General features: G+C 71.5%; 46 protein-coding genes, 1 tRNA gene and 1 pseudogene (2 of these 48 cut by a window edge). 20 read left to right on the forward strand and 28 right to left on the reverse strand.

The genetic code is table 11. The annotated features are described in order from the left end of the window. A protein-coding gene (locus ACIQAC_RS37490) for an FHA domain-containing protein (protein ID WP_402199481.1) crosses the window boundary here: on the forward strand, positions 1 to 1,227 show its 3' portion. Its footprint begins 144 nt before the window's first position; the window shows 1,227 of its 1,371 coding nt (coding positions 145–1,371); its start codon lies beyond the left edge, outside the window; the stop codon is at positions 1,225 to 1,227. Between the two features lie 15 nt (positions 1,228 to 1,242). Here ACIQAC_RS37490 and ACIQAC_RS37495 read toward each other — a convergent pair whose 3' ends face one another. The 4 genes from ACIQAC_RS37495 to ACIQAC_RS37510 form a co-directional block, all read right to left on the reverse strand. Further along, positions 1,243 to 2,229, reverse strand: a complete 987-nt coding sequence (locus ACIQAC_RS37495) for a methyltransferase domain-containing protein (protein ID WP_402199484.1) — start codon at positions 2,227 to 2,229, stop codon at positions 1,243 to 1,245. 157 nt (positions 2,230 to 2,386) lie between these two features. After that, positions 2,387 to 2,722: a hypothetical protein gene (locus tag ACIQAC_RS37500; protein WP_402199487.1), complete on the reverse strand. Its 336-nt coding sequence runs from the start codon at positions 2,720 to 2,722 to the stop codon at positions 2,387 to 2,389. Further along, positions 2,712 to 3,482: a hypothetical protein gene (locus ACIQAC_RS37505; protein WP_402199490.1), complete on the reverse strand. Its 771-nt coding sequence runs from the start codon at positions 3,480 to 3,482 to the stop codon at positions 2,712 to 2,714. Before ACIQAC_RS37505 ends, ACIQAC_RS37500 begins: the two co-directional genes overlap by 11 nt. A 71-nt stretch (positions 3,483 to 3,553) precedes the next feature. Beyond that, a complete protein-coding gene (locus tag ACIQAC_RS37510; RefSeq protein WP_402199493.1) occupies positions 3,554 to 5,947 on the reverse strand; it encodes a phage/plasmid primase, P4 family in 2,394 nt (797 codons plus the stop codon). Between the two features lie 521 nt (positions 5,948 to 6,468). On the opposite strand from ACIQAC_RS37510, the gene ACIQAC_RS37515 reads away from it, so the two are divergent. Genes ACIQAC_RS37515 through ACIQAC_RS37535 form a run of 5 tightly spaced genes read left to right on the forward strand, consistent with a single transcriptional unit; the run spans position 6,469 to position 8,396 of the window. Next, positions 6,469 to 7,281 (forward strand): hypothetical protein, encoded by an 813-nt coding sequence (locus ACIQAC_RS37515; protein ID WP_402199496.1) that lies wholly within the window; start codon positions 6,469 to 6,471, stop codon positions 7,279 to 7,281. 50 nt (positions 7,282 to 7,331) lie between these two features. Beyond that, positions 7,332 to 7,544, forward strand: a complete 213-nt coding sequence (locus ACIQAC_RS37520; RefSeq protein WP_402199498.1) for a hypothetical protein — start codon at positions 7,332 to 7,334, stop codon at positions 7,542 to 7,544. Continuing rightward, on the forward strand, positions 7,534 to 7,884 hold the full coding sequence (locus ACIQAC_RS37525; RefSeq protein ID WP_402199501.1) for a hypothetical protein: 351 nt from the start codon (positions 7,534 to 7,536) through the stop codon (positions 7,882 to 7,884). The genes ACIQAC_RS37520 and ACIQAC_RS37525 overlap by 11 nt, the downstream gene beginning before the upstream one ends. Then, the gene (locus ACIQAC_RS37530; RefSeq protein ID WP_402199503.1) at positions 7,881 to 8,066 is read left to right on the forward strand and encodes a hypothetical protein; all 186 of its coding nucleotides are present in this window, start codon (positions 7,881 to 7,883) and stop codon (positions 8,064 to 8,066) included. The genes ACIQAC_RS37525 and ACIQAC_RS37530 overlap by 4 nt, the downstream gene beginning before the upstream one ends. Positions 8,067 to 8,108: 42 nt before the next feature. Beyond that, positions 8,109 to 8,396 carry a hypothetical protein gene (locus tag ACIQAC_RS37535; protein ID WP_402199506.1) on the forward strand — a complete coding sequence of 96 codons (288 nt, stop codon included), beginning with the start codon at positions 8,109 to 8,111 and terminating at the stop codon, positions 8,394 to 8,396. Between the two features lie 49 nt (positions 8,397 to 8,445). On the opposite strand, the gene ACIQAC_RS37540 is transcribed toward ACIQAC_RS37535, so the two are convergent. The 8 genes from ACIQAC_RS37540 to ACIQAC_RS37575 form a co-directional block, all read right to left on the reverse strand. Further along, the gene (locus tag ACIQAC_RS37540) at positions 8,446 to 8,622 is read right to left on the reverse strand and encodes a hypothetical protein (protein ID WP_402199508.1); all 177 of its coding nucleotides are present in this window, start codon (positions 8,620 to 8,622) and stop codon (positions 8,446 to 8,448) included. Continuing rightward, positions 8,619 to 8,810, reverse strand: a complete 192-nt coding sequence (locus tag ACIQAC_RS37545; protein ID WP_402199511.1) for a DUF4236 domain-containing protein — start codon at positions 8,808 to 8,810, stop codon at positions 8,619 to 8,621. The genes ACIQAC_RS37540 and ACIQAC_RS37545 overlap by 4 nt, the downstream gene beginning before the upstream one ends. 3 nt (positions 8,811 to 8,813) lie before the next feature. Next, positions 8,814 to 8,969: a hypothetical protein gene (locus ACIQAC_RS37550; RefSeq protein ID WP_402199514.1), complete on the reverse strand. Its 156-nt coding sequence runs from the start codon at positions 8,967 to 8,969 to the stop codon at positions 8,814 to 8,816. Further along, positions 8,969 to 9,733, reverse strand: a complete 765-nt coding sequence (locus ACIQAC_RS37555; RefSeq protein ID WP_402199516.1) for a hypothetical protein — start codon at positions 9,731 to 9,733, stop codon at positions 8,969 to 8,971. Before ACIQAC_RS37555 ends, ACIQAC_RS37550 begins: the two co-directional genes overlap by 1 nt. A 4-nt stretch (positions 9,734 to 9,737) precedes the next feature. Next, a complete protein-coding gene (locus tag ACIQAC_RS37560; protein WP_402199519.1) occupies positions 9,738 to 10,970 on the reverse strand; it encodes a hypothetical protein in 1,233 nt (410 codons plus the stop codon). After that, positions 10,967 to 11,185 (reverse strand): helix-turn-helix transcriptional regulator, encoded by a 219-nt coding sequence (locus ACIQAC_RS37565; RefSeq protein ID WP_402199522.1) that lies wholly within the window; start codon positions 11,183 to 11,185, stop codon positions 10,967 to 10,969. Before ACIQAC_RS37565 ends, ACIQAC_RS37560 begins: the two co-directional genes overlap by 4 nt. A 194-nt stretch (positions 11,186 to 11,379) precedes the next feature. Beyond that, positions 11,380 to 12,228: a helix-turn-helix domain-containing protein gene (locus ACIQAC_RS37570; RefSeq protein ID WP_402199525.1), complete on the reverse strand. Its 849-nt coding sequence runs from the start codon at positions 12,226 to 12,228 to the stop codon at positions 11,380 to 11,382. Between the two features lie 16 nt (positions 12,229 to 12,244). After that, complete coding sequence (locus ACIQAC_RS37575) at positions 12,245 to 13,000, reverse strand: DUF6879 family protein (protein WP_402199528.1); 756 nt, start codon at positions 12,998 to 13,000, stop codon at positions 12,245 to 12,247. A 171-nt stretch (positions 13,001 to 13,171) separates the two neighbouring features. On the opposite strand from ACIQAC_RS37575, the gene ACIQAC_RS37580 reads away from it, so the two are divergent. The 4 genes from ACIQAC_RS37580 (at position 13,172) to ACIQAC_RS37595 (ending at position 14,479) form a co-directional block, all read left to right on the forward strand. Beyond that, entirely contained in the window at positions 13,172 to 13,375 is a 204-nt protein-coding gene (locus ACIQAC_RS37580) for a hypothetical protein (protein WP_402199530.1), read from the forward strand. Beyond that, positions 13,372 to 13,593 (forward strand): hypothetical protein, encoded by a 222-nt coding sequence (locus tag ACIQAC_RS37585; protein ID WP_402199533.1) that lies wholly within the window; start codon positions 13,372 to 13,374, stop codon positions 13,591 to 13,593. Before ACIQAC_RS37580 ends, ACIQAC_RS37585 begins: the two co-directional genes overlap by 4 nt. Beyond that, complete coding sequence (locus ACIQAC_RS37590) at positions 13,590 to 13,769, forward strand: hypothetical protein (RefSeq protein WP_402199535.1); 180 nt, start codon at positions 13,590 to 13,592, stop codon at positions 13,767 to 13,769. Before ACIQAC_RS37585 ends, ACIQAC_RS37590 begins: the two co-directional genes overlap by 4 nt. Positions 13,770 to 14,302: 533 nt before the next feature. Next, positions 14,303 to 14,479 carry a hypothetical protein gene (locus tag ACIQAC_RS37595; protein WP_402199537.1) on the forward strand — a complete coding sequence of 59 codons (177 nt, stop codon included), beginning with the start codon at positions 14,303 to 14,305 and terminating at the stop codon, positions 14,477 to 14,479. Positions 14,480 to 14,556: 77 nt separating this feature from the next. Here the strand turns inward: ACIQAC_RS37595 and ACIQAC_RS37600 are convergent, their stop codons facing one another. After that, positions 14,557 to 16,158: a recombinase family protein gene (locus ACIQAC_RS37600; protein WP_402199539.1), complete on the reverse strand. Its 1,602-nt coding sequence runs from the start codon at positions 16,156 to 16,158 to the stop codon at positions 14,557 to 14,559. A gap of 95 nt (positions 16,159 to 16,253) precedes the next feature. Here ACIQAC_RS37600 and ACIQAC_RS37605 point away from each other — a divergent pair, with 95 nt between their 5' ends. The 4 genes from ACIQAC_RS37605 (at position 16,254) to ACIQAC_RS37620 (ending at position 23,946) form a co-directional block, all read left to right on the forward strand. Then, positions 16,254 to 16,658, forward strand: a complete 405-nt coding sequence (locus ACIQAC_RS37605) for a globin (protein ID WP_402199542.1) — start codon at positions 16,254 to 16,256, stop codon at positions 16,656 to 16,658. A gap of 188 nt (positions 16,659 to 16,846) precedes the next feature. Beyond that, entirely contained in the window at positions 16,847 to 20,080 is a 3,234-nt protein-coding gene (locus ACIQAC_RS37610) for an FtsX-like permease family protein (RefSeq protein WP_402199544.1), read from the forward strand. A 1-nt stretch (position 20,081) separates the two neighbouring features. Continuing rightward, complete coding sequence (locus ACIQAC_RS37615) at positions 20,082 to 22,841, forward strand: FtsX-like permease family protein (protein WP_402199547.1); 2,760 nt, start codon at positions 20,082 to 20,084, stop codon at positions 22,839 to 22,841. Between the two features lie 148 nt (positions 22,842 to 22,989). Further along, positions 22,990 to 23,946, forward strand: coding sequence for an ABC transporter ATP-binding protein (locus ACIQAC_RS37620; protein ID WP_402199550.1), 957 nt, complete (start codon positions 22,990 to 22,992; stop codon positions 23,944 to 23,946). A 22-nt stretch (positions 23,947 to 23,968) separates the two neighbouring features. Here ACIQAC_RS37620 and ACIQAC_RS37625 read toward each other — a convergent pair whose 3' ends face one another. From ACIQAC_RS37625 to ACIQAC_RS37665, 9 genes are all read right to left on the reverse strand, one after another. Beyond that, a complete protein-coding gene (locus tag ACIQAC_RS37625; protein WP_402199553.1) occupies positions 23,969 to 24,643 on the reverse strand; it encodes a hypothetical protein in 675 nt (224 codons plus the stop codon). Then, on the reverse strand, positions 24,640 to 25,050 hold the full coding sequence (locus ACIQAC_RS37630) for an acyl-CoA thioesterase (RefSeq protein ID WP_402199555.1): 411 nt from the start codon (positions 25,048 to 25,050) through the stop codon (positions 24,640 to 24,642). The genes ACIQAC_RS37625 and ACIQAC_RS37630 overlap by 4 nt, the downstream gene beginning before the upstream one ends. Before the next feature lie 6 nt (positions 25,051 to 25,056). Further along, positions 25,057 to 26,721, reverse strand: coding sequence for an energy-dependent translational throttle protein EttA (gene ettA, locus ACIQAC_RS37635; protein ID WP_402199558.1), 1,665 nt, complete (start codon positions 26,719 to 26,721; stop codon positions 25,057 to 25,059). Positions 26,722 to 26,906: 185 nt separating this feature from the next. After that, complete coding sequence (locus tag ACIQAC_RS37640) at positions 26,907 to 28,037, reverse strand: TIR domain-containing protein (protein WP_402199560.1); 1,131 nt, start codon at positions 28,035 to 28,037, stop codon at positions 26,907 to 26,909. 79 nt (positions 28,038 to 28,116) lie between these two features. Continuing rightward, positions 28,117 to 30,030 carry a TerD family protein gene (locus ACIQAC_RS37645; RefSeq protein WP_402199562.1) on the reverse strand — a complete coding sequence of 638 codons (1,914 nt, stop codon included), beginning with the start codon at positions 30,028 to 30,030 and terminating at the stop codon, positions 28,117 to 28,119. A 167-nt stretch (positions 30,031 to 30,197) separates the two neighbouring features. Continuing rightward, positions 30,198 to 31,622 (reverse strand): Cys-Gln thioester bond-forming surface protein, encoded by a 1,425-nt coding sequence (locus ACIQAC_RS37650; protein WP_402199565.1) that lies wholly within the window; start codon positions 31,620 to 31,622, stop codon positions 30,198 to 30,200. A gap of 259 nt (positions 31,623 to 31,881) precedes the next feature. Next, on the reverse strand, positions 31,882 to 32,412 hold the full coding sequence (locus ACIQAC_RS37655) for a single-stranded DNA-binding protein (RefSeq protein ID WP_402199568.1): 531 nt from the start codon (positions 32,410 to 32,412) through the stop codon (positions 31,882 to 31,884). Between the two features lie 201 nt (positions 32,413 to 32,613). Then, positions 32,614 to 34,638 (reverse strand): GTPase, encoded by a 2,025-nt coding sequence (locus ACIQAC_RS37660; RefSeq protein WP_402199571.1) that lies wholly within the window; start codon positions 34,636 to 34,638, stop codon positions 32,614 to 32,616. A 1,137-nt stretch (positions 34,639 to 35,775) separates the two neighbouring features. After that, complete coding sequence (locus ACIQAC_RS37665; RefSeq protein WP_402199573.1) at positions 35,776 to 37,383, reverse strand: dynamin family protein; 1,608 nt, start codon at positions 37,381 to 37,383, stop codon at positions 35,776 to 35,778. Positions 37,384 to 37,701: 318 nt separating this feature from the next. Here ACIQAC_RS37665 and ACIQAC_RS37670 point away from each other — a divergent pair. After that, positions 37,702 to 37,774: transfer RNA gene (locus tag ACIQAC_RS37670), tRNA-Arg, on the forward strand. Positions 37,775 to 37,902: 128 nt separating this feature from the next. Here ACIQAC_RS37670 and ACIQAC_RS37675 read toward each other — a convergent pair. Together ACIQAC_RS37675 and ACIQAC_RS37680 are read right to left on the reverse strand one after the other, a co-directional pair. Next, positions 37,903 to 38,514 carry a CGNR zinc finger domain-containing protein gene (locus ACIQAC_RS37675; protein ID WP_402199575.1) on the reverse strand — a complete coding sequence of 204 codons (612 nt, stop codon included), beginning with the start codon at positions 38,512 to 38,514 and terminating at the stop codon, positions 37,903 to 37,905. A 77-nt stretch (positions 38,515 to 38,591) separates the two neighbouring features. Then, a complete protein-coding gene (locus tag ACIQAC_RS37680; protein WP_402199578.1) occupies positions 38,592 to 39,590 on the reverse strand; it encodes a zinc-binding alcohol dehydrogenase family protein in 999 nt (332 codons plus the stop codon). A gap of 167 nt (positions 39,591 to 39,757) precedes the next feature. On the opposite strand from ACIQAC_RS37680, the gene ACIQAC_RS37685 reads away from it, so the two are divergent. The 3 genes from ACIQAC_RS37685 to ACIQAC_RS37695 are packed head-to-tail and all read left to right on the forward strand — an operon-like array spanning position 39,758 to position 45,953. Beyond that, positions 39,758 to 40,009, forward strand: a complete 252-nt coding sequence (locus ACIQAC_RS37685; protein ID WP_402199581.1) for an acyl carrier protein — start codon at positions 39,758 to 39,760, stop codon at positions 40,007 to 40,009. After that, positions 40,006 to 41,553 (forward strand): AMP-binding protein, encoded by a 1,548-nt coding sequence (locus ACIQAC_RS37690; protein ID WP_402199584.1) that lies wholly within the window; start codon positions 40,006 to 40,008, stop codon positions 41,551 to 41,553. Before ACIQAC_RS37685 ends, ACIQAC_RS37690 begins: the two co-directional genes overlap by 4 nt. Further along, entirely contained in the window at positions 41,553 to 45,953 is a 4,401-nt protein-coding gene (locus ACIQAC_RS37695) for an amino acid adenylation domain-containing protein (RefSeq protein WP_402199586.1), read from the forward strand. The genes ACIQAC_RS37690 and ACIQAC_RS37695 overlap by 1 nt, the downstream gene beginning before the upstream one ends. 14 nt (positions 45,954 to 45,967) lie before the next feature. On the opposite strand, the gene ACIQAC_RS37700 is transcribed toward ACIQAC_RS37695, so the two are convergent. Then, on the reverse strand, positions 45,968 to 46,906 hold the full coding sequence (locus ACIQAC_RS37700; protein WP_402199588.1) for a LysR substrate-binding domain-containing protein: 939 nt from the start codon (positions 46,904 to 46,906) through the stop codon (positions 45,968 to 45,970). 205 nt (positions 46,907 to 47,111) lie between these two features. Here ACIQAC_RS37700 and kdgD point away from each other — a divergent pair, with 205 nt between their 5' ends. Beyond that, positions 47,112 to 48,032, forward strand: a complete 921-nt coding sequence (gene kdgD / locus ACIQAC_RS37705; RefSeq protein WP_402199591.1) for a 5-dehydro-4-deoxyglucarate dehydratase — start codon at positions 47,112 to 47,114, stop codon at positions 48,030 to 48,032. Between the two features lie 166 nt (positions 48,033 to 48,198). Continuing rightward, positions 48,199 to 49,500 carry an enolase C-terminal domain-like protein gene (locus ACIQAC_RS37710; protein ID WP_402199602.1) on the forward strand — a complete coding sequence of 434 codons (1,302 nt, stop codon included), beginning with the start codon at positions 48,199 to 48,201 and terminating at the stop codon, positions 49,498 to 49,500. Positions 49,501 to 49,570: 70 nt separating this feature from the next. Here the strand turns inward: ACIQAC_RS37710 and ACIQAC_RS37715 are convergent. The 3 genes and pseudogenes from ACIQAC_RS37715 to ACIQAC_RS37725 form a co-directional block, all read right to left on the reverse strand. After that, positions 49,571 to 49,864 (reverse strand): annotated as a pseudogene (locus ACIQAC_RS37715) (acyl-CoA dehydrogenase family protein); the annotation flags it as partial. Between the two features lie 87 nt (positions 49,865 to 49,951). After that, on the reverse strand, positions 49,952 to 50,731 hold the full coding sequence (locus tag ACIQAC_RS37720; protein WP_402199594.1) for a GNAT family N-acetyltransferase: 780 nt from the start codon (positions 50,729 to 50,731) through the stop codon (positions 49,952 to 49,954). Positions 50,732 to 50,822: 91 nt separating this feature from the next. Further along, positions 50,823 to 57,671, reverse strand: partial view of a hypothetical protein gene (locus tag ACIQAC_RS37725; protein ID WP_402199597.1) — the final stretch only. The gene runs 7,563 nt beyond the window's last position; the window shows 6,849 of its 14,412 coding nt (coding positions 7,564–14,412); the start codon falls outside the window, past its right edge; its stop codon occupies positions 50,823 to 50,825.

The raw sequence follows: 57,671 nt of genomic DNA on the forward strand, positions 1-57,671 counted from the left end.
TCCGGTCCGCCCGGCGGCCGTCAGCCGGAGCTCTGCCCGCAGTGCCGTACGCCCCGTGAGGGCGCGGCTCCGTTCTGCGAGGAGTGCCGGTGGAACTTCCTCACCAACACCGCCACCTCGTACACCCCGGCGGCACCGCGCCCGCCGGCCGGCGGCGGGCCCCCGCCCGGGTTCCAGAACGCTCCCGGGCAGCCGAACCAGCCCGGCTACCTGGGCCAGCCCGGCCCGCCGGGACCGGGTGGACACCCCGGCCCTCCCGGACACCCGAACCAGCCGGGACACCCCGGCCAGCCCGGCGCCCCCGGTCCGACCTACGGCGGCTCGGAGTCGTACGAGTACCAGGGCTCCCGCCCCTCGCAGATGAACCGGCCCGCCGAGCCGATCCCGCCCGGCGGCCCCTACGGCGGTGACCCGAACGGACAGCAGCGCGGCGGACCCGGTGGACCCGGCGGTCCCGGTGGACCGTTCGGCGGCGACCCGTCCCGCCAGGGCCCCCCGCCGCCCCCGGGCGGACCCGGCGGTCCCTTCGGTGGCGACCCCTCCCGTCAGGGCCCCCCGCCCCCTCCCGGTGGCCATGGCGTGCCCGGTGGTGCCCCGCAGGCGTTCCAGCAGCCCGGCCCGCCCGCGCCGCCCGCGTACCCGCAGGAGACGAACCGGCAGCAGCCCGGCGGCCCGTCCTTCGGCGGCGGTGACGACGACTGGGTGCTCTCCCCACCGTCCAACGGCCCCGGCGGCCCGCAGGGCGGTCCCGGCGGCGGCTACGGCTATCCGCAGCCCGGCGCCACCCAGGCGCCGCCCGGCCCGGCCGCCCCGCAGCGCCCGCTGACCTGGATCGCGACCATCGGTCCCGACCGGGACTACTTCATGGCGATGATGCACCGCTCGGGCCCCGAGGCCGCGGGCCTGAACCTGCCCGCGTACTCGCCGGAACAGCAGCGCACCCTCGCCGGGAACCAGCTCACCATCGGCCGCCGCCGCCACTCCACCGGCGAGACACCCGACATCGACCTGTCGGTGCCGCCGGAGGACCCGGGCGTCTCGCACCAGCACGCGGTCCTGGTGCAGCAGCCCGACGGCACCTGGGCGGTCGTCGACCAGAACTCGACCAACGGCACCACGGTCAACGGCTCCGAGGAACCCATCCAGCCCTTCGTCCCGATCCCCCTCCAGGACGGCGACCGCGTCCACGTGGGCGCCTGGACAACGATCACGATCCGCCGCGGTTAGCCGCGGCCGCCGGCGTCACTCCGGCAGGGGCCAGGTGTACGGCCCCTCCGGGGTGTCCAGCCAGGCCCAGGCGTGGGTGCCGGCGACGGTGATGCCGTAGCGCTCGCGCGGGGGGCGGGACTCGTGCTCCCAGAGGGCGTAGGCCTCCTGCGGGTCGAGGCTCGTGCGGGTGAGGGCGACGAGGAAGCGGAACAGTTCGTGTTCGCGGCCCCGGCGCGGGACCCCGCCGAGCGGGGGCGGCTCCTCCTCGGCGCGGCCGTCGCCGCGCAGCGGCACGAAGTAGGCGGGCGTGTGCAGGAACTTCCCCTCGGCGTGGTGCGCGTCCGTGACCGTGAGCAGGATCAGGCCGCCGGCCAGCGGGGTCAGGATCCGGCCGCCTGGCCGGCACTGGGCCGGCCAGGCGCGGGGGATCGACGGCAGGGCGCAGGTCGCGATGATCCGGTCGTAGGGTGCCCGCTCGGGCACACCGCGCGCGCCGTCGCCCGTGACGACGACCGGGTGGTGTCCGGCGGCGGCGAGATGGGCGCGGGCCGCGTCGGTGATCTCCGGTTCCAGGTCGACGCTGGTCACGAGGGTGTCGTCGCCGAGCCGGTGGGCGAGCAGCGCCGCGTTGTAGCCGGTGCCGGTGCCGATCTCCAGGACCCGGTCGCCGTCCTCGACCCCGAGCGCGGCGAGCATGGTCGCCATCAGCGAGGGCTGGCTGCTGGAGGAGACCAGTTCGCCGTCGCGCAGCCGGGTGGCCAGCGGTTCGTCCGTGTAGGCGCCGCGCAGCCACTGTTCCCGGGCCGCGGGGTCCGGGCTCTGGCCCCAGCGGCGCTCGTGGCCGCCGACGACTCCGACGTAGTAGTACGGCACGAAGACATGGCGGGGCACCGCCCGGAACGCCTCCCGCCAGACGGGGTCCGCGGCCCAGGCGCCGCTCGCGTCGATCTCCCGCACCAGCGTCTCCCGCGCCGCCGCGGCGATGTCTTCCGGCTCCCTGTGGAGAGCGTGCGCGCCCATGGCTCCACTGTGCTGCGGTTGGCGGCCGGAGGCGAGGGGTGGTCCCAAGCCTCCGGTCCTCGGTTTTGCACGGGTCGTAGGTAACAACTTTGTGTAGCGGATGAAACCGCAGGTCAGAGGGGTGGGCGAGAGGGGCTGGTACGCCGGTTCCGGAGCGTTACCGGCGACGGAGATCGCTCCGCACACCCCAGCCGTCGGGATCCCCCACCGGCGAACCGCTGTCGATCACCCGGGAGAACTCCGAGCGCTGGAGCCGGGCGCGCAGCTCCGGCGGCCAGGTGGCCCGCGCTGCCTCGTCCGGGTCGGCGGGCTCCGGCTCGCGCACCGGCCGGGGCGGGGCGGCTGCACGGCCCGCCGTGTCCTTGCGCCTCCTGCGCCACACCCGGCGGGCCGCCTCCAGCTCATCCGACAGAGCCGCCATGCGCTCCAAGTTGGGGGCCGTCTTCGCCTGTTCGGCTTCCAGCTCCTCCCGGATCTCTCGCCTACTCCTCATCGTCGTCCTCCTCCTCCTCATCCAGCAGGGCGCGGGCCCGGTCCATGATCGTGTCGGGGTCGTCAGGGGCGCGATGGCTGCGCCCCGGCGGCAGGGCCGGGCGGACGACGGTGGGGGCGGACTGCTGCTCCACGGCGACGACGCGGTACCGCAGCCCGCCGGGGCCGTCGATGAACAAGGCTCCGCCCTCGGTGTAGGGCGTGGCGACGACCGCTCCGGGGTCGACCAGCGGCGGCAGCGGCTCCGGCGGAGTGAACTCCCCCTCCAGCGCCTTGAGCCGGGCACCTGCGGCCTCCAGCGCGTACGCGCGCCGGTCCTCCGGCAGGCTGACGGCCGCGATCCCCGCCATGATCGCCTCCACCACCTCCGCCGACTCCTCGTTGATGCGGTGTTCCAGGGAGACGGTCAGCGCCTCGGGGGCGTCGGCGCCGTGGAGGCGGCGGCGGGACTCATTAATCCCCTTGAGGACGTTGATCGCCTTCAGCCTCGTGTCGGGATCTTCGGCGGCGGCATACTGTGCCTGCGCCATGCGCCAGAGGTCTTGCAACTCGGCATCGCGCATGGTGACGAACGCGCCGACGACCGGCCCGAGGTGGGCCGCCGCCTGCTGCTCGATGATCGCGTTGACGCGGGACTGGGACAGGCCGACCTCTGCGGCGATCCGCCGCTCGGGGACGCCTTTGAGCTTGAGGCCGAAGATCTTCTCGTCCCGCTCGGCCCGGCGGGCCCGGTTGGGCCGCCGCTGCGGTGGTGCGGTCATGTGATCATCCCTCTGTGATCGGTCCGGTGAGGAGAGAGGGGGCCGGGTTCGCGGCCCCCTCTGGGTGTGGATCAGGCGCCTGGAGCCAGCGGGCAGTCCGGGCCGTGGACGAGGCCGAACGGGTCCTTCTCGCAGTGAGGGGGCCCGAGACACGGGCCGTTGACCTGCTGTGTTTCGGTTGTTTCGGGTCCTCGGTTAACCCTCACGAGAGGAGTTGCCTTGGCGTTTACCGGAGGACCCGAAACTGCGGAAACATGATCTTGGTCTGCCCCATCGACAGAGGTACGGAACCGCACCCCGACCCACGCCTTGTACGCCGACCCGACGTCCCCGGCGAACGGGTCGCCCGGCCCGCTCCCATCCGGCCGGGACAGTCTGTCGTTCCGCCGCTGCTGCTTCTTGATCACGCCGTGCTGGCCGAACTCATCGTGATTGCCGAACCGGGCCGACACCGTCTTGTCGTTCCAGACGTGCATCTCCCTGGCCCGGAGCCAGTCGTTGAGGCTCGCCAGCAGGTCGCTGCACCGGATGTGCCGATCCGGGTCGAACTCCAGGCGCTCGTCAATATAGGCGAGCACCACGTCCGACTCCTTGCGCCACTCCATCGTGGCCATCGCCACCCGCTCCGGCAGAGGCGGCATTTCCCGGTTCCGCTGGTACCAGCGCCGGGCGCCCTCGACCATCCAAGCTAGGGCCGCCTTGTGGACCTCGGGGTCTCGCTTGCAGCGGTCCCGCAGCCCAGGGTCCCCGATGCGGTCGTTGGGTCCCACGACGTCTTCGGGGCCCTTGCGGTAGGTGTACGGCCACACCAGGAGGGCCAGCCGCTCCCACGACGCGTGATCGGTCTCGGTGATCTCCGGCCGGTGGTTCGTGTTGACGAACAGGCTGTGCGTCGCGTCGAACACGACGCTGTCCTGCCGGATGTGACGTGCCGTGATCTGCTCCGTGCCGATCGTCTTCTTGAGCCGCTGAGTGTCCAGCCGCCTCGCCTCCGGTGTCTCCTCCAGGGCCGCGTACCGCACGCCCTTCAGGTCCATTAGCTCGGTGGGATGGGCGTCCGGGTTGGCCATCAAAACTCGATCCGACAGCAGTCGGTAGTAGTCGCCGACCGCCCGGGAGGTAGCCGTCAGGACGCAGGTCTTGCCGTTGCGGCCACCGCCGTGGTTCACGAGCAGGATGTCGTCCGGCGTCATGTGTCCGGTGATCGCCTGCCCCAGCCGGAGCTGGAACCAGGCGTGCACGTCCTCCGGCAGCGCCTCCAGGGCCTTGTCCCAGTCCGCGTGCGTCGCTCCCCGGACGTAGTCGGCCCTGGTCACCTTGGTCATGAGCAGGTCCGGGTCGGACGGCCGCAGCTCGCCGCTCGTCAAGTCCACAACGCCGTTGGCGCAGTTGATCAGGTCCGGATGGGCGTCCATGTCGGTGGCCTCCACCCGGACGACGCCCTTGGCGTACGCGAGGATGGCCGTCCCCCGACCCCGGGACAGCAGACGGCCCCAGTTCGCCACCTCGTTGCGCTGCCCGGCCTGCGCCGCTGCGGCGTACCGGCTGAGGACGAACTGACGGATCAGCTCCAGCGGGACCGTGTCGTCTACGTCCTCCCACACCGTCCCGGTCCACCGCATCCAGCCGAGTCCGTGGGCCCAGATGATCGAGCCGGCAAACACCTCATCGGCCACGACGTCCGCCATGGCTGCGTCCGAGAACTTGTCGGTGTCCTCGGTCTTGGGGATCAGCACGGCCGCTGCGGCCCATGCCGCGATGGCCGCCTCGCGCCCGTCCTCGGGCATCCGGGCGAGCACGTCATCAGGGCCGTCGTTCTCGGCCTCAATCACGTCGGGCGGGAGGTCCCAGACGCGCACCTCGGCGGCCCCGGCCTGGTACAGGTGCCGGGCCGCCGTCCGGGCCGCCGCGCGCACCTTCGGGTTGGTGGTGCGGTCGGCGTCCAGCCCAAGCACGATCCGCTTGCCCCCGGCCCAGTCCAGGTCGGTCTTGTCGTGCACGCCGTTGCACCCGTTGAGGCCGAACACGTCGTACTTCTCCGGCGCCCAGCTCGCTACGGCGAGGTGCTGGCAGAAGCCCTCGATCAGCAGAACGTCGGGCGCGCCGTTGCGGCGGGCTGCGCTCAGGTTGGTGGTGCGCCCGGACTGCCAGTCGAGCTTCTGGATCTTGCCCTTGCCGTTGGGCTTGCGCTTGTCGGGGTCGATGCGCCCGGCCGGGTTGGTACCTGTGCCGTCGGTCCAGTCGATCAAGACGCCTCGGGGGTAGTCCCGGGCCTTGACGGCCTGGAGAACATCCACGGTGATCGCGTGGTTGTCGATCAGGTCGATCAAGCGCTCGGGGGAGAGTGCCGAATTATAAAATTCGGTTACGCCCTCGTCCGGCCGGGTACCCTTTGGGTGAGCGTCGTCCACGCTGTTTTCTGAGAGCCGCCCCGCCTGAACGGGGCGGTTTTCGTTTGCGCTCATTCCGCCGACCCCCCGGGGGCCGGGTGCAGCAGCGCACGCAGCCTCTCGATGTGCTCGTCAGTCAGCTCCGGGGCGCGCGCAACAATCCGCGCCACATAAGAATCAAGAGAGTTTGCCACAGCACGCGCTTTGGCGCTGTTCTCGGTGCGGGCCGCGCGTGCGGCCGGTGACATCGTGTACTGCCGGGCCATGCCGGGCCTCCAGTGCAAGCTGAAGCCTCGCACTTGGTCAGGCCCGCTACGGGCTTCGCACCCTCCGGGGACAGATCACCACGGGAGGGGCAGGTGTCGGGGCGCTTGTCCGCTGCCTGCACGGTAATTCTAGCCTTTAATTCAGGTCGCTAAACCTGCCACCCAACCCGCTTGATAACGGTTTGATTGACTTAATTAAATCATCACCCGACTCTCGATCATCAACCTAAATACGAACCGTTCCCGATAATGATCCTTTTTGGCGCATTCTCCGATCCCTGCTACAACGTGGTTTATAAACCAGTCCACGCAGGTCACGAGGAATTAATCATGGACCTAATTCCAATCGCCGAGGCAGCCCGCAGGCTGTCGATCTCCGACGTCACCGCGTACAAGATCGTCAACGCCGGTCGCCTGCGTGCCACCGGCACGCCCGCCCGCGTATCCGCCGCCGCCGTGACCGCCTTGACGGCCGCGCGCCGGTCCGAGGCGCTGCACCGCCGGGGCGGCGCGCTCGCCCTCGCCGAGGAGATCAACCGGATACTCCACCCCGGACATGACGCGCACGGGTTCATGTCCACGCTGGACAACTCACCCCGACGCGAGCCGCTCAAGCTGCTCCATCCGGACGCCTTCGCGATCTTCGGGCGCGACGTGCTGGAGGCCGCCGCCGCGCGCGACAAGCTCGGCGGGTGCCCGACCTGCTGGGCCCGTATGAGCGCCTCGGTCCACCAGACCACCCCGCCCGAGGACGGCGCCGCGCACCGACTCCTCCTCGGGACTCCGTGCGCCGCCGACGCAGTCCGCTGGCGTACGGAAGCCGCCGCCCGCCAGCGGACCGCCGACGCCGTGCGGCTGGCCGACGCCCGGCGCCTCCAGCAGGCTGAAAAGGCGCGCGCCGCCCAGGAGTTCGCCGCCGCCCGCCAGCAGGCCGAGACCGCCGCCTCCAGGCTCCGGACGGCAGCCACGGCGTACGCGGTCGTGGACCCGTCCGCCGTCCGCGAGGCGACCGCCGAGGCCCGCCGCCGGGGGGCGTTCCGGTCGGCCGACAAGTGGCCGGACTGGTGCACCTGCACCGCCGACGTGCAGTGCGCCCGCCACGCCGAGGGTGACCGCCGGGCCGCCCGCCGGGGGCGACGGTGAGTGGGCGCCGCCGGTGGGCGAAGGACCAGACTCCGGCCCACGAAAAGATCTTGACCTTCCTCCAGGACAACGGCGCGACCGGCGCGACGGCGGCGACGGTTGCCGTCCTCGTCGGCGAGAGCGCGAGCCAGGCCCGGCACCGGCTCGACGCTCTGGTCCGCCGAGGACGGGCGGTGCGGACGAGCATCAACGGCACGGTCGCGTACCGAGCCAAGCACCCCTCAACTAGCCCTGAAACCAAGGGAGTTGAACATGTCCGGTGAGCTGGACCGAACCCGGGCCGAGATCGTCGCCGCCGGGCGCGAGGCGATCGCCGACGTCCGCCGGGCGGCCGACGAGGCCGCCGCCGCGATCGTCCGCACGATCGAGGCCGAGACGGGCGAGACCATCGCCGCACCGGTCGCGCCGTCTGTCATGGACGCCAGCCGCGACCAGCTCGCCGAGGCGGACCTGCGGGCCCAGCGCGCCGTAGCCGCGATGGACCAGGTGCTGCGCCGTTGGAGCTGGGGGGACGCGCGGACGCTGGGCGAGTTGATGCCCACCTTGCCCGAGGACGTCCGCGAGCAGATTGCGGATCACCTGGTCCGGGCGGGGCTGTCGTGAGCACCCGCGAGGAGTTGGTCCTGGAGGCGCTGCGGGCGGCCGACGGGCCCGTGTCCGCCGCCGTGTTGGCCCGCCTGAGCCGGACGCCCGTGCGGACTGTGAAGGCGACGCTCAAGGGCCTGGAGCACGAGGGCCTGGCCCGGCGCAACGCGGTCGGTGCCTGGAGCCCGTGTGCCGGCTGATTTATCTAAAGGTCTCCCCGGGGCCCTCTACGCTGCATGGGCATGAGCACAATCAGCGGCCCCGCGACGGCCGTTACCGACACGGGCGAAGCGCCCGTCACCATCAATCTGCGCCAGGTACCCGACGGTCTCCGCAACCCGTACTGGTCCGGCACCATGACAATCCGCTCCGTCGAGGTGTGGCGGGCGATCAAGAACTCGGCGTTGTTCATGTTGCGCCTGCCGGACGGGCGTGAAGGTCCGTTCGACGCGCAGGGGGCGGAGATGCCGCCGACAAGTACGAGGCCCGCCACGTTCCGCATCACCCGGAACGACGGCAACTCCTTCTGACACGACGAGAGCCCGCCGGGCATATCCGGCGGGCTCTCGTCGTGGTCGGTTACTTGTCCCGGCAAAACTCCTCGCGCTCCTCGGGGGTGTGGGTGCTGACGATCACGGGCCCGCCCTGGCAGCGGACTTCCCGTGCCCCCGGCAGCTCCGCCCCGAGATCGGAGGCGATGAGCAAGACGTACGCGATGCCCCCGAGGGCGATCCACTGCTTCGGCGAGTTCATCATCGCGGCCTCCTGCGTGTGGTGCGCCAGCCCAGCGGACCCGGCAGATCGGCTGACGTGGTCCGTCGGCCGGTGGTGCTCCAGGTCCGGGCGAACGGCCCGACCTTGATCGTGACGCTGACCGACTTCCGGCCGAGATTGAGGTGCACGCCGGGGAAGATCCGGATCCTCTTGCGAAACGTGATCGCCACCGGTCACACCCCCAGCGCGCGGGTTACCGCGTCGATGAATGGGCCAGGCCCACCGGTGATGACGACCATGGCGGAGATGGCCATCAAGATCTGTGCGCGCGCCTGCTTCGCGGCGAAGAGCAGGACCGCGAGGACGACGATTCCGATCAGTGGGGTCATCACAGGTATCCGCCCCCCGCCTGTTCCTTGGCCTCACGCAGACGGCGTCCGGCGGTGGCCTCACTCACCCCGAGGATCTTCGCGGCGGACGACTTGGTGAGCCGCTCGCCGTCCTTGATCCGTCGGCTCAGCTCACTGACCTGATCCGTCGGCTCAGTGAGCTGAGCCGAGCCGGGCTCACGGCTCGTGAGCTGAGCCTGATCCGACTTGAGCTGAGCCACCGCCCGGCCCACCTGCTCCGGTGATCCGCTGACCGTGGTGAACCGGGTGCCGCCGACGTCCACGGCGATCCGCTCCCAGGCGTCGTGCTTGAGCCGGTTGAACGCCTCCTTGCGGAAGAGCAGCCAGATCAGCCCCGTCAGGGTGCGGTGCCGCAGCTCGAACACGACCTCGAAGGCCAGCGGAGCGGCGGCGAGTACGGCGGCCGTCGTCCAGCCGCCCAGGGCGTACCCGTGAGCGCCGTTGACGACCGCGCTCGCCAACAGCGCGCCGGTCATGGTCAGCCGGGACCCGGCAGCGGCCCACGGGTCGGCCCGGCGCTGGTAGACGAGGAAGCACGCCGCCATGGCCACGACGTCGAACACGGCGACCGCGAACAGGGCCACCAGCCAGGGTGCCCCGGCCTGGTCGTGCAGAAGGGTGCTCAGGGACCAGCCGGACAGCACGAGTCCAGCCGCCCCGAGGACGAACAGGGCGAAGTCCGGGAAGACTTCGGCGATGGGCCGCCGGGCCTTCCGCTCCTTCACCGGCATGGGTGCGAGCATGGCGTTACTCCTCTTCCTGAGCAGCGGTGAGGGCGAAGCCGTCGGCGGTCGCTTCGACCTGGCCTCGGGCGGTCAGTTGCTGGATCTTGCGGTGGACGGAGCCGGGATTGCGGCCGGTGCTGCGGGCGATCTCCCGCACGCCCGCCGAGCCCCCGAGCAGAGCGCGTTCGACGGCCTCCGCGAACTCGTCCGTGCGCCCGTTGCGTGTTGCGTGTTGCGTACGTCCGACCAGGTCAGAGGCGTGCGCAACGGGCGCAACGGCAACGCGTGCGGACGCCTTGACGAGCGAGACCGGCCGGGCGAACTCGGGTGCGGCGTAAGGGCCCTGACGCTCCAGGGCGGCCAACTGACCCGTGCTGAGCCACAGCCCGTACACGACCCGGGGCGGGGACATGGCCCGGACCGGGGTCCAGATCAACATCTGTCCCGAGCGGGCTAGGCGGTGCGGCGCCCACCCGGCGGCGACGAGTTCCTTCAGCGCAACTTGAGCGGCCTCGCGGGTCTGCAACTGGTGCACGATCTTGCAGCTGAACTGGTCCCTGATCTCGCTCGGGACCGAATCAGTCTTGGGATCCTGAAGACCGAACCAGAGGTGAACACCCAGCTCGCGCCCGGTCTGGATGACGGTCACGAGGTTGCGCATGCCGGAGGCGCTGAGCATGTTGAGGAGCCGCGATTCGTCCATGATGATCGCGAGGTGCGGCGGCTCCGCCATCAACGCGCGGGCGGGCAGCTCCCGGGTCACCAGGTCGGAAAGCCGGGCCTCGATGGCGTCCATCGTGTCGAGCACCGGCACCTTGTGGCGGTAGGCGCGGACGCTGGCACCCCACTTGCCGTCCCATGCCTCCAGGCTCCAACGGGGGTTGCTCAGCGCCCACGCGGCGAGGACGCGCAGAGTCGACGACTTTCCGGATCCGGTCAGGCCGACCACCATCACATGCTGTGCGGGGTCGATCCGCTCGAACCGGCCGAACGGACCCCGGCGGGCGATCCGGACTGTGGGGCGGATCCGGGGATCCGGACGCCACGCGAACATCCGGATCCGGACCGGATCCGGGACGGCCGTCAGGATCCGCTGAACCAGCGGACGGCGGGCCTCTTCTTGCTGCTTGGCGGTCTTGCCCGCCTGGATGGCCCGGCGGGCGTCGCGGATGGCCTTGTGCTCGCGGACCTTGCCCTTGGCGCGGAACCAGGCCCAGACGGTGAGGCCGAGGAGGGCGAGGTAGAAGTACGTCACGACAACGCACCCCCGGCCTGGAGGTAAGCGAGCAGGTCCGCCGTGCGGACGCGCTGTTGACCGAGGGACTTGAGAACCGGTACGGGGAACTGACCCCGGGCCGCCAGGGTGAACGCGGTGGTGCGGCTGATGTTGAGGGCACGAGCCGCCTGGGTCAGGCTGACGACGGCGGGCCAGGTGCGGACTTCGTCGAGCGTTGCGGGTGGTTCGCCCACGGGGCGCCTCCGGTCGGGACGTGACCCGGAACCCGCACACAGAAAGACCACGGAACCTGATGCGGGTTCCGTGGTCTGTGGTCGTCTTGCTGGTCCCAGAGTACGGGGCCGTACGGCTGCGGTCCAGGGCGTTCGGGGGCGTACCTCACCCAATCTGACCTGGGGCGATTTAAGTTAATCAGCCGGCTGACGGGTCAGACGTTGAGGGCCCGGAGCGCGTCCGTGATCAGCCGGTGCGCGTCGGCCCCGTAGACCGCCGACTCCCGCAGGGTGTTCCAGGTGCGGAGGTAGGTGTTGACGCTCGCCTCGTCCTCCACCCACAGCTCGCTGTGCCAGGTCTCCACGATCACGCGGCTGTCGTCGTAGACCCAGAAGGCCGTGGCGGGCGGGATCTTGAGCGAGGCGCTGAAGGGGATGATCCCCAGCTCGACCGTGTCCAGGCCGACGGCACCGGACAGCCGGTCGAGCTGCGCCGCCAGCACCGACGGCGAACAGATGAGCGCCCGTAGCGCGGCCTCCCACAGAATCAAGTGGAAGCGCTTGGTGGGGTCGTACAACCCCTCCTGCCGCTTGACGCGGGAGCGCACGGCCTCCTCGGTGTCGCGGGGCGACTGCTGGAGTTCCGCGTACCGGGTGAAGATCGACCGCGCGTAGTCCGGCGTCTGCAAGATCCCGAAGATCATGGACGATTCCCAGCCCCGGAACACGGAGGCGTCCCCGTGTGCGGCGAGGTGTGTGTCCTGCACCGGCTTGTGACCGGCGGCGAGCTGCCGCCGCCATGATCGGATGTGCGACTCGAAACCGCGCAACCGGGCAAGGAGTTCGTCGTACGCATCCGGCTGGCCGGTCCCCTCGGCCCACGCGCGGAGATCCTCCGGGGTAGCGGTCTGCTTGCCGTTCTCCAGCTTGGAGACCTTGGGCTGAGGCCACCCGAGCAGCCGGGCGAGTGCGGAACCGGTGAGCCGACCGTCCGGGGCCGACAGCCGCAGCTCACGCAGCCGGACACCGAGCGCTTCACGTGACTGCTGGTAGTCGGTCGTCACCGGTTCCGCTCCCTGGTTACTCGCTGGCGGCGAGCCTCGCCGCGAACTCCTCGTACGGCACGGCGTAGTGCGTGGCTGCGTCGCGCACCTGTGCGTACCGGTTGACCGCCACCGGCTCAGTGATCAGCTCCACGTTCACCAGGTGGTCAGCGTCGTCGAAGTTGAGCAGGGCCACCAACCGGGAGTCGAAGATCCAGAAGTCCTCCGCCGGGAGCTGGAGACGATCGGCGTCGGCGCGCTGAAGCTGCCGGATGTCCTCGCCGACGGAGCTGTTGCGCCGGGCGTTGTCGAGCAGGTAGAGCTGCCCCGGGGTGGGCGGACTGTCGACGATGCGCACACGCTCGAACCGCTTGCCCAGCGCGACCTGTTCGCGGCGCTCGGCGCACCACTCTGCATCCCGGCCCTCCCAGTCGACCGGCTCGCCCCGGAGGAACTGGGCGTATGTGTCGGTGACCTCGTCGGAGGCGTAGCGGCGGCGGGTCTCCAGCCGCCAGGCCGTGTGCTTGAACTGAGTGAACAGCCGGTCGAACTCGTCCAGGCCGATGGTGTCCGGCACTCGGGTGACCTCCTTGGGGCCGAAGTCGACGAGCAGTTCGCGGGGGACGACGATGGGCACCTCACCTGCGCCGAGGTGCCGGAGGCGGGCGATGTCCTCGGGATCGGTGAGGGCGGGGCCGTGAATGATCACCTCGCCGGTGTCGAGGTCTTCGTGCACAGCGGGGCAGCCGTTGACACCGCTCCCGGTGCCGTTGAAGCGCAGGCGACGCGCCATGATCGGTTCCTTTCGCAGGGGTCTTGTTGATCAGCCTCGCCCCGGGGTTCACACCCCCGCTATGGCCTCCCAGCCACGTCGGAAGAATTCCCGGATATAGACCCTAGCTACCCGCGAATAACTGGGTATAGGCGCTAGCCGCCTCAACTGCCCGTCCACAACGTTTGGTTCATGGTCACTACAGACAAGCCGGGCACCACGGATGCCCTGGAAGCGGTAGAGGTGCTGCGGGGAGCACTGACGGCGGCGGGGATTGTCCTGCCGTCCCTGGCGGCGGATGCGGGGTCGCCGTCGCTGAATCTGATCAACCTGGGCCGGGTGAGGGCGGACGTGGCGGTGCGGCTCGCCGACGTGATCCGCCGGGGGTGCCCATGAACACGTACACACCGGAGGTCGGCGAGTTCGTGTGGGATGCGGGGGCGGGCAGGGTCGGGCGCGTGATGGGACACGTGGGTGCCGGCTGTCAGCTCCGGCCGCCGGGTGGGGGCCTGGAGTGGGACGCGCGCGGCCCGCTACGGCCCGCTACGGCGGCGGAGAAGCTGTCGGCGGGCGTGGCGCTGGCCAACGCCCGGAGCCGGGGAGAGGCGCAGTGAGCGCGCCGGTGCAGGGCCGGGTGCCGCTGTCGGCGGAGTGCGCGCTGGGCCAGCGAGCGGGGTACCGGGACGTGCACGGCCAGTGCCGCCAGACGCGGGACATCCCGCTGCCGCACGGTGGCGGCATGCTGCTCGCCCGGCGGTGCGGCTGCTCGTGCCACCGGACGCGCACGTAACTCCCAACAGCACGACGCCCGGCCGGGCAGCAACACCGGCCGGGCGTCGTCGTGTTCGTGGTGGGGGTTGGGCTGCGACGCACAGGCAGAGGCCTGCTGATCCAATTTGTCTAGATCAGCTAGTCAAGTTTCGTAACCCTGCAAAGGCGCCTGACCAGTAGAAACGCCCGAAAAAAGTTCACGAAACCGAAAGTTTGCGAAACCGCCGCAGGTAGGGGTCTACTACGCCTCAGCACAGCTTGGGAGGGCGATCCCCGAACAGGACTGTGTGCAAGGTCACTTGAGGAGTTCTGCGACCGAAGCAACGCCGAGGAACACCCCCGGAACACGTCAGCAATACCCCAGGAATGTCTCAGCAGTACCCCAGGAGCACGTCACCCATTTGCAGTCGGCCGAATCCCGATTGTCGGGGACTTCCCTAGACTCCTCACCACATGCGAAGGAGCCCTACCACCGCCCAACTGGCCTAGGAACCGAGGGCGGGAGCGGGCTCCCTGCGCGTGCCCCTACCGACGCGAAATCAGAGGAGACCCATGCACCATAACCAGTCCGGGCCTGACCTGCACAGGCAGAGTCGGGCGCGGCGGGCAGCCGAGTGGGTGAAGCGCTACCGCCGCGCTCTCGTACTGCGGGTTCTGTACGGCGCGGCGTACGGCGCGAGCACCACGGGCGTCAGCCTGCTCCTGGTCTGGCTCCAGTCCCGGCTCTGAGCGGAAACAGTCCGGCGGCCCCTCCACGTCATGGTGGAGGGGCCGCCGTGTCAGAGGCTCTCGTGTGCGGGGTGGGGTCAGGCTGCGGTCTCCCACCTGAGCCGGTCGGTTACCGGATCCCGCCAGCCCTGCGACGGCGTGATCCGTACCTGACCGAGGAGTCCGGGCGTCAGCAGTAGGGCCGCCACAGCACGCTGCCGGGGGAGATCAGCCGCCCGCCACCAGGCGACTAGGTCGGCCGCCGGATCCGATGGCAGCAGCTCCGCCAGCGGATTGGGCTCGGTGAGCTTGGTCAGCGTGGCGTCCAGGACGGCGATGTCCTGTTCGATCTCTTCAATGTCAGCGGTCCGGGCCAGACGGGCGCGCGCGGTCTTCGGCCGGGGCGCGGCTTCCAGCTCATCCAGCTCGCGGCGGAGCCGGTCCCGCTCGGCCCGCGTTGCCTGCTCCTCCGGGCCGTCGGCGGGGCGCTGGCGCAGCCGGGCAACCCGTTGGGGCGCCGCGAGGTACGCGAGGAGGACGCCCAGCTTCCGTTGGGTGGCGTCCAGGTCGCCGATGACGATCCGGTCCACCTCCTCCTTGGGGACGCGCACACAGCCCTTCTTCGCGCACTCGTATCCGAGGAGTCCCTTGCGCTGGCGGACCGTGATCGGGCCGCTGCACGGGTCGCACACAAGCGCCGCCGTCAGCACATGCTGAACGCCGGTGTCGAGGTAGGTGCGGCGGGCCGGGTCGGCGAACAACCGCTGAACATGACCGAACACCTTGCGCGACACGATCGCCTCGTACCCCGCCCACGCGACGGGGACCAGCTGGCCCTTGTGCGAGCGCAGCCCGGCGTAAGTGGGCCGGGTCAGCATCTCGCGCAGATTGCCGTCGTGGAACGGCTTGCCGGACGGGGTGACGATGCCCCGCGCTGCCCAGTCCTGTGCGATGGCGTAGACGGGCTCCGGGAGCGCGTCGGCACCGGCCGGGTTGGTGTAGAGGAGCGCCACGGACGAGTCGTCCAGGCGGTTGTCCGCAACCCCGCCCGCACGGACGAACAGCTCCGCCATGAGCGCCCCGTCGCCCGGCGCCGGGTACTGCCGGACGCAGCGGGGGCGGCCGTCGATGATCTCGTACTCGCGGGCGTAACCGAAGGGAGTGCGGCCGTGCGGACGGCCCTCCTTGGCTGCGGAGTTCACGCCTCGCACGGTACGGGCGGACAGCCGCCCGGCCTCGCGCTCCGCGTCGTTAATTCCCGCCAGGAGGGCGTGCCGGTCGGCGTAGTTTCTCGCGTCGTACGTGCGGCCGGTCTCGCCTTCACTGGTTATGTGGATCATGTAGGCGCCCCGGGCGGCCAGATCGACGATCTTCGTGCCCACGCCCATCTCGCGGGACAGGCGGCTGATCTCCCACAGCACCAGCACGTCACCGGGCTCACCGAACGCGCCCGACTCCAGGTCGGCCAGGAGCTGGTCGAAGTCGTCACGCGTGCGGCTGGCGTAGCGGCTGGCGCTTCCCGTGTCCCGGTACGCCTCGCCCCATGTCCACGGACCGTGCTCCAGCTCAGAGGCGATGTTGTCGGTGTGCTGGTCGGTGATGGACCGCGCGGTGCGTCCCTTGCCCTTGGAGACCCGCAGGTACTCGCGGGCTGTCCGCGTTGCCACCTCGGTGGCTATCTGTGCCGTAGTGATCGTCATTGCCCCTCCTGTGACGCCGTGTGCTCTTTCACCCCCAATTGTGTTACCCACAATCCGTACCTGTCCTCGGTCACCCCGTCTGAGACCATGGACGGGTGAACGAGATTCGGCGCGGCACGCTTCAGGAGCAGACCTTCTACGAGCAGGTCGGCGGGGAGGAGACCTTCCGCCGCCTGGTCCACCGTTTCTACCAGGGGGTGGCCGAGGACCCGATCCTGCGGGCGATGTACCCGGAGGAGGACCTGGGCCCCGCCGAGGAGCGGTTCCGGCTCTTTCTCATCCAGTACTGGGGCGGCCCGACGACCTACAGCGACAACCGGGGCCACCCCCGGCTGCGGATGCGCCACGCCCCCTTCGCCGTGAACCAGGCGGCGCACGACGCGTGGCTGAAGCACATGCGGGTCGCGGTCGACGAACTGGGCCTGAGCGAGGAGCACGAGCAGACCCTGTGGAAGTACCTCACCTACGCCGCCGCATCGATGGTGAACACCCCGGGCTGACCCAACTCCCGCACTGAGGCCCGGATTCCGGTCGCCGAACGCCGGATTCCGGTCACAATCCGGTCAAGTCCGGTTCACTTTCGCTTACCTCGGGCCTGCCCCCTCTGACAACATCATCCGGAGGTCCGGACCAGTCAGGGGGACGACGGGGACGACGGGGGGCGTACCGGGTGGGGTTCACGGGGGCTGTGAGGTTCGTACTGCTGCGCGGACGGGCACACCGTCTGCTGCTGGCGGCCGCGTTGCTCACCGTGCTGCTGACCACGGCCGTACTGGCCACGCTCGCCGCGTACGCGGGTGCGATCGGTGACGCCGCGCTGCGCCACTCGCTTCAGGACCAGCACAACGCCGCCGACGCCTCGCTGATCGTCAAGGCCGACGTGGACGCCGATCAGCGCGCCGCCGCGGACGGCGCCGTGGCGGACGCCGCGCGCCGTACCTTCGCGGGCCTGCCGGTGACCGTACGGACCTTCCAGCGCTCGGGCCCGTACGCGCTGCCCGCCGCACTGCGGCCCAAGGACTCCAAGGCCTCCCCCGACGAACCCGACCTGACGCACTTCGCCGCCCTGGACCGCTCGCAGGTCCGTATCGAGTCGGGCCGGCTGCCGCGCACCGCGCAGGGTTACGTCGAGGCCGCCGTCCCGCACACCACCGCCGAGCGCCTCGGGCTGAGGGCCGGCGACCGGCTCACCCTCACCGACCGCCTCCGCGGCCCCGACGTCCGGGTCCGGATCACCGGCGTCTACCGCCCGACAACCCCCTCGGCGGCGTACTGGCAGCTCGACGAACTCCAGGGCCGGGGCGTCAAGCAGGGCGGTTTCACGACCTACGGCCCCCTGCTCGCCGCCGACGGGACGCTGACCGGCGGCGCGGTGAGCACGGGGACGTCCGGGTGGCTGGCGTCGGCGGACTTCACGGCACTGACCACGGACCGGATCGACGCCCTGCGCGAGGCGGCCCGTACCGGCGCGTCGGGCCTGCGCGAGCAGGAGGCGCTCAGCGGCACCACGGCCGCGAGCACCCAACTGCCCGCCGTACTCGACCGGATCGAACGCTCGCTGCTCGTCTCACGCTCCACCCTGCTGATCATCGCCCTGCAACTGGTCCTCCTCGCGGGCTGCGCGCTGCTGCTCGTGGCCCGGCTGCTGAGCGCCGAACGCGCGGGCGAGACAAGGCTGTTGCGGGCCCGCGGCGGCTCGCGTGCCCGGATCGCCCTGCACGCGGCCCTGGAATCGGTGCTGTTGGCCGTCCCCGCGCTGCTGCTCGCGCCCCTGCTGGCCGGACCACTGACCCGACTGCTCGCCGGACAGGGCGCGTTGGACCGGATCGGGCTGCGGCTCGACGTGTCCGGGGTGGGGGACGCGGGCGTCTGGCTGGTGGCGGCGGCCGCGGCGCTCGGCTGCGCGCTCGCGGTGACGCTGCCCGCGCTGGCGTCGGTCGGCTTCCGGGCGGGCCGGGCGCGGGCGCTGCCGGGCGCGGTACGGGCGGGCGCGGACGTCGGCCTGCTGGTGGTGGCCGGGGTCGCGTACTGGCAGACCTCCGGTGTCGTCGCCGACGACACCTCCGGCACCCTGGGCATCGATCCGCTGCTGGTCGCGGCGCCCGCGCTGGCCCTGCTCGCCGGGACCGTGCTGACGCTGCGGCTGCTGCCGCCGGTGGCCCGGCTCGCGGAGCGCAGGGCGGCCGGCGGGCGCGGCCTCGCTGCGGCGCTGGCGGGCTGGCAGCTCAGCCGGCGTCCGATGCGCGGCGCGGGCCCGGTGCTGCTGCTCGTCCTCGCCATCGCGCTCGGCATGCTGGCGATCGGACAGGGCGCCTCCTGGGACCGGTCGCAGGACGACCAGGCCGACTTCCGGGCGGGCACACCGGTCCGGGTGGTGGGCGCCGGGGAACCGGAGCCGGGGCGTGCCGTCGAGTACGCGGGCCTGCCGCACGTCGACTCGGCCGCGCCCGCCGTCCGCGGCGGGCAGACCCTGTCCGGCAACCGGACCGCGACCGTACTCGCCCTCGACACCGGCCAGGCCGCCGGTTCGCTCCTCATGCGCCCCGACCTGGCCGACGAGCCCGTGGACAGGATGTTCAGGTCCCTGGCCCCGAAGGAGAAGCCGGCCGGCGCGACCCTGCCCGCGGGCACCGCCGAACTCCGGGTGACCGCGTCCCTCGCCGGCGCCTCACCCGGCACACGGGCGGACGCGCTGGTGACGGCCCTGGACGCCAACGGTGTCCCGTACGACTTCCCGGCCGGTCAGCTCCTGGCCGACGGGCGCCCCCACACACTGACCGCCGACGTGAGTGCGGCCGTCGGCGAGCTCACCCTGACGACGGTCGAGATCGCCGTCGGCCAGCCCCTCGGCCGCCCGGAGCAACACCGTTTCTCGGTGCGGGAGTTGAACGTCGAGGCGACCGACGGGACGGTACGGCGGGTGGCGCTGCCCGCCGACTGGGAGGCGAGGACGGAGGGCGAGAACCCCGACGAGGACGAGCTGGCGGATTTGCTCGACGACGACACCATGCCGACCAAGCCGCGGCTCGTCTCCAAGCAGCCGCCGACCGCCCAGTACGGCACGGGCTACCGCCCCGACGAGTTCTCCTACGCCACCATCGTCACCACCCGCCTCCAGGTCGCCCAGCCCGCCCTGCCCCCGCTCACGGCCGTCGCCACCGACCGCTATCTCGACTCCACCGGCGCCCGCACCGGACAGAGCGTCGACCTCACCCTCGGCGGCGAGACCCTGCCGGTGAAGATCGTGCGCTCGCTGCCCGTACTGCCGACCACGCCCGAGGACAGCGACGGCGGCGCGATCCTTCTCGACCTGCGGGCCGTCAACCAGATCCTGCACGTGCGGTACGGGTCGGCCGTGCTGCCCACCGAGTGGTGGCTGGGCACCTCCGCGCCGGGCGCCGCCGCCGACGCCCTGCGCACCCGCCCGGAACTGGACCCCGAGCAGGTGATCGTGCGCGACGAAATAGCCGCCGAACTCCGCGACGACCCCTTCGGCGCGGGCCCCGAGGCCGCCTTCACCGCGGCCGCGGGGGTCGCGGCGGCACTGGCCGCGGTCGGGTTCGCGGTGAGCGCAGCGGGGTCGCTGCGCGAGCGGGACGCGGAGTTCGCCGTACTGCGCGCCCTCGGCGCCCCACGCCGCCGGCTGGCCCGGACCATCGCCGCCGAACAGGGCGTACTGGTGGGCCTGGCGCTTCTGGTCGGCGCGGTCCTCGGTGTGGTCCTCACCCGGACGGTGATCCCTCTGATCGTCCTCACCTCACGCGCCACCCGCCCGGTCCCGGAGGTCCTCGTCGAACTCCCGCCGGCCGGAGTGGCCGTACTCCTCGCGGCGGTGGCCGTGACGCCTCTGGTGGTGACGGGGGCGCTGGCCCTGCGGCGCACCGACCCGGTGGCCTCGCTGCGGGAACAGGGCGGTGAGTGACGTGCGACGACCCGGACGCCGTACGGCCGCGGCGGACCACTCCCCTGCGCTCGCCGCCCCCTGGATCCGGACCCGGCTGCGGGCCGCGCCGGCCGCCGCCTGGGCGTTGCTGGTGCTGGTCGCGCTGACCGCGTGTCTGGCCGCGGTGTTCCCGCGCGCGGTCGACCGGTACCAGGACGACGGGCTGCGCCGGGCGCTCGACGACGCCGGGGCCGACCGTTCCACCGTGCAGCTGGACGCGCCGGAGCCCGACGTGGGCCTGTCCCTCGCCGAGCGGGAGAAGGCGCTGCGGCCACAGACACTCGCCCGGCAGTTCGTGAAGGTCGGCGAGGCGGCCGAGGCGCCCTTCACGCCCGACCGCCACGAGTCGGCGTACGGCGTGCGCACACTCGGCGCCCTGCCCGTGCCCGAACGCTGGATTCCGCAGCCCAGCGGACTGCCCGCCCAGGTCACCCTGGTCGCCCAGTCGGGCCTCGCCGACCACAGCCGGCTGGAGTCGGGCCGCCTGCCACGGGTGAGCGCGCCGCCGGTGACCGCCCGGACGCCGGAGGTGGAGGCCGCGGTCAGCGCCGAGACCGCCGAGCGTATGCACATCAGGACCGGTTCGGTGATCCACGTCCCCGGCGTGGGCCGCGAGCCCCTCGCCGTACGCGTCACCGGCGTCTTCGCGCCGACCAACCCCGGCGGCTCCTACTGGTCGACCGTGCCCCTGCTGCGCACCCCGGCCCTCGTCCGCGTACCGGACGACCCGGACCGCGGCGGCTACTGGCTCGGTGCCCTGCATCTCGCCCCCGAGGCCGCCCCGGCGATGCTGGGCACGGACGGCAAGCCGTCGCGCTACTGGTATCTCGCCCCCGCGACCGGCCCCCTGCACGCCCACGACCTGTCCCGGCTGCGGTCCGCCGTCGCCGGGCTGGAGTCGGGCCCCGGACTGCGGGCCGTGCGCCAGGCCACCGACATACGCACCGAGGTGCAGACCGACCTCGACGACGTCGTCACCGAGTACGAGCGGCTGCGCGCCGGCGTGCGCCCGCTGATCGCCGTCGCGGCCGTCGGCACCGGCACGGTCGCCGCCGTGGTCCTGGTCATGGCGGGTGGTCTCGCCGCCGAGCGCCGCCGCAGCGAACTCGCCCTGCTGCGCGCCCGCGGCGCCTCCCTGCGCGGCCTCGCCGCCCGGCTGCTCGGCGAGACGGCGGTCGTCGCCGTGCCCGCCGGCGCGGCCGGACTGGGGGCCGCGCTGCTCCTCGTCCCCGAGGGCCGCCGTACGCCCGCGCTGCTCGCCGCGCTTGCGGTCACCGTCGCCGCCGCGGTCGCCCTGCCGCTGCGCGCGGTCGCGGCCCACCGGGTCGTGCGGGTGCACGACACCCGCGCGGACGTGACGTCCGTACGTCCGTCCCGACGCCGTACGGTCGCCGAGCTGACCCTGGTCGTGCTGGCCGTCGGCGCGGTCGTCACCCTGCGCCGCCGCGGTACCGCCGGTGACGAACTGGCCTCGGTGGCACCGGTGCTGGTCGCCGTGATCGCGGCGCTGGTGCTGGTGCGGCTGTACCCGCTGCCGTTGCGTGGCCTCGCCCGTCCGGCCGCCCGGCTGCGGGGCGCGGTGGGGCATCTGTCCCTGGCCCGCGCGGGCCGCGGTTCGGCCTCCGCCGTACTGCCGCTCCTTGCCCTGTCGATCGCGCTCACCACGGCGGCCTTCGGCGGTTCGGTGGTGGCCGGGGTGCACGAGGCCCGCGACCGGGCCGCCCTGCTCGCCGTCGGCGCCGACGCCCGCGTGGAGGCGACGGCCCCGCTCCCGGCCGACGTCCCGGACCGCGTCCGCGAGGCGCCGGGCGTACGGTCCACCAGCGTCCTGAGCGTCGACTACCAGGCCCACCCCAACGCGGGCCGCCAGTCGGTGCCGTTCGTGGGGGCGGACGTGTCCTCCTACGCGGCGCTGGCCACGCACACCGGGCTCGGCGGGTTCGGCGCGGACGAGTTGCGCCGGCCGACCTCCGACCGCGATCCGCTGCCCGCCCTCGCCTCCCGGGTCACCGCCGACACCTACGGCACCCGCCCGTTCCCGGTCCGCCTCGGCGACGGCACCACGGTCACCGTGCGCATCGCCCTGGTCCGGGAGAGCACGCCGGCGGTGGCCGGCACGGAGTTCCTGGTCGTGGACCGGGCGGGGCTCGGCAGCGACGCGGCGCGCCCCACGGCGGTACTGGCGACGGGGTCGGCGATCGGCGGTGACGGGATGCGTGCGGCCGCCGCCGACAGTGACGCCCATGTCCAGCTCCGGTCGGAGGAGCGGGAGCGGTTCGTCGACTCCCCGCTCCAGGCCGGCGTCGAACGGCTCTACGCGGCGGCGGTGGTGGCGGGTGCGGGATTCGCCGTGCTGGCGCTGCTGTTGTCGCTGCTGCGTGCGGCGCCGGAACGTGCGGCGCTGCTGGCCCGATTGCGCACGATGGGGCTCACGCGGGCGCAGGGGCGGCGGCTGCTGGTGCTGGAGTCCCTGCCGCAGGCGGCCCTCGCGGCCATGGGCGGCGCGCTGACGGGCTGGGCGACGATCCGGCTGCTCGCGCCGGGCGTCGACCTGACCTCGATCGCCCTCCCTTCCGACACCGCGGCGACCGTCCCGGCCGAACTCCACACGGACGCACTGTCCTTGGCCGTCCCCGCCACAGCGGTCCTCCTCCTCACCCTCACCGTGGCCACCACCCAGGCCTGGTGGACAGGACGACGATCCGCGGTAACGGAACTGCGGGCGGGGGATGCGCGATGACGCCGGACGCGGCCGCAGGTAGCCGCGCCAGTCGCCGTAGCTGCGGGCAGGCGTGCCGCAGGGCGGCACGGGCGGGCACAGCGGCACTCCGTCGGCGCCGGGTTGCGCAACGCCACGCCCCCACGCCCCGCACCGCCCAAGGAGCCCCATGACAACCAACCCCACCCTCACCGACCTCGCTCAGAAGGCGGCCGCGGCCCGCAACACCCCCACCTACGGCCACGACGCCCTCATCACCTGCGACCGCCTGGTCAGGATCTTCACAACGGACGGTGTGGAGGTCCAGGCCCTCCAGGGCCTCGACCTCCTCGTCCGCAAGGGCGAACTCATGGCCCTGGTGGGCGCGTCCGGCAGCGGCAAGTCCACCCTCATGAACATCCTCGCCGGCCTGGACACCCCCACCGCGGGCGCCGCGAGGGTCGCAGGCCGCGACCTCCTCACGATGACCGCGAAGGACCGCCTCGCCTACCGCCGCAACACCGTCGGCTTCGTCTGGCAGCAGACCTCCCGCAACCTCCTTCCCTACCTGACCGCCGCCCAGAACGTCACCCTGCCCATGCAGCTCACCGGCTCCCGCCGACGCCGCCGCGCCCAGACCGAACGCGCCCTGGAACTCCTGGAGTTGCTCCAGGTCCCGGACTGCCGGGACCGCCGCCCGCACCAGATGTCCGGCGGCCAGCAACAGCGCTGCGCGATCGCCGTGGCCCTCGCCAACGATCCCGCGGTGCTGCTCGCCGACGAACCCACCGGCGAACTCGACTCCCACACCGCGGAACAGGTCTTCGCCGCGTTCCGCGACGCGAACGAGCAGCTCGGCACGACCATCGTCATCGTCACCCACGACCAGGCGGTGGCCGGCGAGGTCCGCCGTACCGTGGCCATCCGGGACGGCCGTACCTCCACGGAGGTCCTGCGCCGCAGTGAGATCGACGCGACGACCGGCCACGAGACGGTGGTGGCGCGCGAGTACGCCATGCTGGACCGGGCCGGCCGCCTCCAGCTCCCCGCGGACTACACCAGGGCCCTGAACATGCGTGACCGGGTGGCGCTGGAACTGGAGCCGGACCACATCGGGATCTGGCCGGACGACAGCGACACGCACTGAGGCGAGGCGGCGGACCGGCAGGTCAGCGCACGCTGATCCCCAACGCCCCGGCACCCGCCCGCCGTACGGCGACGGACCCGTAGGGCGTACGCAGCCGCAGCCACGCTCCGGAGGAGAACAACCCGGCCTCCTCCAGGGCCTCGTTGCGGAGGAAGCCCAGCGACTGGGCGGCGTGCACGGCACGCACCGGCAGTCCGGTCTCCCCGACCGTCCGGGACCAGATCTCCCGCCCGATCCGGTCGAGTTCGGCCCGCGTCCGCAGCTCGGGCACCAACTCCCGCGTACGGGCCTTGAATTCGGCGACGACCGCACCGACCAGCGCACGCAGCGCGTCGGGCTCCGGCAGCCCGGACAGGGGCCGCCATCCGCCCCGGGGGGGCAGTACGCCGGCCCAGGGCGGCCCGGTCACGGCGTCCGGCACACCCGTGGTGGCGGCCGCCTCGTCCACGGTCTCCAGCAGCTCACCGGCGGAGACGGTCACGTCGAGGACGACGTCGAGCCCGTTCTCGTACGGCTTGGCCAGGCGTACCGCGCGGATCGCGAGCACCTCGAAGGAGGGCGGCCGGCCGAAGACGGCGAGCGTGGTGCCCGCCGCCTGGAGCCGGACCGCGGCTCCACGGTCGTAGTGGAGCAGCCGGGAGAGGAAGGCCGCGAGGTCCGCCGCCTCCCCCTCGTCGGCGAGGTGGAGCACCGTCATGCGGCGACGGCCTCCTCCTCGTCGTCCCGGTAGCTTTCGAGGAACTCGCGTTCCTCGCTGGTGATCCGGCGCGGGCGCTGCGCCTCGAAGTCGAACGGCACGATGACCGTGGAGGCGCGCACATAGACCAGGTCGTCGTCCTTCACCTCGTAGGTGATGGTGAAGGACGCGGCCCTGATCTCGGTGATCCACAGCTCTATGTCCACCGGGTGGTGCCGGTGGACGAGCTGCCGCTTGTAGTCGATCTCGTGGCGCGCCACCACCGACCCCTGTTTGAAGTCCTTCTCGGGACGGAACAGGAAGTCGATCCGGGCTTCCTCCAGGTAGCGGACGAAGACGGCGTTGTTGACGTGGCCGTACGCGTCCATGTCCGACCAGCGGAGGGGGCAGCGGTAGATGTGGCGCAAGATCGATCAGTCCCGGGTCAGCTTCTTGTAGGTGGCCCGGTGCGGACGGGCGGCGTCCGCGCCGAGGCGCTCGATCTTGTTCTTCTCGTACGACTCGAAGTTGCCCTCGAACCAGAACCACTTGGACTCGCCCTCGTAGGCGAGGATGTGCGTGGCCACGCGGTCAAGGAACCACCGGTCGTGGGAGACGACCACAGCGCAGCCGGGGAACTCCAGCAGCGCGTTCTCCAGCGAGGAGAGGGTCTCCACGTCGAGGTCGTTGGTCGGCTCGTCGAGGAGCAGCAGGTTGCCGCCCTGCTTGAGGGTGAGCGCGAGGTTGAGGCGGTTGCGCTCACCGCCGGAGAGCACCCCGGCCGGCTTCTGCTGGTCGGGACCCTTGAAGCCGAAGGCCGACACATACGCCCGGCTCGGCATCTCGACCTGACCGACGTTGATGTAGTCGAGCTCGTCGGAGACGACGGCCCACAGCGTCTTCTTCGGGTCGATGTTCTCGCGGCTCTGGTCGACGTAGGAGATCTTGACGGTGTCGCCGACCTTGATGGTGCCGGTGTCGGGCTGCTCGAACCCCTGGATCATCTTGAACAGGGTGGTCTTGCCGGCGCCGTTGGGGCCGATCACGCCGACGATGCCGTTGCGCGGCAGGGTGAAGGAGAGGTTGTCGATGAGGACCTTGTCGCCGAACGCCTTGCTGAGGTTCTCGACCTCCACGACGACGTTGCCCAGGCGGGGGCCCGGCGGGATCTGGATCTCCTCGAAGTCCAGCTTCCGCATCTTGTCCGCCTCGGCGGCCATCTCCTCGTAACGGGCGAGGCGCGCCTTGGACTTGGCCTGGCGCCCCTTGGCGTTCGACCGCACCCACTCCAGCTCGTCCTTGAGCCGCTTCTGCCGCTTGGCGTCCTTCGCACCCTCGACCTTGAGCCGGGTGGTCTTGGTCTCCAGGTACTTGGAGTAGTTGCCCTCGTAGCCGTGCAGGCGGCCGCGGTCGACCTCGCAGATCCAGCCGGCCACGTTGTCCAGGAAGTACCGGTCGTGGGTGACGGCGACGACGGCGCCGTCGTACTGCGCGAGGTGCTGCTCCAGCCAGTTCACCGACTCGGCGTCGAGGTGGTTGGTGGGCTCGTCGAGGAGCAGCAGGTCGGGCGCCTCCAGGAGCAGCTTGCACAGCGCCACGCGGCGGCGCTCACCACCGGAGAGGGTGGTGACGGGCCAGTCGCCGGGCGGGCAGCCCAGGGCGTCCATGGCCTGCTCCAGCTGGGCGTCGAGGTCCCACGCGTTGGCGTGGTCCAGGTCCTCCTGGAGCTTGCCCATCTCCTCCAGCAGCGCGTCCGAGTAGTCGGTCGCCATCTGCTCGGCGATCTCGTTGAACCGGTCGAGCTTGCCCTTGACCTCGGAGACACCCTCCTGGACGTTCTCCAGGACGGTCTTCTCCTCGTTCAGCGGGGGCTCCTGGAGCAGGATGCCGACACTGGCGCCCGGGGAGAGGTACGCGTCGCCGTTGGACGGCTGCTCCAGCCCCGCCATGATCTTCAGAACGGTCGACTTACCGGCACCGTTCGGGCCGACGACGCCGATCTTCGCACCCGGAAGGAAGTTCAGGGTGACGTCGTCGAGGATCACCTTGTCGCCGTGCGCTTTGCGCGCCTTGCGCATGGTGTAAATGAACTCAGCCAAGAGAAACCGTCCGGCAGCTTGAAACTGGCAGTGGGCAGATACACCCCATCTTGCCTGACGTCCACCCTCGGGTGGTAACCCGTTTGCCGGGACGCCCGTGACCTGGACTTTCCCCACCTCCACCGGCGTCCGCCGGAGCCGGCGCCTTCGGGTCGGCTCCGGCTCCCCCGGTCAGGCATCTGCCGCTAGGGCCGGTCCACGTCGCCCAGGTCGGTGTCGTCGATCATGCGGTTCCACTCGTCGATGACCGCCTGACCGTCGATGACCTTCTGCACCGAGGCCTGAATCGTCCTGAACTGTGGCCTCAGGCGGCTGCTGCTTCGGGCGGCGCCCCCGACATTGTCGGAGAATCCCTGAAGCTGGGCCGTCGTTTCCCTGGTCACACCGGCCAGCTCCCTGATCTCCTTGAAGAAGTCGTGGGCGGCCTGACGATCCTCCGGCGACAGATCACCCTCACCCGCGAGCCTGATGAAGCCAATGATTCCCGGGTCGATTGCCGACAACTTCGCCCAGTACTGGGAGCCCAGCGCGTCGACCTCCGCAACGGGTTCGGCAAGGCGTTCCGCGAGTTGTTCCGCCACACGCATTCGACCGGCGAATCCGCCCCCTCGGTCGTCGGAGGTGCCGATTTCCTGAGTCGCCCACGTCGAGGCCTGACCGATGACCGCAATCACCGCGGCGAACTTCTGGATGATCTCCAGCCAAGCCGGAAGCGCCTCCTCGGCCTCCGCCATGACCTCGATAAAGCCGGGCGGCTCTTCGGCGGCCTCCTGGGACATCTCCACGGGCCGGGCGGGAGGCGCGGACTCCAGGATCGCGGAGATCCTCAGGGCGAGCTTGTGGACCGCTTGCCGGTAGACGGGGGAGTCCTCGTCCTCCAGTCGAAGCTCACGCCAGTCCACCCACTGCCGTCTGGCGATCAGCTCGACGACTTCGTCGGCCGGCTCGCCCTCGGTCTCCTGCACGAGCTGCGGGACGTTCACGTAGTGAATGGGGAGCAGCAGCTCGTCCAGCCCAAGGCTGGCCGCATGCCCGGAGAACTTGATCACCTCGCGCCTGCATTCCTGGCTCTTGAGGAACTTGGGTGTGACGACAGGGATCAGGAAGGTCGTTCCGGTGAGCGCGGATTCGAGTCGTATCCGCCATGCGTCACCCCACTCGATCGACCTCTTGTCGAGGAAGATTTCAAGCGGCTCACCGGTAATCATCTCGAATGCACTGGCGATAAGCTCGGACAGGCGTACGATTCGCCCGTCGTCCAATTCGTCGTCGCGGTGCGTGTAACTCCAGAACCCGGCCGACTGCTCGTTGTTCATAAAACGCGAGGGTAGTGAATAGGACTGGAGCACATACCGGATTTCGTAAATTACGTGGAATGGAGCGGTGGCAGTGCCCTCAGTCGACGATCGCGACCCCGTATCCCCGGGCGAGGGCGTCGAGACCGTGGTCGTAGCCTTGGCCTACGGCGCGTAGGCGCCAGAGCGGGCCTCTGCGGTAGAACTCGGCGAGCAGCATGGTGCGCTCGGTCGTGGCGGCGTCCAGTGTCGCCTGGGCGATCGGCGCTCCGTTGCCGCCGGGTGCCACGCCGATCTGGATGGCACCGACCGTCCCGAAGGTCGCGGTGCCGTCGATCGCCGCCGCCACGACGACCTTGCGGGTCGCAGGCGGCAGGGATGCCAGGTCGAGGGCGATGGTCTGTTCGGCGGGACCGCCGGTCAGCAGCCGGACCGTCCCGGCGGGGCACTCGGGAGCTCCGTAGAAGACGAAGTCCTCGTCGAAGACCACCTGTTCGTCCTCGTCGAGGAGGAAGGCCACCACGTCGATCTCGTCGTCGGCGTGCGGGGCCCAGCCGGCGGTGACATGCCACTCCGGTACGGATCCGCCGTGCGGCACGGGCAGATCGATGACGCCGCCTCTCGGCACCACCCGCGGTGCCTGGAACCGGAGAGTCGTCTCGGCCGGGGCGGCGATCGCCGGATCGGCAAGCCAGTGGACGTCGTGCACAGGAAGCTGGAGGGCGGTGATGCGGTTCATCCGCCGGTCGTCCTCCCCTCCCGGCAGGAGTACGACGTCGCTGACGCTGGCGGAGAGGTTGATCGCCGCGGAGCCGCCCAGCTCGACGATGCGTGTGCGGGCGGCCACCGCATCGGCATGAGTGCCGCCGAGCACCAACACCCGGCGCCGGGCGAGAGATCCACTGCCCGGGGTGCCCGTCGGGGGCTCGGGTTGGCGCGGTGCGTGGACCGATGCAGCAGGCACGACCGGTGAAAGAGCCGGCGGTTCCTGGACGGGTACGGCCGTGACGGTACTGGTCGGGTACTCCGAAGGCGCGCGCTGATCCTCGTCCGGCTCGGTCCCGGGCGCCGTCACGAGGACCGTCGTCGGCTCGTGAACCGTCCCGGGTCGCACTTCCGCCAGCAGTTGCAGGAAGGTGTGCTCGTCGATGACCGGCACACCTTCCGCGCGTGCGCGTCGGGCCTTGGCCGAGTCGGGCGTTCGTTCATTGGTGACCAGCACGCTGGTGTGTCGGCTCACGGAGCCCATCATGTTCAGCCCGGCGGCCACTCCTCGCCCGATGAGTTCGGCCCGGGCATGGGTTGTCTCACCGGTGATCGCGACCTTCATCCCCTGCTGGAGACGCGCATCGGGAGTCAGCCGACCCGGATTGCGGTAGGCACAGGGCGTCTTGGGCGGCTTCGGCGTGAACTGGGACTCGGCCCGGGGCGGGCAGGTCACCAACGGCAGGGGCAGATCGAGCTGGGCCGCCTCACGAAGCGAGGCCCGCAGAATCCCGGCCAGTACCCGGGTGTCGTCCAACGCGTCGTGGGCCCGCAGCTGAGGGATGCCGTAGTGCGCGGCCAGTGTCCCGAGCTTCATGTCCTCCGTCGGCGGATCCACCTGCCGGTTCAGTGCCAGGGTGCACAGCCGTCGTGACACCGGCAGCCACATCCGCGCGCGAGCGAACTCGTGGGCCAGGAAGTCGTAGTCGAACTGCGCGTTGTGGGCCACCAGGACCCGGCCCTTCAGCATTGCTCCGATCCGCTCGCCGACCTGGTCGAAGGCCGGCGCACCCCGCAGCCGTTCGGCCGTCAGCCCGTGCACGTTCACCGGACCCGGATCGCATCCCGGATCGAGCAGCGTCGAGAACTCCCCCGTCTGCTCACCGTCCGGACCCAGCGTGATCACCGCGACGGACAACACCCGGTCCCGCCGGGGCACGAGCCCCGAGGTCTCGACGTCCACCAGGGCCCAGTCATGCGCGTAGTCGCCCGTGACGGGCACGTCCACGGAAGCGTAGGAACGACTCATGGCGCCAAGGGTGAGTGGACAAGTCACCCCTCTTCAACCCGCATGACCATTTACCCCGGTATGGAACCGTACGGGTGACCTACAGACCAGGCGCTTAGAAGGCGCTTGGCCTGTAGGTCGAGTGGTGAGGGAGCTGCGGTCGTGAGTGGCTGCGGTGTGCCGGAGCGTCAGTCGTTGGTGGGGGACTTCTTGTTGCGGACGAGGATCAGGGCCGTGCCGCCGATGATGACCAGGCCGATGGCCACGCCGCCGATGAGGGGGGTGGCTCCGGAGCTGCCGGTCGCGGCGAGGTTGAGTTCCTCGGAGGTGCCGCCGACCGTGGCGGGGCTGGGTTCGCTGAGGATCTGGGTGGACTCGCCGGCCGTCATGGTGCTGGTCTCGGTGAGGCAGTCCAGGACGCCCGTGAAGCGCTTCTCCAGGCCGCCGGGGCCGGTGATCGTGAAGTCGTAGGCCTGATCCTCCTGGAGGGGGATCGTCACCGTGCGGGTGGTGTCGGCCGGGATGCTGTGCTCGGTGCCGAGGAGTTCGAAGGTGAACGGCTCGTCGCCCCGGTTGGCGGCAGTGATGTCGACGCCGCCCTCGGCGCAGTTCTCCGCGGCGGACAGCGCCGGGACGGAGCCGGTCTCGGCCCATGCGGCGCTCGCCGTCGCGGTGACCGTCGACTCGCTGGAGCCGGCGAGGATCTGCGTCTGGCTGCGGCCCTCGGACGCGAAGGCGCGGCCCACCGGCACGGTCGTGGAGGCGTGCACGGTCAGTTCGGCCGTGCCGTCGGCGGCGCCGGAGGGCACTTTGAAGAACAACTCGGTGCCGTTCTTCGCCGTGTTGACGTCCTCGCCGTCCTCGTCGACGATCCGCACCCCCGTGGTGGCCGCGTCCGCCGGGGGCGCCACCGCCACACTGTCCGCGTCGGTGCGTACGGTCACCGGGCCGAGCAGTTCGCCCTGCCGGCCGGAGACCGCCGGCGGGTCCAGCGTCAGCGAGGCGCTCGGCTCCGCCGCCGAACCCGCGTTCTTGTACAGGTAGTCCGCCAGCTTCTCGGCCTGCGGGTCGACGGCGTCGACGTCCGCCGCGTCCGAGTAGCGCCAGATCGCCACCTGTGTGCCGGCCGCCGCGTCCTGCTCGGTGAACTCCGCGCCGATGCCCGCCTTGCGCGCGAGTTCCGCGAGGTCGTTCACCTGCGGGTAGGAGTTCTCCAGGATCCAACGGATGCGGCCCGCATCCTTGTTGGCGCCGAGAGACGTGCCGCTCCACGGCGTCTCGCGGTACTTCGCGTCCTTCTGCGTCGGGTTGTACAGGTCGACGCAGTACGTCTGAAGCATCCCGCCGCCGTCGACGGACATCCCGAACAGGCCCGCCGACACCTGCTGGTCGCCCTCCTCGCCGTGGATGACGGCGTCCCCGTACGTCTTCAGGCCGCCTATCGTGGCGATCGCCCCGCCCTGGCCCGGCGTTGTCCCGTCCGCCACGGCCTGACCGGCGGCGGCCAGCACTCCGACGGCGACCAGCCCGGACACCAGCGCGGCGGCGGCCGGGCGGACCGCCCCTCGCCCACGCACCAGCGACGCGAACGGCACGGACAACGAAGAAAGCACGGAATTCCCCTTCGTGCAGGACCCATTGACGTGGGGAGTGGTCCCACCAGCAGAATCAGCAGCCTCTGGAGCCACGCCCGGCATCCTAGGGAGACCGGCGGCCCACGTTTCCCCGTGATCCCAACGGGGAACACATCCGACTCGGAATTGTTATCGCCGGGGCGTCCTTGAGCTGGGCTTATCGACAAATCCACCGGTGTCTTCGGCATAGATTCGCCGATAAGCCGCACTTCATCTCAACTGCGGGTGAGGGCTGACATCACGCCACCGCCACGGGGACCTGCTGACGTTGTCGGGCTTCGCCCGCGTCGCCGTCGCCACCCTCGCCACCCTCGCCACCCGAGTCGCCCGCGTCGCTCACGCCGGTGGGGTCCTCAGGTGGTGTCTCCCACTGCGGCTCCGGCTGTGCCGTCTCCCCCGGCACCGCGTCCCCCTTCAGCAGCTTGCGGAACGCCGACGTACCCCGTGACAGGTCGTGTCCGATCGCGATCGCGTCGATGTCGGCCGACGTCCAGTTCTGCCCCTCGCGCACATCCGTACGTACCTTCAGCCTGCCCTGCACGATCACCGGATCGCCCAGCACCAGCGACGCCGAAGCGTTCGTCGCGAGCTGCCGATTGGCCCACACGGTGAAGAAGTTGGTGTGTCCGTCCGTCCACACCTTCTTCTCCCGGTCCAGATAGCGGGCAGTCACCGCCAGCCGGAAGCGCGCCGACGGACCCGACGCCAACTCCCTGTACACCGGCTGCGTCGCCACGTTCCCCACCACGCAGATGCTCGTCTCGTTCATGACCGACACCTCTCCCTCGCCCGGCCGCTCACGCCGGGCGGAAACGCCCACGGGCCCGTCCCGTACGGCTGAGTCCACGGCGACCGGTTCCGTGGTGGTCGCCGTGGACTCAGAGTGCCTGCGTCTGCCGACGGTCCGCCGGTCGCTGTGGACCGCCGTCCGCCTGTGGAAAACTCCGCCACCCGAAGGGGTGGTTCCGGTTCAGCCGCCTCCCACGCCGACCACCTGTGCGTACTGCTCCCGGACCTCCCGGTAGCGGAGCAGTTCCGCGGCCACCGGGTCCAGTACGCGGGCCCGGCCGCAGCCCGCCGCCGCCTCCCGCAGCCGGCGTTCCGCGTCCAGGCCGTAGCGTCTGGCCGGACCGCGGGCCGCCAGACGGCAGCTCCACTCCACGATCGGGCCGCCGACGATGCCGATCACCATCAGCAGGACCGGCACTCCCAGGTTCGGCGCCATAAAGCCGCAGATCTGGCCCACCAGCCACAGACCGCCGACAATCTGAAGGATCGTCATACACGCCTGGGCGAACACGGCGACCGGCCACCAGCCCGGCCTCGGCGGGCGGCCCGGTGGCAGTCCCGCGCGCGTGGCGAGATCGTCCAGCGCCTCCGGCAGGCCGTGCGAGCCGCGTGCCGCCGCCTCGCGCACCGCAAGCGCCCAGGGCGCGGGCAGCCCCGCCGACGCGCGGTCGGCGACCAGCCGTACGGCCTGCTCGACCCGCTGGCGCGCGGTGGCCTCCTCGTCTGCCTGCGCGCGGAGCGGCAGCCGGCCCGTCGGCGGCTCGCCCCGGTCCTGGTACCAGCGCCACAGCCGCAGCCACGGCGTGCCGCACGCGCGGTTGGCGTTGCGCAGCCACGCGCGTTCGGCGGCCTCGCCCGCGGCCGTCGCGCCGACCGAGTCCGCGAGCCGCGCGGAGAACTCGTCCCGCGCCTCCTCACTGAGCCCGGCGCGCCGCCCCGTCGCGTAGACGGGCCGCAGCCGGGCCGCGGCGGCGTCCATGTCGGCGGAGATACGGCGCGCCGCGGCGCCTCGCTCGGCCACGAACTGACCCAGCGCCTCGCGCAGTTCGCCCACACCGTCGCCGGTCAGTGCGGAGAGGGCGAGGACGTTCGCGCCGGGTTCGCCGTACTCCCCCAGCGCCATCCCGTCCTCGTCCAGCAGCCGGCGCAGATCGTCCAGGACCTGCTCGGTGGCCTCGCCGGGCAGCCGGTCGGTCTGGTTGAGGACGACGAACATGACCTCCGCGTGGCCCGCCATCGGCCGCAGATAACGCTCGTGCAGGACCGCGTCGGCGTACTTCTCCGGGTCGACGACCCAGATCACCGCGTCGACCAGCGCGAGCACCCGGTCCGCCTGCTCGCGGTGCGCCACGGCCGCCGAGTCCAGGTCGGGCAGGTCGACCAGGACGAGCCCGCGCAGCTGGGCCTCGGCCTCCGCGTTGTGCATCGGCCTGCGGCGCAGCCGGCCCGGGATGCCGAGCCGGTCGATGAGGCTCGCCGCGCCGTCGCTCCAGCTGCACGCGATGGGCGACGACGTCGTGGGCCGTCGTACGCCCGTCTCCGAGATCGTCACGCCGGCCAGCGAGTTGAACAGCTGCGACTTTCCGCTGCCGGTCGCGCCCGCGATGGCGACGACGGTGTGCTGCCCGGACAGCCTGCGCCGGGCCGCCGCCTCGTCCAGTACGCGGCCCGCCTCCGCCAGCGTCCGGCTGTCGAGGCGGGTGCGGGAGAGTCCCACGAGTTCGCGCAGCGCGTCGAGGCGCGAGCGCAGGGGGCCGTCGAACGCCAGGGGCATCACCGGCTGCGCGCCGGGGATCCGTGGTTCGACGACCACGGGGGTGGCGGGTTCGGGGGTCTCGTCCTCGTTCACCCGCCGCGCGATGAGCCCGTCGTCCCACGCGGGCCCGTCCGACTCCGGCCGACCGTCCGTGGGGGTGTCGTCCGTACGGGCGTCGGCACGGCGTCCGTACGCGGCACCGGCACCGGGCTTTTCCGGCCGGGGCAGGTCCTCCCAGCGGGGCCGCACGCCGGGTCGGGTGCGGTCCGCGCGGGGCGCTTCTTCTTCGCGCACCCGCTCGCCGATACGGGACCGCTCCGCGCGGGGCGGGGTCTGCGGGGCGTCCTCCGCGCGGGGCAACTCCCCGGCCCGGGACCGCTCCGCGCGGACGGGCTGTTCGGCACGGCGAGGCTGTTCGGCACGGGGAGGCATCTCGGCACGGGGAGGCATCTCAGCACGAGAAGGCCGCTCCGGGCGGGAGGGCTGTTCCGCGCGGGAGGGCTGTTCCGCCCGGGGAGGCTGCTCCGCGCGGGAGGGCTGTTCCGCGCGGGTCGGCTTCTCCGGGCGGGAGGGCTGTTCCGCGTGGGGAGGCTGCTCCGCGCGGGATGGCTGCTCCGGGCGGGCGGGCTGTTCAGCACGGGGACGCTGCTCCACGCGGGAGGGCAGTTCAGCACGGGGACGCTGCTCCACGCGGGAGGGCAGTTCAGCGTCGGAGGTCTCATCCGCACGGAGAGGCTGCTCGGCGCGAGAAGGGCGCTCCGCGCGGGGAGGCTGCTCCGTGCGCGCAGGCTGTTCCTCCCGGGGAGGCCGTTCCTCACGGAGAAGTCGTTCCTCCCGGGCAGGGCGTTCCTCGCGGAGAGGCCGTTCCTCGCGGGGAGGTCGTTCCGCGCGGGGAGGTTGTTCCTCGCGGGACCGTTCGTCCACGTGGGGACGGTCGTCCCGAGAGGAGGAGGCGCCGGCGGCCGTGTTCTCCCCCTGGGAGGCGTCACCCGTACGGGACACCCCCTCCCGCGCGGAGTCATCGCCGCGAGCCGACTCGTCCGTACGGGACCGGTCACCGCGCGGAGCGCCCTCCCCATCGCTCCCCGAGACTTTCTCCTCCGCGCGGGGCGCCTCCCGCTCAGGGGATTCGACCGCCGTCCCGCCCGCGCCCTCCGACGCCGTATCGCCGGAGGCCGCCTGATCGAGCGCCGGCTCCAGTTCCTCCTGGAGTTCCCCCTGCGGCTCCCGCACACGTTCACGCTTCCTGGAAGCCACCCGCGCGGAATCCGCACTCCCCTTCGTCCCCGTCGCCGTCCCCCCGGAGTCCTCCGTACGCCCCGCCTCCTCCCCCCGCTTCCCGGACCCCGTCCGGACGGGGTCCTCGGTGCGGGTTTTCGCGCGTGAGCGGGTCGGGTGTTCCGTGGCCGGTTTCTGGGTGCGGGCCCAGGAACGGGTACGGGTCGTCGGTTCCTCCGGGCGGGACTTCGCTTCCGCGCGGGAGTTCTTTTCCATGCTCATACGGGACTTCCCCTCCGTGGGTGAGACGTCCTCGTCGACTCCGGCGCCGTCGTCGGTGGGGTCCTGGTCAGTGACGGCAGTCACCGGTCACCTCTCCTTCTGAAGTACGGACAGCGCGGCGATGAGTTCGGCCTGGGGTTCGGGATGGACGTCGAGCGCGTCCAGTGGGGCGAGGCGGCGTTCGCGTTCGGTGTGCATCACGCGGTCGAGGTGTTCGCCGAGGAGCCGTCCGCCGCGGTCACGCAGCCGCAGCGCGCCGTGGGCCCCGATGCGCTCGGCGAGTCCCTCGCCCGCCGTACGGGCCCGGCGACCGCCGAGCAGCGCCGTGGCGACCAGTGCGGCGATCACCTCGGTGTCGGGCGCGACATTGCGGTCGAGGTCGCGGACCTCGTCCTCGGCGTACTCCTCCAGCTCGCGCCGCCAGCGTCGTACGGCCATCCCGATCCGGTGCTCGGCGGTCTCGGGTGACGTGTCGCGCCGGCCCAGTTCGGGCGCCTCCGCGGCGGGCTCGCGGCGCCAGGACTCGTCGACGCGTTCGTCGGCGGCGGTCACGGCGCAGACCAGAAGCTCGCTGAGGCTCTCCACGAGCGCGTCGAGGAGTTCGGCGGCGGAGCAGTCGAGCGGGAAGGCCCGCCAGCGCTTGAGGGCGTCCCCGGCGAGTACCGCACCGGCCTGCAACCGGCCCCGTACGCGCGCGTGCTCGCTGTCGTAGGCGCTGTCGACGGCGGAGGTGAGCCGCAGGGCGGCCGCGTACTGGGCCGCGGCGGCCCCGGCCAGCTCGGGCATGCGGGCCTTGAGCGAGTCGAGGACGCCGTACGCCGTGCGGGCCATGGAGGACTGCCGGGCGGCCGGGTCCTGGGCCTGGTGGACGAGCCAGGCGCGCAGCGGCGCCACCGCGGTGGCCGGGAGCAGCCCGCCGCCCCAGGCCGACTCGGGCAGCTCGGGGACGGTGAAGCGGGGCACGTCGCCGAGTCCGGCCTTGGTGAGCAGGGCGCCGTACTGCCGGGACACCTCGGAGACCACCTGGTGGGGTACGCGGTCGAGGACCGTGACCAGCGTGGCCCGGTACTCCTTGGCGGTGCGCAGCAGGTGCCAGGGCACGGCGTCGGCGTAGCGCGCGGCCGTGGTGACCATCACCCAGATGTCGGCGGCGCAGATCAGCTGGGCGGCGAGGACCCGGTTGTCGGCGACGAGGGAGTCGATGTCGGGGGCGTCGAGCAGGGCGAGGCCGGGCGGAAGCGTTTCGGCGGTCTCGATGCGCAGGACACGCGCGGGGTCCGCGCCCGGGAGCAGCAGATCGTCCTCGGCCTCCTGCGGGGGCATCCAGACACGGGCCAGCTCGGGCAGTACCCGCATCCCGCTGAACCAGTGATGGTCCTCCGGATGGCACACAAGAACCGGCGTCCGTGTGGTGGGTCGCAACACACCGGCCTCGCTGACGCGCCGCCCCACGAGGGAGTTGACGAGCGTCGACTTGCCGGCGCCGGTGGACCCCCCGATGACGGCCAGCAGTGGTGCGTCGGGCTCTCTCAGCCGGGGCACCAGATAGTCGTCCAGCTGGGCGAGCAGTTCGTCGCGGTTGGCACGCGCGCGTGGCGCCCCCGCCAGAGGCAGCGGGAAGCGTGCGGAGGCGACACGGTCGCGCAGGGCGGAGAGTGCGTCGAGCAGCTGAGGCCGTACGTCCAAGGTCACCACATGCGAAGAATGCCCAATTTTAGGGGAATTCTGAAGCATATGAGCATGTCTGCGTGCCGATAGGACACAAGGGACGCAAGGTGCGACCGGGACATGGCCGCAAGCGAGGCATAACGAGTGCACAACACCCGGGGCGCAAGACGCCAAAAGCGGTGCACGATTCGTACCTGCCTGCGATTATCAGGACCGCTTCACCGAACCTCCACATTGAGCCACGGAGGCGAAGCAACAGGGACAAGGAACGCGGAGCTTTATCCTTGTCTCCGGCAACGTCACGGATCCGCCCGCACCCGGGCACCACGACAGAGGCCACACCAGGCCCCCGTAGCTCAGTGGATAGAGCAGGCGCCTTCTAAGCGCTTGGCCGCAGGTTCGAGTCCTGCCGGGGGCGCTTCTGGGTTTTCACCAGCGCCACCGCCCTTGGTCAGCCGTGTCGCTCTTCGTCAGTCCTGCGACTCTCCGCCGGCCCGGCCGCTTCTCGCCGACCCTGCGACTCCCAGCCAGTCCAGCCGTTACTCGTCAGCCCTGTCGCCTGGAGCGGTATCCGGCGATTTTCGCCAGGTTTCCGCAGCGCTGCATCGAACACCAACGCCTGCGTCCCGCCTGGGACTCGTCGAGGAACAGCAGCGAACACTCCGCACGCTCGCACTCCTTGACCTTCCCCAGCAGGGGGCCGCCGACGAGGGCCACGGCGTCGCGGGCGACGGACGCCAGTACGGCGGGGACCACGTCGTCGGCCGCCCACCGCACGCTCAGCCCGCCCTCCCGCGCGGCCAGTTGGGGTGTCGGCGGCTGGTGCGCCGCCGCCTCGTTGACGTGTACGACGTCGGCGTGGTCGACCGGGAGGCCGCGCCGGGCGTGGTCGACCAGCCGGTACACGGCCTCGCGCAACTCCCGGGCCCGGTGCAGGTCCCGCGGTGTGAGCGCCGTACCGTCGACGCCGTCGCCGAGGCCGGCCTCGGCGACCCAGCGGGCCAGGGCCGGGCCGTCCGGGAGGCGGTCCAGACGGTCGGTGTACCGCATACCGAGCGTGCCGACGAAGTTCAGGCAGAGGCGCCCGCCCAGGAAGGGGAACGCCATCCGGGGGTCGCCCGCGGCCAACACCTTGGATCCGCCATCACCTGAAGCCATGGCCCCAGCCTACCGTCCGAACACCGGCTCATCCGGTGTCGACCGCCGGTGGGGGTAGGGCAGGGCTCCGGGCGCGCTCAGGCCTCTCGGACCGTGAGGACGGTCTTCCCCAGATTCGCGCGCTGCTCCAGATGCGTATGGGCCGCGGGCGCCTCGCCGAGGTCGAACGTGGCGTCGATCGGCACGGTCAAGCTTCCGCGGGCCACGCGGGAGAGGAGTTCGGCGAGGTCCTCGCGCGGGTCGTAGCCGTCCTCGATCAGGCCGGTGATCTGGAATCCGTGGATGCGGGCGTTCTTCGTGTAGAAGTCCCGCGTGTCGATCGTGCTGGGCTGGAGGGCCACGTTGGCCATCGCGACGACCCGTCCGTTGCGGGCGAGGCCGCGCAGGCTCTCACTGAAGGCGTCGCCGCCGACGAGGTCGAGCGCCACCTGGACACCCCGGCCGTCCGTGAGCTCGCGGATCCGCTCCACGCGCTCCTCGCCGGAGAGCTCGCGCGAGTCCAGTACGTGCTCGGCCCCGAGCGACCCGACCCACTCCCGCTTGCTCTCGGAGCCGGCGGTCGCGATCACCGTCGCGCCGAGGTCCGCCGCGATCTGGACGGCGAGACTGCCGACCCCGCTCGCACCCGCGTGGATGAGGACCGTCTCGCCGCGCCGCAGGTCGGCCAGCCGGTGCAGGGTGTACCAGGCCGACAGCCCCGCGGTCGGAAGAGCCGCGGCGGCGGTGAGCGGCACGTCGTCAGGAACGGCCACCACCGCCGCCGCGGGCACCGCGACCCGCTCCGCGTAGAAGCCGGGCGCGTTGGTCGCGCCGGTGGCCACCACCCGCTGCCCCACGGCCACGTCCGAGACCCCGTCGGCGACCGCGGTCACCGTCCCGGCGCCCTCGAGGCCGAGGCGGAGCGGAGGCGGCCCCGCGCGGTGGTAGCGGCCGGCGCGGGCCAGGACGTCGGCCCGGTTGACCCCCGCGGCCTCGACCGCGATCACAACCTCGCCGGGCCCGGGGACCGGGTCGGGAACCTCACGGAGTTCCAGGGCCTCCGGCCCGCCGAACTTCTGCACCACGACAGCACGCATACGAAGCCTCACTCTCCGACAACACGTCCAGAAGCCGCTCTTCCAGCGACACTACATGAACCGGTGTCCGACGACACTGTTCGAACCGGTGTCGCCTGCCGTCGGGGTGCCGATCCATGTCACGATGGGCTCGGATCCAAGGGCCTGGATCGTGGGAAGGAGTGGCCGTGCCGTCCGTCGAGCCCCTCGTGCTGGACGTCGTCAAGGACGTACTCGGCATCAACCACGTGGAAGCCGGCGACAGCTTCTACGACTTCGGCGGCTCCTCCCTCCAGGCCATGCGCGTCTGTGTACGGCTGGAGCGTGACCTGGGGTTCGCCGTCGACCCCGAACTCCTCCTGGACAGCGACTCGCTGGGCGATTTCGCGCAGGCCGTGGCCCGGGCGGGCGCCACGGCACAGCACAAGGGACCGGCATGAGTCCCCTCCCCTTGATTCACGAGGCCGTCGCCGTCCGGGCCGCCGGCCGTCCCGACGCCCTCGCCGTCGTCCACGGCCAGGAGCGCGTCACCTACGGGCAGTTGGAGGCGGCCGCGGACGCCTACGCCACCGTGCTGCGGAAGTACGGGGTGACCCACGGCAGTTACGTGCCCGTCGCGCTGCCGCGTTCGGCGCAGCTGATCGCGGTCCTGCTCAGTGTGCTCAAGTGCGGTGCCGCGTACGCGGCCGTCGACCAGCGCTGGCCGCGGGCCCGGGTCCTCGAACTCCTCGACGCGCTACGGCCACCCGTACTCGTCGCCCGTTCACCCGCACCCGGTGACGCTTCGGGCGCGACCGTCCCGACATGGGCCCCCGCCTCCCCCGACCTGGAGGTGACTCCGCCCGCCGGACCGCCGCTCCCCGGCAACGATGTCACCGGCGCCGACCCCGCCACCGTCTTCTTCACCTCCGGAACCTCCGGCAGATCGCGGGCCGTGGTGTCTCCGCATCGGGCGACGACCCGGTTGTTCGCGGAGCCCACCGACTGGTGGGGTCCCGGGCAGGTCGTGTTGCAGGCCGCGCCGGTCGCCTGGGACGCGTTCTCGCTGGAGGTGTGGGGGACGCTCGCGACCGGCGGCACCTGCGTCCTCGCGGGCACCGATCATCCGATGCCCGCACGGCTGCGTGCCCTGGTGCGGGAGTCGGGTGTCGACACCGCGTTCCTGACCACCGCCCTCTTCCATCTCTTCGTGGAGGAGGACATCGACTGCTTCGCCGGAATGCGGTCGCTGCTCACCGGCGGCGAACGCCTCTCGCCCGCACTCGCCCGCCGTTTCCTCGACCGGCACCCGGGCATTCGGCTGACCAACTGCTACGGCCCGGTGGAGAGTTGTGTGTTCTCCTCCACCCACCGGATCGAACCGCGCGACTGCGAGGGCGGTACGGGGGTGCCGCTCGGGCGTCCGGTCCCCGGGACGGAGATCCACGTACTGGACGGGGAGATCTGTGTGGCCGGGGACGGGCTGGCGATCGGGTATCTCGGGGATCCGCTGCTGACCGCCGAGCGGTTCACCACCGTGCCGGTCGAAGGGCGGCCCCGGCACGTCTATCACACCGGTGACCTGGGGTTTCTTGACGCCGACGGTGTGCTGCACTTCCGGGGGCGCCGGGACCGGCAGGTCAAGGTCTCCGGGCATCGGGTGGAGCCCGAGGAGATCGAGGCGGTCTGCCGGCGGATCGGCGGGGTGCGGGACTGCGCGGTCGTGGCCGTACCGAGAGAAGACGGCGGTGGCGTCCGGCTCGCCCTGTTCTACGCCCTCGGCAGCGGGGTGGACGACCGGGAACTGTCGGCCGCCGACGTGCGGCGGGAGTTGCGGGCCCGGCTCCCCCGGTACCTCCTCCCGCACACGGTCCAGCGCCTCGACGCCTTCCCGCTGACCGCCAACGGCAAGGTGTCGCACAGCGCGCTGTCGGAGCTGTCCGCACGCGTGCGGACACCGTCGGAGACGCCGGCCACGTCCCCCGCCGCGCCCAGGAGCCCCTGATGGCCCCTCCACCCGGTGACGGAGCCGAGCCGCCCGGCATATCGGCGCGGTACCCCATGTCCCACGAGCAGGAAGGCATCTGGCTCAGGGACCAGGCGACCGACGGCCCCTCGGCCTACGTCGAGAACTGGGTGTACCGCCTACGAGGCCCCCTCGACGTCACCGCGGTGCGAGCCGCGCTGAACGGCATCGTCCGCAGACACGAGTCCCTGCGCAGCCGCCTGCACTTCGCCGACGGCCGGCCCGTACAGGACGTACTGCCACCGATGGACGTACCACTGACCAGACGGCGGACGACACCCGAACGGCTGCCCCAGGCGCTGCGCGCGGCCGTCTCCCGGCCGGTACCACTCGACCAACCACCCCTGCTGCATGCCGAGTTGCTCGACCTCGGCACGGACGACTCCGTGCTCGCCGTCGCCGTACATCACGCGGTGGTGGACGGCTGGTCGCTGCGGCTGCTCGACGAGGAGTTCAGCGCGCTCTATCGGGCGGCTCTGCACCAGGAGCCGCCGGGTCTGCCCCAACTACCCTTGCAGCACGGCCCGTACGCCCGAACACAGCGCGCCTCCGAGCCCGCCGACGCGCTCCTCGACTTCTGGCGTGACGCGCTCGAAGGCGCTCCGCCCGAGTGCGCCTTCCCCGTCGACCGTCCGCGCCCGGACGCGCTCAGTGTGCGCGGTGACCAGGTCGACTTCGCCGTGGATCCCGAGGTCGGCCGTCGGCTGCGGGTGCTGTGCCGGGAGACCAAGGCCACGCCGTACGTGGTGATCGCGGCCGCGCTGGGTGTACTGCTCGGCAGGCACAGCGGGCAGGAGGACGTGGTGCTGGGGACCCCCGTGTCCCGCCGCGCCGGGACACAGCTGGAGCCCATGGTCGCCTGTCTCACCGATCTGATGCCGCTCCGGCAGCGCGTCTCACCGTCCGGGTCCTTCCGGGAACTGGTCCTGCGGACAAGGCGGACCGTCCGCTCGGTCGTCGCCCACCGGGACGTGCCGTACGGCAGGCTCGTCCAGCTCGGCGGGGCAACATCCCGTACGCGGTCGCGTTTTCCGCTCTTCCAGGTGGTGCTGACCGTGGACGACGGCGAGGCGCCGGGGCCGACCCTTCCGGGTGTGTCGGCCGAGCGGCTGCGTCCGCACGGGGGTACGGCGAAGTTCGACGTGTTCGTCCATCTGACGCCGGAGGAGGGCGGTTTCCGGGGGCGGCTGGAGTACGCGACCGATCTCTTCACACGCGGCAGCGCCGAGCGGCTCGCGCAGCGGTTCCGTGCGCTGCTCACCGACGCCGTCGGCCACCCCGAGCAGCCCGTCGGTGACCTCGACGTCCTCACCCCCGACGACCGTCGGTTGCTCGACAGTTGGGCCGTCGGGCCGACCGTCCCACCGCCCACCGTCGTGCACGAGGCCTTCGTACGGACCGCCCTGCGGGCTCCCGACGCGCCGGCCGTCGTCCATGGCGGGGAGGAGTGGAGTTACGGCGAACTGCACGCCGCCAGTGATGTGTTGGCAGCGCGGCTGATCTCGGAGGGGTACGGGGGGCGGCGGATCGGTGTGCTGCTGGACCGTTCCGTGCGGCAGCCGCTCGCCGTGCTGGCGGTGCTCAAGGCGGGTGGGTGCTGTGTGCCCGTCGACCCGAACTACCCGCCCGAGCGTGTTGACTTGATGCTCCGTGACAGTGAAGTGCCCGTGGTGCTGACCGACCGGCGACAGGAGGAGCGGGGGCTGATTCCCGAGGGCGTCCGGGCCGTACGCGTGAACACGGATACGGATACGGACACGGACACGGACGCGCGCCCCCGCGCCGGTGAGCCGCCGCCGACCTCCGCGCTCCCCGCTGCCTCCGCTGTCCCCGCTGTCTCCGCTGTCCCCGCTGTCTCCGCTGTCTCCGCTGTCTCCGCTGTCTCCGCGGACGATCCCGCCTACATGATCTACACCTCCGGCTCCACCGGGCGGCCCAAGGGTGTGCTGATGCCGCACCGGACGCTCGCCGGGCTCGTCGACTGGCAGGTGGGCCGGTCGGGTGCCCGATCGGCCGCGAGGACCTTGCAGTTCGCGCCGCTCGGTTTCGACGTGGCCTTTCAGGAGCTGTTCAGCACCTGGGCCGGAGGCGGCACGCTCGTCTTGGTGGACGAGGCACACCGGCGGGATCCCGAGCGGCTGCTCGCACTCGTCGACCGGCACTCCGTGACCCGGCTGTTCCTGCCCCACGTCGCTCTTCAGCAGCTGGCCGAGTTCGCGGTGTCGGAGGGGCGGCGGTGTCCCTCGCTGCGGGAAGTGGTGTGCGCGGGTGAGCAGTTGTTCGTCACACCGGCCGTCCGGCAGTTCTTCGGGCGGTGCGCCGACGCCGTACTGGAGAACCAGTACGGTCCGTCCGAGACCCATGTCGTGACCGCCGAGCGGCTGGGTGGTCCGGCTTCGTCCTGGCCCGACCGGCCCGGCATCGGACGGCCCGTCGCGGGGGCGCGCATCCACGTCCTGGACGAGCGGCTCCACCCCGTGCCGCCGGGTGTCACCGGCGAGATCTGCATCGGCGGTCCGGGCGTCGGCCTCGGCTACCACGGGCAGCCCGCGCTCACCGCGGAACGGTTCGCGCGAGGGCTGTACCGCAGTGGTGACCTGGGGCGTTTCCTGGCCGACGGCCGGGTGGAGTTCCTCGGGCGGCGCGACGGGCAGACGAAGATCCGTGGGCACCGGGTGGAACTCGGCGAGGTCGAGTCCCTGGTCAAGGCGGTGCCGGGTGTCGCCGACGCGGTGGTGACGGCGTACGAGCCGGCCGGGGGCGGCAGGCGGCTGGTCGTGCACTACCTGGGCCGGGGTGAAGAGGCCGTCGGCGGTGGGGAGTTGCGCGATGCGCTGTCCCGTCGGCTGCCCGAGGCCGTGGTGCCGTCCGACTACGTCCTGCTGCCGGCGTTTCCGCTGACCCCCAGCGGAAAGGTGGACCGGGCCGCGCTGCCCGCGCCGCGAACGGAGAGCCACGGTCCGCGGAGCCGCGCGGCGACCCCGGTCGAACGACAACTCGCCGCCGTGTGGAGTGAGTTGCTCGGAGTGCCGGATGTCCCGTCCGACCAGGACTTCTTCGCCCTCGGCGGGGACTCGCTGCTGGCCGTACGCCTGCTGCTGCGGGTGCGGGAGGAGTGGGGCGTACGGCTCACGCTCGGCTCGATGCTCGCCGCGCCGACCGTGGCGCGGATGGCCGCGCTGCTCGACACGGGCGGCAACTCGCGGCTCTCCGGGGCCGATCGGGTCCGTACGGACGTCGTCCTGGCCGCCGACATCGTGCCGGAGCCGCCGGTCCGGCCGTCCGTGGCCGACCCCGCGGCGCTCTTCCTCACCGGGGCCACCGGGTTCCTCGGGGCACATCTGCTGCACACGCTGCTCGCGAAGACCCGCGCGGACGTGTACTGCCTGGTGCGCGCGGACGATCCGGCGGCGGCGTACAAGCGGCTGCGCGGCGCGCTGGAGCGCTACGAGCTGTGGGACGAGGCGTCCGCGCGGCGGGTGGTCGCCGTGCCCGGCGATCTCGCGGCACCGCTCCTGGGGCTGTCCGAGAGCACCTTCGCGGACCTCGCCCGCCGGCTCGACGCCGTCTACCACTCGGGCGCGGCCGTCAACCTCGCCCTGTCCTACGAGCAGTTGAGGGCGGCCAATGTGCTCGGCACCGGTGAGGTGGCGCGGCTGGCAGCCCGGCACCGGACGGTGCCGCTGCACCACATCTCGACCGTCGGCGTCCACACACCCACCACGGCCGCTCCCGTCCGCCCCGGCGATCCACTGCCACCCGGCAGTGCGCACCACAACGGATACGCGCTCAGCAAATGGGCGGCCGAACGGCTCCTCGACCAGGCACGCGCGCGTGGGCTGCCGGTCTCGGTCTACCGGCCGACCCGCATCACCGGGTCCACCACGACCGGCCTCGGCCCGTCCTCCGACTTCCTGTGGCTGCTCCTGAAGGGGTGCGTCGAGGCGCGGCTCGTCCCGCACGACCTGGACGAGGCCTTCGACCTGGTGCCCGCGGACCACGTCGCCGAGGCGGTGGTGGCGCTGTCGCGGATCTCCGGGGGCGGGTCACCGACGTACCACCTCGCGAGTGAGCGGCGGACGACGCTGGCCGCGATGGCCCGAAGTCTGCGCGCCCTCGGCTATGCCCTGACCGAGGTGCCGCCGGCCCGCTGGCGGGCCGTGATCGAGGCGGATCCCGGCAACGCGGCGTATCCGCTGCTGCCGCTGCTGCCGGCCGAGGCGGGGCCGGGCAGCGGGGACGGCGGCGCCCTCTTCGACGCGCGGAGCACCCGGGACGCGCTGAGCGGGACCGGGGTCGTACGGCCCGAGGTGGACGAGGCGCTCTTCGCGCACTACGTACGGACAGGCGTCCGGACCGGCCTGCTCCCGGGACCCTAGGCCTCGCCGGGGCCCTAGGCCTCGCCGGGGCCCTCTCCCAGCCCGCCCGCCCTCGCCGACCCCAGCGCCCCCATCGACTCCAGTGCCCTCAGCAGTGCCGCCAGGGCCGGTCCCTCGTGGTCTGTGCGCCAGGCCAGGTGGAGGTCCGCGCGGGTGGTGCCCATGCCGGTCACCGGGCGGAAGACGACGCCGTCCACGTGCAGGCGGCGGGCCGCCTCGGGGACCAGGCAGATGCCGAGGCCCGCGCCGACGAGGGCGAGCAGGGTGTGGACCTGGCTGGCGTGCTGGACATAGACCGGGGCGGCGCCGACCTGGTGGAAGAGGCGGCGGAGCAGGTCGTGGAAGTAGCGGGCCTCGTCCGGGTCGTACATCAGGAACGGCACGCCGTCGAGGTCCCGGACGTCGGGGGCGGCGGGGCGGGTCGCGAGGGGGTGCCGGGCGGGGAGGGCGGCGATCAGGCGCTCGCGGGCGAAGGGGAGTTCGGTCAGCTCCGCGGAGTCCACGGGCGGGCGGACCAGGCCGACGTCCAGGTCGCCGGCGAGCAGGGCGGCGCGCTGGGCCGAGGTGACCATCTCGCGCAGGACGAGGTCGACGCGGGGCAGCCGGGCGCGGGCGGTGGCGAGGACGGTCTCCAGATGGACGTAGCCGGAGCTGGCGGTGAAGCCGAAGGTGATCGTGCCGGTCTCGCCCGCCATCGCGCGGCGCGCGGAGTGCGCCGAGCGCTCGGCGAGCTGGAGGATCCGGCGGGCGTCGGCGAGCATGCTGTGCCCGGCCGCGGTGAGCCGTACGCCGCGCTGTGAGCGGTCGAGGAGCTGGACCCCGATCTGCTGCTCCAGGGCCTGGACGCGGCGGCTGAGCGGCGGCTGGGTCATGTTGAGGCGGACCGCGGCCCGGCCGAAGTGGCCCTCCTCGGCCACCGCGACGAAGCCGACGAGCTGTTCGAGTGAGAACACGCGACGGGCACCTTTCCTCGGCCTCCCCCGCGCCCACGGGGTGGGATCCGCTGCGATGCGTGACACGCATCGTGGCATGCGGAATCGGTGTTGGACGTGCATGAGTGTCGCCTCCTAGCGTCACGCGGGACAAGTGACGCGGGTCGCGCGGGACGGTGACCGGCGTCGGCACACCCGCCGACCCGTCCCCGGGAGCACCGCCGCGATGACCGCCTACTCGCCCGCCGACCTGAGCCGCCGTGTCGGTTCGGGCCTGTTGTCCTTTCCCGTGACGCACTTCCGGCCCGACGACAACTCCTTCGACGAGGCCGCCTTCCGCGCGCACATCGAGCGCCTGGGCGCCCACGAGGTGGCGGGGCTGTTCGCGGCGGGCGGCACCGGCGAGTTCTTCTCGCTGACGCTGCCCGAGGTGGAGCGGGTGGTCGCCGCCGCAGTGGACGCCGTGGGAGGCGCGACGCCGATCCTGGCCCCGGCCGGCTACGGCACCGCCACCGCCGTGGAACTGGCCCGGTCCGCCGAGCGGGTGGGTGCCGACGGTCTGCTGCTCTTCCCGCCGTATCTGACCGAGGCGTCCCAGGAGGGGCTCGCGGCGCATGTCGAGGCGGTGTGCCGGGCCACCTCGCTCGGCGTGATCGTCTACAGCCGGGCGAACGCCGTGTACGAGCCCGAGACGATGGCCCGGCTCGTCGAGCGCTGCCCGAACCTGATCGGCTTCAAGGACGGCACCGGCGATCTCGACGCGATGACCCGGCTGTACGCGCTGATCGGCGAGCGGCTCACCTACGTGGGCGGCCTGCCGACCGCCGAGACGTACGCGCTGCCGTATCTCGAACTCGGCGTCACCACCTACTCCTCCGCCCTGTTCAACTTCGTCCCCGAGTTCGCGCTCGCCTTCTACCGGGCGGTGCGCGAGCGCCGGCACGCGGAGGTGCTGGGCATGCTGAGGGAGTTCGTGCTGCCGTACACGGAGATCCGCAACCGCAGGAGCGGGTACGCGGTGAGCATCGTCAAGGCCGGACTGACCGCCACCGGCCACCACCCGGGACCGGTCCGCCCGCCGCTGACGGATCTCGAACCGGACGAGGTCGAGGCCCTCGCCGCGCTGATCAAGGGCATCGGCGGCTGACAGGTCATCACCCGCGACCTCAAGGTCGCCGACGCCGCGCCACGGCCGCTCCCCGTCGCCCGCCCCAGGTACACAGTCCTGCCCGCCGCACAGGAAGGCCCCGTCCATGAGCACCGAAGACGCCCGCCCCGCAGCCGCCCCCGCCGCCACCCCGTCCGTCGCCGCGATGCGGGTCGTGCCCGTGGCCGGTGAGGACAGCATGCTGCTCAATCTGAGCGGCGCGCACGCCCCGTACTTCACCCGGAACCTGGTGATCCTGACCGACACCGACGGGCGTACGGGGGTCGGCGAGGTGCCCGGCGGCGAGGGCATCCGCGCCACCCTGGAGGAGGCGCGCGACCTGGTCGTGGGGCGGCCCGTGGGCGATGTGCAGGCGGTGCTGCGGGCCGTACGGACCCGGTTCGGCGACCGGGACGCGGGCGGGCGCGGCGCGCAGACCTTCGACCTGCGGGTCACCGTGCACGCGGTGACGGCGGTCGAGTCGGCTCTGCTCGACCTGCTGGGCCAGTACCTCGGCGTACCGGTCGCGGCCCTGCTCGGCGAGGGCGTCCAGCGCACCAGCGTCCCCGTGCTCGGTTATCTCTTCTACGTCGGTGACCGGCGCCGTACGGATCTGCCGTACCGGGACGAGAGTGACGCCAAGGACGCCTGGGAGCGGCTGCGGAACGAGGAGGCGCTGACGCCGGAGGCGGTGGTGGCGCTGGCCGAGGCGGCGCGGGAGCGGTACGGCTTCCAGGACTTCAAGCTCAAGGGCGGGGTGCTGGACGGGCGGGCGGAGGCGGAGGCGGTCACCGCGCTCGCCGAGCGGTTCCCCGAGGCGCGGATCACCCTCGACCCGAACGGCGGCTGGCTGCTCGCCGACGCGATCGGGATCGGCCGCTCGCTGCGGGACGTCCTCGCGTACGCGGAGGATCCGTGCGGCGCGGAAGGGGGTTTCTCCGGGCGGGAGACCATGGCCGAGTTCCGGCGCGCGACCGGGCTGCGGACGGCGACGAACATGATCGCGACCGACTGGCGGCAGCTCGGGCACGCGGTGAAGGCGGACGCGGTGGACATCCCGCTGGCCGACCCGCACTTCTGGACCATGAACGGCTCGGTGCGGGTGGCTCAGCTGTGCGACGCCTGGGGGCTGACCTGGGGTTCGCACTCCAACAACCACTTCGACGTGTCGCTGGCGATGTTCACCCAGGTCGCCGCCGCCGCGCCGGGTGACATCACGGCGATCGACACCCACTGGATCTGGCAGGACGGACAGCGGCTCACCCATGAGCCGCCGGTGATCGAGGGCGGGGCGATCGCGCTGCCCGAACGGCCGGGGCTGGGTGTGGAGTTGGACATGGAGCAGGTGGAGGCCGCGCACCTGCGGTACCGGGAGCTGGGGCTCGGGGGGCGGGACGACGCGGCCGGGATGCAGTTCCTGATCCCGGGGTGGCAGTTCGATCCGAAGCGGCCCGCGCTGGTGCGGTGACGCCGCCGCCCGCGCTGCCGACCGCATCCCGCGCGGGCCCCGCTCCCCAGACCCGTGCCGTGCCGGTGTCGTCGAGCAGCGCCGCGAGGAATCCCCAGTTGGCGTTCCACACCAGCCACGCGACCGAGGCGTCGAGCCGCCCGAACTCCTCGTACACGGTGAGAGCCGTCTCCAAGGGGGCCTCGAAACCGCCGAGTTCACGGGGTGTGAACAGCCGGAAGGCACCGCTGTCACGGAGTTCGCGCAGCAGGCTCTCGGGGAGGTCGCGGGCGGCCTCCATCTCGTCGGTGGCGTCCTTGATCGCGGGCGCGAGGCGGGCGGGGAGGTCCAACGGGGTGGCCGGGTCGGTGAGTTGTGTCGTCATGGTGGTCTCGCTCAGCAATCTCGGGGGGTGACAGGTGTCATGTGATGCGGGGGGGCCGCAGGGGGCGCGACGGGGCCGGGGGCTCGGTCAGTCGTCGGTGGGGAACTGGTACAGGCCGTACTCCGCGACCGTCTCGAAGCCCATCCGCCGGTACACCGGGAATCCGTCCGGGCTGGACTGGAGGGTGGCGAGCCGCAGGCCGCGTTCCCGGCCGGCCGCGAGGGCCGCCGCGGTGAGCGCGGTGCCGATGCCCTGGCGGCGCTGGTCCTCGGCGGTGGTGACGACGTAGACGCCGGCCACGCCGTGGGCGGCGTAGAGCAGCGCGGTGGCGACGGGGCGGCCGGCGCGGCGGCCGAGGAAGCGGGTGATACGGGCGGAGTCGGGGCGGGCGATCTCGTTGCGCGCGACGTCGTCGCGGAGGCCGGCGGGGACGCCGAAGGAGGGGGTGTAGGTCGCCACCCACTCCCGCAGGGCCGGCTCGCCGGTCACGGTCTCGATGCGGAGGTCGTCGGGTGCGGCGGCTGCGGGGTCCGCCTTGTCCGTCTCCAGCGCCATGATGGGCATCGCGCCGAGCCGTACGGCACCGCACGTGGTGAGTGCGGTCTCCGTGCCGGGGGCGGAGTCGGGGCCCACCCACCACATCCAGGGCAGGCCGCTCAGTTGCCCGCGGGCATACGCCATCGAGTCCTCGGCGGTGGTGGTGCCGGTGAGTCGCAGTACGCCGTTGAGCTGGCCTTCGGCGATTCCGCTGCGGAAGTAGGTCAGGGGGCCGCCGGCGCCGGCCGGGGCGCCCCAGCCGAGCCAGTAGTCACGGCAGTTGGCGAGCTGGGCGTCCAGGGAGTGAGTGTGAAGAGTGGAGGTGCTCATGGCGACAAGACCGTGGGCGGGGCGGAAAGTTCGATGGGGGGCGTGTGAGGCGCGTCACGTGTCTCGCCGGGGGGCGGCGGGCCGCTCAGGTTCAACTCAGGGCACCGTGCAGATTGTTCTCGTTCGTACGGAACCCTCTGATGAGTGCGGCGATTTTCTTCGCGTTGTATTGTGCGCGCCCGCCCGCGATGGTGGCGGGGGGACCGACGTCGGTGAAGGGAACTGCCCGATAGAACTCTTCCAGGATCCTGGGCGGCGTTCCCAGTTCCGCCGTTACGGCCGAGAACAGCTGGACCATCTGGCGGATGTCACGACCTCCGGAGTTCAGGATCAGGTCGGTGAACTGCCCCGCATAGCTGTTTCTCTGCTGGGGCGTCAAGGTGGGAATCTGCCTCCCCACCATCATCGCCGCCGTGACCAGTTCCACCGACTCCGTTTCCGCGAGGGATGTCCAGACCTCCTGAAGCGCTGCCGCCGAGATCGCGATTCCCCGCTCGCTCATCAGGTGACCCACTTGAGCCATGCTTATCAGTCGGGCATTGTGATCCAGCCCCGCGGAGTTGGGCGCCGAGGCTGGGAACATCGTTGCCTGCGTCCGCCCCAGGGCGCCCACGGAATTCTGGTAGGAGTCCCTCAGCTCCAGCAGAGCCGCTGTGACACCCCGACTCAGTGCGCGCTCCAGAACGGGCAGATGACGTGCGGAAATCTCCGCCCCGGAGGCGATGGTACGGGCCACCGCGTCGATCCTGGCGCCATCGAGCAGATCGTTCAGGAGCTTGGGCGTGACAGGGTCTCCGTGGTCCGTGAGCTTGTCGATCGCGTAGTCGTTGTCAATGGCCGAGATGCGTTTCCCGCTCGGCGCCGAGGGGTCGTAGAGGATATTCGCCAGGTTGGGGTCGATATCCGGCATTCCCATCCTGTCGTTGTTCCCGAGCCAGGCATCGGCGACCAGGAGCAGTCCCAGCTGCCGCAGGGATTCATCGTCCGCCACCAGCGCGTTTTTGTCGGTTTCATTCAGTCCGTTCAGCGGCCTCCCGGTCAGGGATTCCATGACCATGTAGTGACTGAAGGTCTCATCCTCAAGGGTTTCGCGGTAATCGTCGTCGATGTCGTCGGTCTGCATAAAGAGAGCGCGCAGCCTTGCGCCTTCCTGCGAGTCACGCGAATACACTCGACTCTGCGGCGTCGTAATGCCAAAGACCGACCGAATCGCGTTGTCCGCGTAGTAGGCCCGTTCACCATCTTCGGGGTGGAAAACCTTCGCGTAGACCGTTCTGCCCGTCGGGTCGGAAATCCTGAATGCCGCTCCCTCGTCGCGGTTGGTCACGTTCAGGTCGGCGGGCCATGTGAGTGGTGACGCCTCATGCAGCGGCCTGGGGGTGGAGCTGCCGGCTCCGTGGATCCCCGGGGCGGGGAGATGGGCGGCCGGGTTGGCGCCGCCGGGCACGGTGGTGCGGTCGTTCGGCACGATCGCCGCGGCGATGGTCGCTCCGCGGCGGGCCAGCGGTTCGTACGGGGTGATGGGCAACCGGCGGTGCCACCGGACCACTTCCGCGTCGTCGACCAGCTGCGCGGCGGTCTCGGCGTTGGTCAGCCTGATCACCTCGAGTCGGACGTGACCGACCAGGTCGTTGAGTTGACTCGGGGTGAGGGACTGCTCGTGCGGGTGGCTGGCGAGCCAGTTGCGCAGTTGGGTGGGGATCAGCTGGGGTTTGAGGCCCCACACCGCCAATTCGTGGGCGGTGCGGCGCCAGTCCGCCTCGGCTCGCCGGGCGACGAGGACGGAACGGGCCCAGGCCTGGCCGGCGGAGTTGTCCAGCGCCCGTCCGTCCGGGCCCATGCCCGCACCACGCCGCGCCGCTTCCGTACCCTCGGCGATGTCGAGCACTTTGATCGCGGTCCAGTGGTCCGACCAGGCCTGGAGCCGGTCCCGCGGGAACCCGGGGGTGGCCAGGTCCTCCGCTGCCGGTGCCCGGTCCGCGAGCCTGTCGAGTTCGGCCGCCCAGCTCTCCGGAGCCACTTGCCGTGCACGCAGCAGATCGAGACCCGAGGCGACCGCGGTGTTGTCGTCCTGCGGCTCCCGGACGCCGAGGGCCACCTCGTCCGGGAACAGTCCGTTCGGCGCCACGTTCCTTCGGAGTTCCGCCTCGGTGAGCGGTCCGAGGTGGCGGTACCGGCTCCAGCCGTCGACGTAGTCGAGTCCGGACGGACGCTCCTGCCCCCGGTCCCACAGCTCCGCCGCCCGCATGACCTCGTGCAGGGTGTGATGGCCGCCCAGGAGGAAACCTCCCAGCATGCCGAGAAGTACCTCTCGCATGTCGAACTGACGGCGGTAGTGGTCGCCGAGGTGCCGCACCGCGTCGAGGAGGACCGCCGCGCTTCCGGAGGTTCCCGTGGTCACGAGCCCACCCGTGTGCTGAGCGTTGCGGTGCAGGTCGGACGAGACGGGCATCGTCATGTAGTCCGCCGCACGGCTCCACCGCAGCCGGCTCTCACCCGTCGTGGTGTCCTGAAGGACGGAGAAGGCGCGTTCCCGGTAGCTGAGCGGCGGCTGGACGTCCTCGGGCCGTTCCGTGGTGTACACCTCCGGGCCGGTCCTGCGCTGCGACCGCTCGGCGCGGATGGCCGGCACGATCTCCAGATCGGGCAGGAGCCCCGTCAGGGCGCGGCCGGTCACGGCCGAGTGGAACGCCGCGAAGACCTCCCGGAGGTTTCCTTCACGGATCGCCTGCTGGAGTACCAGTCGGTCGACACCAACGCCGCCCACCGCGCCCGGCCGGGTGAGGCCGAACAGCACCAGCCTGTCCTGGTCGTTCGCGCCTACGAGGTTCCAGGCGGCGACCGTGACGTTGCGCAGCTCACGCAGGGACTGCTGACGGGTACTCAGGTACTGACCCAGTCGGCGTTCGAACACCGTCGCGGCCGCCACGTACCGGATCCGCTGCATGTCCGACGCGGAGGCGGGCAGGTCCTGCCAGGCCTGGGGCGGGGCTCCGCGCTGCTCGGCCGGTGTGTCGGCGACGGGCTTCCCGATGAACCCGCCGACCGCACGCGGTCGGGCCAGGATGTCGTTCTCGTCGACCCTCACCTCGTCCAGGTCGACACCGAGGTCGTTCAGTACGGCGTGCGCGCCGACGACTGCCCATTCAGCATCACGCAGCGCCGATTCCGCGTCCTCCGGTGAGGTGAGTGACGCCGACGATCCCTCACGGGAGTTGTCGTGGCGCGTCCGCGCATCTTCCGCGTCCGCCCGCGCACGCTCCAGTCGCGCGACCGCTTCCGAGTAGTGCGCCAGACCGGCATCGGTCAGAAGCGTGCCCGCGGAGGGCTCGGTCCGCGACCGGCTTGGGGCGGCAGGGCTCTCCGACCCGTCCCGCTCCGGGGCGGGGCCCTCCCTGTCCTCTGAGATGGGGTCCAGTCGGCGTCCGTGCTCGTTGGGAGCCGGCCGGGGAAGGGCGGACGCCGTGGCCTCCGCGTACTCCAGCTCCCCGTCCGCGTCGTCCTGGGACACGCGCCCCGGCTCGGTCTCGCCGAAGTCCCAGTGGGAGTCGTCGGATTCGGAGTTCGAGTCGTCCGCCTCGGGGGTGACGGAGGGCCGGGTCCGGCTCGGACCGGGCTGGGGCCCCCGCGTGTCCGGCGCGTTCGGCTCGTCCCTGCGGGCGGCGTCCGTAGCGGGGGCGGAATCGGGAACCAGCCCGGTCAGATTCAGCGCCGTCGTCCACCGCAGATCGGCCAGTTCGGGAATGCGCGCCCGTCCGCCAGTGGGCGAGATCAGTTCCTCGGCCGGGTGGAGGAGATTGCCGGCCACATCGAACTCCAGTGAGCGGAACGGTCCCAGCTCCGCCAGCTCGTTCGTCACATACGAGGGTGTGGGGCCCACGGGCCACTCGATCCGGCCATGTACGTTGGTGGCCATCAGCGGGCGGCCCGGGTAGCCGTCATGGCCCCGGACGATCAGCGCCCTGGCACCGTGTCCGGCGTCCAGCAGACGCTGGATCAGCCCGTCCAGCCCCGGGCGTGCCGGACTGCCCGACGGCCGCAGAGCCAGCCGTGCCGTGAGCCGCAGGGCCGCGTCGGCGTCGATCAGAGCGCTGATGGCGGTGACGCGAGCCGCTGTGTCCCGCCGGGCTCCGACACCCACCAGTTCGTTCATCAGCAGGAGCGCGCGCTGGGCGTTGCTCACCGTCAGCGCCGAGAGGGGTGCCCTGGCGGGGGCCGGACGGCTCCCGGCCTCGGGTTCGGCCAGCAACCACGCCTGGGTGTACAGCTGCGGCAGCCTCGTGTCGAGATCGGCCAGCCGGCGGTCCACCTCGGCGCGCACCGCCTGTTCGAAGGTCAGCTCAGCCCGCCAGGCGGTCCGGTGGATGGTGTCGAGTTCGGCGTCCATGGCCAGGCCCTGCACCATGGCGAGCAGCCGGAGCGGCAGCGGCCAGTTCCGCTGCTGTCCGTCCGGTGTCAGCACCGGGGGCGCGTCGCCCAACCGCGGATCGCGGGCGAAGACATGTCCCGCGGGATCCGCCCACATGCTGTACGGCGTGCCGTTCGCCAGGATGACGTCCATCCGTACCGGGACGGCGAGTCGGTGGGCCACGCCGCGGACCAGGTCCTGCGGGGACTGCTGGAGGATGTCGGCCTCCATGCGCAGGGGCGGCAGTGGCGTGTCGGTCGGCTCGCCCGTGAGTGACCGCCGGATGTCCCTGACCTCGTCGGCCAGCGCCGTGAACTGCCGCTCGCTGGTGCCGGGCCTGTCCAGGAACTGGCGGGGGTTTTGGAAGTACTCACGGTGCCGGTCCAGGAAATCGGTCACCTGTTGGCCGGGCTGCCAGCCTGCGACATGTGCGTTCGCGGTCGCTGCCGCGGTCACGCCCGCCCGTACGGTGTCCAGCGCCCGGCCGATGTGGTGCGGCGCCAACTCGACGTCCGTGGCCCTGACGTCGTACCGGAGTACCGCCGCGTCGAGGCGTTCGGTCGCGCCCTGCCGAACGGCCGCGGCGATGCCGCGGTGTGTCCGGTCGGTGCCCGCGTCCCGGCTCCTGGCGTACTCGGTCAGTATCGGCGTCATGTCGAAGGACTGGGCCGTGCCGAGCGCCCGCCAGTTCGTGTCCGTCGGCAGCGGGGTGGGCGTCTGCTGCAACCGCGCCTGAAGTTCGGCGACCTCGTGCGCGAACAGGTGCACGGTCACGGTCCCGACGATCGGTTCGCTGCGGAAGTGGCCCGTGTCCTTGGGCGACGGACGGAACACGTTGTGACTGAAGCGTTGGCCTTCCAGGTGGTACTGGCCGGTCAGCTCCACCAACTGGAGCTCGCCCTGCTGCTTCGCGTGCTGCTCACGCCGGTAGTTCTCGGGGAACGCGGTGCCCAGGTTGCTGCTGGTGACCCGGGGCTGGCTGGTGTCACCGGCCATGCTGTGTGCCGGGATGGGCAGTCCGGACCCGGTCGTCGGCGGGTCGTGCGGGGCGAGTGTGCCCGAGCCGTTCACACCCACGCTCACGCCGGGGCGCCAGCGGTCGGTGCTGTCGTTGTGGCTGGTGCCGCTCTGGTGCTTGGAGTAGCGGCCGATGCCACTGCCGCCGATCGTGCCGAGCACCGTGAGGCCGGACAGCCTGCCGACCAGGGAGACCCGGGCCCGTGTACCGGAGTGACCGGACAGGTGCAGGTCCGGCGCCATGACGTACTCGTCGCCGCCGGTCGCGTCGAGCAGGTGGTTGCCCAGCTGGCTGGGCAGGAACATGTCCTCGAAGACGGGGCTGTCGTGGACCTTCGGATTGCCGGCGTCGGAGCCGAACATGTCCCGCAGGAAGCGGCGGGCGGCGGGCAGGGCGTCCATCGACACACCGGCCACGAACCGGTCACCCGGCAGCTTCGGTATCTCCCGCAGGTCGGGCAGCCCCGCCGGCGGCGGTGCGGGCCTGAACTGGCCGATACCACGCGGGATCTGGACGTAGAGCTTCCCGGTCGCGGTGATTCTGACGGGTACGGCGCGATCGGGGTCGAGCCGGCGGACAGCGATGTTGTTGAGGGGCCGGCCCGGTGCCTCCTGCTTGATCACCTCGACTTCCAGTCGGTGGTCGTAGACCATTTCGAAGTGACCGTTCCACGCGTACGTGGTCATCTCCGTCACCGCGTTCTCGGAGCGGCTGACTCCGCGGTGCCGTCCTTCGCTGATGGACAGGTTGAGCTGGTCGTGGTTGTTGGCGACACCGCCGCCGACCTTGCCGACGGTGAAGGCCTGGCTGCTGTCGACCGACTGACCCAGCGATGTGGCGACATAGCCGTGGCTGTACTCCTCGATGCCGGTCTCCGGCCGGATCGCCACCAGCCGGGGCGCCCCCAAGAGGAAGTCCCGGATGTTGATCTTGATGTACTGGCCGAAGCCGTAACCCAGTGGGTGCGCCAGGGTGAAGCTCTGTCCGTGCTTGCCGATGAAGTTGTTCCAGAAGGCGATGTCGCGGCCGGGGGCCAGCAGCGCCTGGAGGAAGTTCGTCCCTTCGCCCATCTCTCCGAGCCGGTTCCCCTTCTGGTCCCACAGCGTCGGCCGCGAGGCCAGCAGACGGGGCGCCGCCTGCTCGACGGCGTCCATCACCAGGCTGTAAGTGGACACTCCCTCGTCATACGTCACCCTGGTGATACCGCTGAAGCCGATGTGGTTGCCGTCCGCTTCGAACCGCTTCAGATAGTCGGGCACGCTGACAGCCGTGTCCTCGTCGGTGAGGGGGCCCAGGTTCACGCCGAACCTTGTGTTGAGTTCGGCCCTGATGCCGGCGTCGAAGACGAGCAGTTCTCGCCGCTCGTGCAGGTCTTCCAGTAGTCGGGCCAACTCCTCACGACTGCGGGTCAGTTGGACGTCGAGGGCGTCCAGGGTGCCCTGCGAGGTCTCCGGCAACCAGCGGTTCAGCACACCCGCCACCAGGTCACCGGCCAGCTTGGTCTCGTTGGCGTT

The sequence above is a fragment of the Streptomyces sp. NPDC088387 genome (assembly GCF_044753385.1).
Taxonomy (GTDB): domain Bacteria; phylum Actinomycetota; class Actinomycetes; order Streptomycetales; family Streptomycetaceae; genus Streptomyces.

What these genes read in the sequence shown, in the direction of transcription:
- ACIQAC_RS37495 (WP_402199484.1), bottom strand. Translation starts at nt 2,229, where the DNA reads ATGGGCGCGCACGCTCTCCACAGGGAGCCGGAAGACATCGCCGCGGCG.
- ACIQAC_RS37500 (WP_402199487.1), bottom strand. Translation starts at nt 2,722, where the DNA reads ATGAGGAGTAGGCGAGAGATCCGGGAGGAGCTGGAAGCCGAACAGGCG.
- ACIQAC_RS37505 (WP_402199490.1), bottom strand. Translation starts at nt 3,482, where the DNA reads ATGACCGCACCACCGCAGCGGCGGCCCAACCGGGCCCGCCGGGCCGAG.
- ACIQAC_RS37510 (WP_402199493.1), bottom strand. Translation starts at nt 5,947, where the DNA reads ATGAGCGCAAACGAAAACCGCCCCGTTCAGGCGGGGCGGCTCTCAGAA.
- ACIQAC_RS37515 (WP_402199496.1), top strand. Translation starts at nt 6,469, where the DNA reads ATGGACCTAATTCCAATCGCCGAGGCAGCCCGCAGGCTGTCGATCTCC.
- ACIQAC_RS37525 (WP_402199501.1), top strand. Translation starts at nt 7,534, where the DNA reads ATGTCCGGTGAGCTGGACCGAACCCGGGCCGAGATCGTCGCCGCCGGG.
- ACIQAC_RS37535 (WP_402199506.1), top strand. Translation starts at nt 8,109, where the DNA reads ATGAGCACAATCAGCGGCCCCGCGACGGCCGTTACCGACACGGGCGAA.
- ACIQAC_RS37540 (WP_402199508.1), bottom strand. Translation starts at nt 8,622, where the DNA reads ATGATGAACTCGCCGAAGCAGTGGATCGCCCTCGGGGGCATCGCGTAC.
- ACIQAC_RS37550 (WP_402199514.1), bottom strand. Translation starts at nt 8,969, where the DNA reads ATGACCCCACTGATCGGAATCGTCGTCCTCGCGGTCCTGCTCTTCGCC.
- ACIQAC_RS37555 (WP_402199516.1), bottom strand. Translation starts at nt 9,733, where the DNA reads ATGCTCGCACCCATGCCGGTGAAGGAGCGGAAGGCCCGGCGGCCCATC.
- ACIQAC_RS37575 (WP_402199528.1), bottom strand. Translation starts at nt 13,000, where the DNA reads ATGGCGCGTCGCCTGCGCTTCAACGGCACCGGGAGCGGTGTCAACGGC.
- ACIQAC_RS37580 (WP_402199530.1), top strand. Translation starts at nt 13,172, where the DNA reads ATGGTCACTACAGACAAGCCGGGCACCACGGATGCCCTGGAAGCGGTA.
- ACIQAC_RS37585 (WP_402199533.1), top strand. Translation starts at nt 13,372, where the DNA reads ATGAACACGTACACACCGGAGGTCGGCGAGTTCGTGTGGGATGCGGGG.
- ACIQAC_RS37595 (WP_402199537.1), top strand. Translation starts at nt 14,303, where the DNA reads ATGCACCATAACCAGTCCGGGCCTGACCTGCACAGGCAGAGTCGGGCG.
- ACIQAC_RS37600 (WP_402199539.1), bottom strand. Translation starts at nt 16,158, where the DNA reads ATGACGATCACTACGGCACAGATAGCCACCGAGGTGGCAACGCGGACA.
- ACIQAC_RS37620 (WP_402199550.1), top strand. Translation starts at nt 22,990, where the DNA reads ATGACAACCAACCCCACCCTCACCGACCTCGCTCAGAAGGCGGCCGCG.
- ACIQAC_RS37625 (WP_402199553.1), bottom strand. Translation starts at nt 24,643, where the DNA reads ATGACGGTGCTCCACCTCGCCGACGAGGGGGAGGCGGCGGACCTCGCG.
- ACIQAC_RS37640 (WP_402199560.1), bottom strand. Translation starts at nt 28,037, where the DNA reads ATGAACAACGAGCAGTCGGCCGGGTTCTGGAGTTACACGCACCGCGAC.
- ACIQAC_RS37645 (WP_402199562.1), bottom strand. Translation starts at nt 30,030, where the DNA reads ATGAGTCGTTCCTACGCTTCCGTGGACGTGCCCGTCACGGGCGACTAC.
- ACIQAC_RS37655 (WP_402199568.1), bottom strand. Translation starts at nt 32,412, where the DNA reads ATGAACGAGACGAGCATCTGCGTGGTGGGGAACGTGGCGACGCAGCCG.
- ACIQAC_RS37660 (WP_402199571.1), bottom strand. Translation starts at nt 34,638, where the DNA reads ATGCCTCCCCGTGCCGAGATGCCTCCCCGTGCCGAACAGCCTCGCCGT.
- ACIQAC_RS37675 (WP_402199575.1), bottom strand. Translation starts at nt 38,514, where the DNA reads ATGGCTTCAGGTGATGGCGGATCCAAGGTGTTGGCCGCGGGCGACCCC.
- ACIQAC_RS37680 (WP_402199578.1), bottom strand. Translation starts at nt 39,590, where the DNA reads ATGCGTGCTGTCGTGGTGCAGAAGTTCGGCGGGCCGGAGGCCCTGGAA.
- ACIQAC_RS37690 (WP_402199584.1), top strand. Translation starts at nt 40,006, where the DNA reads ATGAGTCCCCTCCCCTTGATTCACGAGGCCGTCGCCGTCCGGGCCGCC.
- ACIQAC_RS37695 (WP_402199586.1), top strand. Translation starts at nt 41,553, where the DNA reads ATGGCCCCTCCACCCGGTGACGGAGCCGAGCCGCCCGGCATATCGGCG.
- kdgD (WP_402199591.1), top strand. Translation starts at nt 47,112, where the DNA reads ATGACCGCCTACTCGCCCGCCGACCTGAGCCGCCGTGTCGGTTCGGGC.
- ACIQAC_RS37710 (WP_402199602.1), top strand. Translation starts at nt 48,199, where the DNA reads ATGCGGGTCGTGCCCGTGGCCGGTGAGGACAGCATGCTGCTCAATCTG.
- ACIQAC_RS37720 (WP_402199594.1), bottom strand. Translation starts at nt 50,731, where the DNA reads ATGAGCACCTCCACTCTTCACACTCACTCCCTGGACGCCCAGCTCGCC.